The sequence below is a fragment of the Paraburkholderia polaris genome (assembly GCF_012927345.1).
Classification (GTDB): Bacteria; Pseudomonadota; Gammaproteobacteria; order Burkholderiales; family Burkholderiaceae; genus Paraburkholderia; species Paraburkholderia polaris.
Map to the genome: position 1 here is coordinate 1 of NZ_JABBGJ010000015.1, position 56,299 is coordinate 56,299.

At 61.6% G+C, this 56,299-nt stretch carries 53 protein-coding genes (1 of these 53 cut by a window edge); 29 read left to right on the forward strand and 24 right to left on the reverse strand.

Annotation, left to right across the window (positions count from 1 at the left end):
• Positions 1-962, reverse strand: a 962-nt coding sequence (locus HHL24_RS15205) for a glutamine synthetase family protein (RefSeq protein ID WP_169486281.1), incomplete at its 3' end; no start/stop codon positions are given.
• A gap of 485 nt (positions 963-1,447) precedes the next feature.
• On the opposite strand from HHL24_RS15205, the gene HHL24_RS15210 reads away from it, so the two are divergent.
• Positions 1,448-2,920 carry an aldehyde dehydrogenase gene (locus HHL24_RS15210; protein ID WP_230417484.1) on the forward strand — a complete coding sequence of 491 codons (1,473 nt, stop codon included), beginning with the start codon at positions 1,448-1,450 and terminating at the stop codon, positions 2,918-2,920.
• Between the two features lie 125 nt (positions 2,921-3,045).
• Complete coding sequence (locus HHL24_RS15215) at positions 3,046-4,437, forward strand: aspartate aminotransferase family protein (RefSeq protein ID WP_169486283.1); 1,392 nt, start codon at positions 3,046-3,048, stop codon at positions 4,435-4,437.
• A gap of 162 nt (positions 4,438-4,599) precedes the next feature.
• Here HHL24_RS15215 and HHL24_RS15220 read toward each other — a convergent pair whose 3' ends face one another.
• The 3 genes from HHL24_RS15220 to HHL24_RS15230 all read right to left on the reverse strand — a co-directional run bounded on the left by HHL24_RS15220 (position 4,600) and on the right by HHL24_RS15230 (position 6,536).
• Positions 4,600-5,118 (reverse strand): hypothetical protein, encoded by a 519-nt coding sequence (locus HHL24_RS15220; RefSeq protein WP_169486284.1) that lies wholly within the window; start codon positions 5,116-5,118, stop codon positions 4,600-4,602.
• A gap of 223 nt (positions 5,119-5,341) precedes the next feature.
• Entirely contained in the window at positions 5,342-5,821 is a 480-nt protein-coding gene (locus HHL24_RS15225) for a nuclear transport factor 2 family protein (protein WP_169486285.1), read from the reverse strand.
• Positions 5,822-5,834: 13 nt separating this feature from the next.
• Positions 5,835-6,536 carry a TetR/AcrR family transcriptional regulator gene (locus HHL24_RS15230; protein ID WP_169486286.1) on the reverse strand — a complete coding sequence of 234 codons (702 nt, stop codon included), beginning with the start codon at positions 6,534-6,536 and terminating at the stop codon, positions 5,835-5,837.
• 109 nt (positions 6,537-6,645) lie between these two features.
• On the opposite strand from HHL24_RS15230, the gene HHL24_RS15235 reads away from it, so the two are divergent.
• Positions 6,646-7,296, forward strand: coding sequence for a YceI family protein (locus HHL24_RS15235; RefSeq protein ID WP_169486287.1), 651 nt, complete (start codon positions 6,646-6,648; stop codon positions 7,294-7,296).
• A 98-nt stretch (positions 7,297-7,394) separates the two neighbouring features.
• On the opposite strand, the gene tdh is transcribed toward HHL24_RS15235, so the two are convergent.
• Entirely contained in the window at positions 7,395-8,426 is a 1,032-nt protein-coding gene (gene tdh / locus HHL24_RS15240; protein WP_169486288.1) for an L-threonine 3-dehydrogenase, read from the reverse strand.
• Positions 8,427-8,439: 13 nt separating this feature from the next.
• Positions 8,440-9,639: a glycine C-acetyltransferase gene (locus HHL24_RS15245; RefSeq protein WP_169486289.1), complete on the reverse strand. Its 1,200-nt coding sequence runs from the start codon at positions 9,637-9,639 to the stop codon at positions 8,440-8,442.
• Between the two features lie 164 nt (positions 9,640-9,803).
• On the opposite strand from HHL24_RS15245, the gene HHL24_RS15250 reads away from it, so the two are divergent.
• The 3 genes from HHL24_RS15250 (at position 9,804) to HHL24_RS15260 (ending at position 12,075) form a co-directional block, all read left to right on the forward strand.
• Positions 9,804-10,430 (forward strand): helix-turn-helix domain-containing protein, encoded by a 627-nt coding sequence (locus HHL24_RS15250; protein WP_169486290.1) that lies wholly within the window; start codon positions 9,804-9,806, stop codon positions 10,428-10,430.
• Positions 10,431-10,545: 115 nt separating this feature from the next.
• Positions 10,546-10,944 carry a DUF2471 family protein gene (locus HHL24_RS15255; protein WP_169486291.1) on the forward strand — a complete coding sequence of 133 codons (399 nt, stop codon included), beginning with the start codon at positions 10,546-10,548 and terminating at the stop codon, positions 10,942-10,944.
• 63 nt (positions 10,945-11,007) lie between these two features.
• A complete protein-coding gene (locus HHL24_RS15260) occupies positions 11,008-12,075 on the forward strand; it encodes a tyrosine-type recombinase/integrase (RefSeq protein ID WP_169486292.1) in 1,068 nt (355 codons plus the stop codon).
• A gap of 88 nt (positions 12,076-12,163) precedes the next feature.
• On the opposite strand, the gene HHL24_RS15265 is transcribed toward HHL24_RS15260, so the two are convergent.
• On the reverse strand, positions 12,164-13,369 hold the full coding sequence (locus HHL24_RS15265; RefSeq protein WP_169486293.1) for a DNA-binding protein: 1,206 nt from the start codon (positions 13,367-13,369) through the stop codon (positions 12,164-12,166).
• A 1,953-nt stretch (positions 13,370-15,322) separates the two neighbouring features.
• Here HHL24_RS15265 and HHL24_RS15270 point away from each other — a divergent pair.
• A complete protein-coding gene (locus HHL24_RS15270) occupies positions 15,323-16,672 on the forward strand; it encodes a replication initiation protein (RefSeq protein ID WP_074289157.1) in 1,350 nt (449 codons plus the stop codon).
• 111 nt (positions 16,673-16,783) lie between these two features.
• Here the strand turns inward: HHL24_RS15270 and HHL24_RS15275 are convergent, their stop codons facing one another.
• A complete protein-coding gene (locus tag HHL24_RS15275; RefSeq protein ID WP_169486294.1) occupies positions 16,784-17,827 on the reverse strand; it encodes a ParB/RepB/Spo0J family partition protein in 1,044 nt (347 codons plus the stop codon).
• Positions 17,828-17,851: 24 nt separating this feature from the next.
• Positions 17,852-18,514 carry a ParA family partition ATPase gene (gene parA / locus HHL24_RS15280; protein WP_028195981.1) on the reverse strand — a complete coding sequence of 221 codons (663 nt, stop codon included), beginning with the start codon at positions 18,512-18,514 and terminating at the stop codon, positions 17,852-17,854.
• A 916-nt stretch (positions 18,515-19,430) separates the two neighbouring features.
• Here parA and arsC point away from each other — a divergent pair.
• A complete protein-coding gene (gene arsC / locus HHL24_RS15285) occupies positions 19,431-19,790 on the forward strand; it encodes an arsenate reductase (glutaredoxin) (protein WP_169486295.1) in 360 nt (119 codons plus the stop codon).
• A 35-nt stretch (positions 19,791-19,825) separates the two neighbouring features.
• Here arsC and HHL24_RS15290 read toward each other — a convergent pair whose 3' ends face one another.
• Positions 19,826-20,809: a sulfonate ABC transporter substrate-binding protein gene (locus HHL24_RS15290; RefSeq protein ID WP_169486296.1), complete on the reverse strand. Its 984-nt coding sequence runs from the start codon at positions 20,807-20,809 to the stop codon at positions 19,826-19,828.
• Positions 20,810-21,037: 228 nt separating this feature from the next.
• Between HHL24_RS15290 and HHL24_RS15295 the strand changes: the two genes are divergently transcribed.
• Both HHL24_RS15295 and HHL24_RS15300 read left to right on the forward strand, forming a co-directional pair.
• A complete protein-coding gene (locus HHL24_RS15295; protein ID WP_169486297.1) occupies positions 21,038-22,414 on the forward strand; it encodes a GntT/GntP/DsdX family permease in 1,377 nt (458 codons plus the stop codon).
• A gap of 137 nt (positions 22,415-22,551) precedes the next feature.
• Entirely contained in the window at positions 22,552-22,842 is a 291-nt protein-coding gene (locus HHL24_RS15300) for a DUF1272 domain-containing protein (RefSeq protein WP_169486298.1), read from the forward strand.
• 119 nt (positions 22,843-22,961) lie between these two features.
• Here HHL24_RS15300 and HHL24_RS15305 read toward each other — a convergent pair whose 3' ends face one another.
• The gene (locus HHL24_RS15305) at positions 22,962-23,165 is read right to left on the reverse strand and encodes a zf-HC2 domain-containing protein (protein WP_169486299.1); all 204 of its coding nucleotides are present in this window, start codon (positions 23,163-23,165) and stop codon (positions 22,962-22,964) included.
• On the reverse strand, positions 23,152-23,760 hold the full coding sequence (locus HHL24_RS15310) for an RNA polymerase factor sigma-70 (protein ID WP_169486300.1): 609 nt from the start codon (positions 23,758-23,760) through the stop codon (positions 23,152-23,154). Before HHL24_RS15310 ends, HHL24_RS15305 begins: the two co-directional genes overlap by 14 nt.
• Positions 23,761-24,209: 449 nt before the next feature.
• On the opposite strand from HHL24_RS15310, the gene HHL24_RS44575 reads away from it, so the two are divergent.
• The 4 genes from HHL24_RS44575 to HHL24_RS15325 all read left to right on the forward strand — a co-directional run bounded on the left by HHL24_RS44575 (position 24,210) and on the right by HHL24_RS15325 (position 26,283).
• A complete protein-coding gene (locus tag HHL24_RS44575; RefSeq protein WP_268966718.1) occupies positions 24,210-24,341 on the forward strand; it encodes a hypothetical protein in 132 nt (43 codons plus the stop codon).
• A gap of 542 nt (positions 24,342-24,883) precedes the next feature.
• A complete protein-coding gene (locus HHL24_RS15315) occupies positions 24,884-25,168 on the forward strand; it encodes a hypothetical protein (protein ID WP_169486301.1) in 285 nt (94 codons plus the stop codon).
• A gap of 11 nt (positions 25,169-25,179) precedes the next feature.
• A complete protein-coding gene (locus HHL24_RS15320) occupies positions 25,180-25,449 on the forward strand; it encodes a DUF6723 family protein (protein ID WP_230417477.1) in 270 nt (89 codons plus the stop codon).
• A 279-nt stretch (positions 25,450-25,728) separates the two neighbouring features.
• Positions 25,729-26,283 carry an NADPH-dependent FMN reductase gene (locus HHL24_RS15325; RefSeq protein ID WP_169486302.1) on the forward strand — a complete coding sequence of 185 codons (555 nt, stop codon included), beginning with the start codon at positions 25,729-25,731 and terminating at the stop codon, positions 26,281-26,283.
• A 104-nt stretch (positions 26,284-26,387) separates the two neighbouring features.
• On the opposite strand, the gene HHL24_RS15330 is transcribed toward HHL24_RS15325, so the two are convergent.
• The gene (locus HHL24_RS15330) at positions 26,388-27,422 is read right to left on the reverse strand and encodes a hypothetical protein (protein ID WP_169486303.1); all 1,035 of its coding nucleotides are present in this window, start codon (positions 27,420-27,422) and stop codon (positions 26,388-26,390) included.
• Between the two features lie 215 nt (positions 27,423-27,637).
• Complete coding sequence (locus tag HHL24_RS15335) at positions 27,638-29,926, reverse strand: hybrid sensor histidine kinase/response regulator (RefSeq protein ID WP_169486304.1); 2,289 nt, start codon at positions 29,924-29,926, stop codon at positions 27,638-27,640.
• Between the two features lie 679 nt (positions 29,927-30,605).
• Between HHL24_RS15335 and HHL24_RS15340 the strand changes: the two genes are divergently transcribed.
• The 8 genes from HHL24_RS15340 to HHL24_RS15375 all read left to right on the forward strand — a co-directional run bounded on the left by HHL24_RS15340 (position 30,606) and on the right by HHL24_RS15375 (position 38,344).
• Positions 30,606-30,974, forward strand: coding sequence for a response regulator (locus HHL24_RS15340; protein WP_169486305.1), 369 nt, complete (start codon positions 30,606-30,608; stop codon positions 30,972-30,974).
• Complete coding sequence (locus tag HHL24_RS15345) at positions 30,967-31,590, forward strand: chemotaxis protein CheC (protein WP_169486306.1); 624 nt, start codon at positions 30,967-30,969, stop codon at positions 31,588-31,590. Before HHL24_RS15340 ends, HHL24_RS15345 begins: the two co-directional genes overlap by 8 nt.
• Positions 31,587-32,525: a sensor domain-containing diguanylate cyclase gene (locus tag HHL24_RS15350; RefSeq protein ID WP_169486307.1), complete on the forward strand. Its 939-nt coding sequence runs from the start codon at positions 31,587-31,589 to the stop codon at positions 32,523-32,525. Before HHL24_RS15345 ends, HHL24_RS15350 begins: the two co-directional genes overlap by 4 nt.
• Positions 32,526-32,793: 268 nt before the next feature.
• On the forward strand, positions 32,794-33,642 hold the full coding sequence (gene hpnD / locus HHL24_RS15355) for a presqualene diphosphate synthase HpnD (protein WP_169486308.1): 849 nt from the start codon (positions 32,794-32,796) through the stop codon (positions 33,640-33,642).
• A gap of 4 nt (positions 33,643-33,646) precedes the next feature.
• Positions 33,647-34,918 (forward strand): hydroxysqualene dehydroxylase HpnE, encoded by a 1,272-nt coding sequence (gene hpnE, locus HHL24_RS15360; protein ID WP_169486309.1) that lies wholly within the window; start codon positions 33,647-33,649, stop codon positions 34,916-34,918.
• The gene (gene shc, locus HHL24_RS15365) at positions 34,915-36,951 is read left to right on the forward strand and encodes a squalene--hopene cyclase (RefSeq protein ID WP_169486310.1); all 2,037 of its coding nucleotides are present in this window, start codon (positions 34,915-34,917) and stop codon (positions 36,949-36,951) included. Before hpnE ends, shc begins: the two co-directional genes overlap by 4 nt.
• A gap of 3 nt (positions 36,952-36,954) precedes the next feature.
• Positions 36,955-37,686: a phosphorylase gene (locus HHL24_RS15370; protein WP_169486311.1), complete on the forward strand. Its 732-nt coding sequence runs from the start codon at positions 36,955-36,957 to the stop codon at positions 37,684-37,686.
• A 175-nt stretch (positions 37,687-37,861) separates the two neighbouring features.
• Positions 37,862-38,344 carry an acyl-CoA thioesterase gene (locus HHL24_RS15375; protein ID WP_169486312.1) on the forward strand — a complete coding sequence of 161 codons (483 nt, stop codon included), beginning with the start codon at positions 37,862-37,864 and terminating at the stop codon, positions 38,342-38,344.
• 575 nt (positions 38,345-38,919) lie between these two features.
• Here the strand turns inward: HHL24_RS15375 and HHL24_RS15380 are convergent.
• A complete protein-coding gene (locus HHL24_RS15380; protein ID WP_169486313.1) occupies positions 38,920-39,924 on the reverse strand; it encodes an MlaA family lipoprotein in 1,005 nt (334 codons plus the stop codon).
• A gap of 2 nt (positions 39,925-39,926) precedes the next feature.
• Positions 39,927-42,542: a hopanoid transporter HpnN gene (hpnN, locus tag HHL24_RS15385; protein WP_169486314.1), complete on the reverse strand. Its 2,616-nt coding sequence runs from the start codon at positions 42,540-42,542 to the stop codon at positions 39,927-39,929.
• A gap of 213 nt (positions 42,543-42,755) precedes the next feature.
• Here hpnN and HHL24_RS15390 point away from each other — a divergent pair, with 213 nt between their 5' ends.
• Positions 42,756-43,361, forward strand: coding sequence for an MlaC/ttg2D family ABC transporter substrate-binding protein (locus tag HHL24_RS15390; protein ID WP_169486315.1), 606 nt, complete (start codon positions 42,756-42,758; stop codon positions 43,359-43,361).
• 112 nt (positions 43,362-43,473) lie between these two features.
• Here the strand turns inward: HHL24_RS15390 and hpnH are convergent, their stop codons facing one another.
• A complete protein-coding gene (gene hpnH / locus HHL24_RS15395) occupies positions 43,474-44,631 on the reverse strand; it encodes an adenosyl-hopene transferase HpnH (protein ID WP_169486316.1) in 1,158 nt (385 codons plus the stop codon).
• 10 nt (positions 44,632-44,641) lie between these two features.
• Positions 44,642-45,586 (reverse strand): 4-hydroxy-3-methylbut-2-enyl diphosphate reductase, encoded by a 945-nt coding sequence (gene ispH, locus HHL24_RS15400; RefSeq protein WP_169486317.1) that lies wholly within the window; start codon positions 45,584-45,586, stop codon positions 44,642-44,644.
• Between the two features lie 340 nt (positions 45,587-45,926).
• Here ispH and hpnC point away from each other — a divergent pair, with 340 nt between their 5' ends.
• Together hpnC and HHL24_RS15410 are read left to right on the forward strand one after the other, a co-directional pair.
• Positions 45,927-46,793 (forward strand): squalene synthase HpnC, encoded by an 867-nt coding sequence (gene hpnC / locus HHL24_RS15405; RefSeq protein ID WP_169486318.1) that lies wholly within the window; start codon positions 45,927-45,929, stop codon positions 46,791-46,793.
• Positions 46,793-47,965 carry a glycosyltransferase gene (locus HHL24_RS15410; protein WP_169486319.1) on the forward strand — a complete coding sequence of 391 codons (1,173 nt, stop codon included), beginning with the start codon at positions 46,793-46,795 and terminating at the stop codon, positions 47,963-47,965. Before hpnC ends, HHL24_RS15410 begins: the two co-directional genes overlap by 1 nt.
• Positions 47,966-48,042: 77 nt before the next feature.
• Here HHL24_RS15410 and HHL24_RS15415 read toward each other — a convergent pair whose 3' ends face one another.
• Positions 48,043-48,612: a hypothetical protein gene (locus tag HHL24_RS15415; RefSeq protein ID WP_169486441.1), complete on the reverse strand. Its 570-nt coding sequence runs from the start codon at positions 48,610-48,612 to the stop codon at positions 48,043-48,045.
• Between the two features lie 223 nt (positions 48,613-48,835).
• A complete protein-coding gene (hpnA, locus tag HHL24_RS15420) occupies positions 48,836-49,846 on the reverse strand; it encodes a hopanoid-associated sugar epimerase (RefSeq protein ID WP_169486320.1) in 1,011 nt (336 codons plus the stop codon).
• A gap of 259 nt (positions 49,847-50,105) precedes the next feature.
• Between hpnA and HHL24_RS15425 the strand changes: the two genes are divergently transcribed.
• On the forward strand, positions 50,106-50,399 hold the full coding sequence (locus HHL24_RS15425) for an acylphosphatase (protein ID WP_169486321.1): 294 nt from the start codon (positions 50,106-50,108) through the stop codon (positions 50,397-50,399).
• A gap of 111 nt (positions 50,400-50,510) precedes the next feature.
• On the opposite strand, the gene egtD is transcribed toward HHL24_RS15425, so the two are convergent.
• Positions 50,511-51,494 (reverse strand): L-histidine N(alpha)-methyltransferase, encoded by a 984-nt coding sequence (gene egtD, locus HHL24_RS15430; RefSeq protein WP_169486322.1) that lies wholly within the window; start codon positions 51,492-51,494, stop codon positions 50,511-50,513.
• Positions 51,495-52,117: 623 nt separating this feature from the next.
• Here egtD and rarD point away from each other — a divergent pair.
• Entirely contained in the window at positions 52,118-53,014 is an 897-nt protein-coding gene (rarD, locus tag HHL24_RS15435; RefSeq protein ID WP_169486323.1) for an EamA family transporter RarD, read from the forward strand.
• Positions 53,015-53,099: 85 nt separating this feature from the next.
• Here rarD and HHL24_RS15440 read toward each other — a convergent pair whose 3' ends face one another.
• Positions 53,100-53,663: an Mpo1 family 2-hydroxy fatty acid dioxygenase gene (locus HHL24_RS15440; protein WP_169486324.1), complete on the reverse strand. Its 564-nt coding sequence runs from the start codon at positions 53,661-53,663 to the stop codon at positions 53,100-53,102.
• A gap of 91 nt (positions 53,664-53,754) precedes the next feature.
• Between HHL24_RS15440 and HHL24_RS15445 the strand changes: the two genes are divergently transcribed.
• Together HHL24_RS15445 and HHL24_RS15450 are read left to right on the forward strand one after the other, a co-directional pair.
• Entirely contained in the window at positions 53,755-54,468 is a 714-nt protein-coding gene (locus HHL24_RS15445) for a Crp/Fnr family transcriptional regulator (RefSeq protein WP_169486325.1), read from the forward strand.
• 134 nt (positions 54,469-54,602) lie between these two features.
• Positions 54,603-55,208: a lytic transglycosylase domain-containing protein gene (locus HHL24_RS15450; RefSeq protein ID WP_169486326.1), complete on the forward strand. Its 606-nt coding sequence runs from the start codon at positions 54,603-54,605 to the stop codon at positions 55,206-55,208.
• 61 nt (positions 55,209-55,269) lie between these two features.
• On the opposite strand, the gene HHL24_RS15455 is transcribed toward HHL24_RS15450, so the two are convergent.
• Together HHL24_RS15455 and HHL24_RS15460 are read right to left on the reverse strand one after the other, a co-directional pair.
• A complete protein-coding gene (locus HHL24_RS15455; protein WP_169486327.1) occupies positions 55,270-56,154 on the reverse strand; it encodes a 4-hydroxy-tetrahydrodipicolinate synthase family protein in 885 nt (294 codons plus the stop codon).
• A gap of 2 nt (positions 56,155-56,156) precedes the next feature.
• Positions 56,157-56,299, reverse strand: partial view of a hypothetical protein gene (locus tag HHL24_RS15460; protein WP_169486328.1) — the final stretch only. Its footprint extends 199 nt past the window's final position; the window shows 143 of its 342 coding nt (coding positions 200-342); its start codon lies off the right edge, out of view; its stop codon occupies positions 56,157-56,159.

A 56,299-nucleotide genomic window follows, 5' to 3' on the forward strand; every position in this document is an offset into this window, starting at 1 on the left:
CCCCATGCCACGTTGATCGGTGCAGCCATGAAGCGCGACAGGCGGCGATACGAGTTGATGTACGGCGCGAAGATCGGCATCAGTGCAGGCGTGTATTTCTGCAGACCCGCGATATAGCCGGTGAACATCGATGTCGGTTTGCCGTCGGGACCCGTGAACAGGTTGTGCCCGGTTTCTTCGTCCACGAGGCTCTGGTGCATGTGCATTGCCGAGCCCGGTTCGCCTTCCATCGGCTTGGCCATGAAAGTCGCGTACATCTTGTGACGCAGCGCGGCTTCACGCACCGTGCGCTTGAACAGGAACACGCTGTCGGCGAGCTTCAGCGGATCGCCGTGCATGAAGTTGATTTCCATCTGCGCGGCGCCGACTTCGTGAATCAGCGTGTCGACTTCCAGTTCCTGCACTTCGCAGTATTCATAGATGTCTTCGAATAGCGGATCGAATTCGTTGACCGCTTCGATCGAATACGCCTGGCGTCCGGTCTCCGGACGGCCCGTACGGCCGATCGGCGGTTGCAGCGGCAGATCCGGGTCCTTGTTCATGTCGACCAGATAGAACTCGAGCTCGGGCGCGATGACCGGCTTCCAGCCTTTGGCCTTATAGAGTTCAAGCACGCGGCGCAACACGCGGCGCGGCGAGATCGCGACGGGCGTGCCGTCGAAGTGAACGCAATCGTGGATCACCTGGGCGGTCGGATCGATGGCCCACGGAATCATGCGGATGGTGCTGGCATCAGGAACGCACACCATGTCCGGGTCGGTGACGCCGGTGAGCGTGCCGTCTTCCGGATAGTCTCCTGTGACGGTCTGGATCATCACCGCCTGCGGCAAGCGCATGGACTCGCCGGATTCGAACTTGCTGCGCGGAATGATCTTGCCGCGTGCGATCCCGGCCATATCCGGAATGATCGCTTCGATTTCGGTGACGCGGTTCTTTTTCAGGAATTCGTCGATCTCGTTCATGGCTCTCTATCCGTCCCCCCATCGACGCTACGCACAACGTCCTCTGTGCGCGCGGCTCTTGCAACATGCCGTTCCAGGTACCGCAGATCCTCCAGATGCAAGGGACCTATGGCGAACGACGGATGGAGCGTAGCATCGCGCATTTATTGAATAAAAATAGTTTTCCTACCTTATGGATAGTTTTTTTAGATGCAAATTTATCTCGCTCCTCTTCGCCTATTAATGTGTGTTCACAATCTGCTCCGGCGTTCGAGTAACGAAACATTGAAAGTGATCAGCAAGGAATGCAAGTCCGAAAATGGATAGGAAAAACAGATGCAATGGAGAGCAAATTTGTTCTTTCCGCTCCCTTTTTGTTGATCGACAGTACGGTGTCAGAACAGTAGCTGTCGCGATCATTGATACAGGAGATGGGCGGGTATACCTCCCCATCGCCAGACCGGAGTTATTCCTTGAGTCATTCTTCAGCAGATATCCACAACCATATGGACTGGCGGCGACTGGCCGCAGAAATTCTCCCGCGAGCGCAGGCACACATTGACGGTCGCTTCACGGACGCTCAAGACGGCGAGACCTTTCAGGCGATCAATCCGGCGACCGAGGCAGTGATTGCCAACGTTGCATCCTGTGGCATTGCAGATGTCAACGACGCCGTTCGTGCTGCCCGTGTTGCATTCGATGCAGGGCATTGGTCGCGTTGTCCGCCGACGGAACGCAAGCGCGTCCTGTGCCGGTTAGGTGCGTTGATTGCGTCCCACGGCGCAGAGCTCGCTTTGCTTGACTCGCTCAACATGGGCAAACGCGTGGCCGACGCCTTCGACATCGACGTGCCGGCCGCGAGCAGCCTGTTCTGCTGGTATGGCGAGGCGATAGACAAACTGAACGGCGAAGTCGCGTCGACCGATCCGGGCAATCTCGCAGTTGTCACGCGCGAACCACTCGGCGTGGTCGGCGCAGTCGTGCCGTGGAATTTCCCGCTCGATATGGTGGCCTGGAAAATTGCACCTGCACTCGCGGCCGGCAATAGCATCGTGCTGAAGCCCGCGGAGCAATCGCCGTTGTCTGCGTTGCGTCTTGCAGAACTCGCGCTCGAGGCTGGACTGCCGCCAGGCGTGCTAAACGTCGTACCCGGGTTCGGAGAGACGGCAGGACGCGCGCTCGGATTGCATCCGGACGTCGACGTCCTGGCATTTACGGGATCAACGGCCGTCGGCAAGAAATTTCTCGAATACGCCGCGCATTCGAACATGAAACAGGTCTGGCTCGAATGCGGCGGCAAGAGTCCGAATCTGGTTTTCGAAGACGCGGACGATCTCGATCTTGCGGCCCGCAAAGCGTGCTTCGGCATCTTCTTCAACCAGGGCGAAGTGTGCTCGGCTAATTCACGACTGCTGGTGCATCGCTCGATCCATGATGAATTTGTCGATCGCCTGATCGCCCATTCGCGCGACTTCATGCCGGGTGATCCGCTTGATCCTGCCAGCGGCATGGGCGCCATCGTCGACCGTGCGCAATTTGACCGGGTAAGAGGATGGATCGAGCGAGGGCGCACGAGCTCGACGCTGGCAACCGGCGGCGGGACACGGCTTGTTGACGGCAAAGGCTATTTCATCGAGCCGACCATCTTTGTCGATGTGAACGCGCGCGATCCGATTGCGCGAGAGGAGATCTTTGGGCCGGTCCTGTCGGTTCTGAAATTCGACACGGAAGACGAGGCGATCGAGCTCGCCAACGATTCGATTTATGGACTCGCCGCATCGGTCTGGACGGGCGGCCTGTCACGCGCACATCGCGTGGCGTCACGCTTGCGTGCCGGCACGGTTTCCGTCAATACCGTCGACGCACTCAGCGCGCAAACCCCATTTGGAGGTTTCCGCCAATCGGGGTTTGGCCGTGATCTGTCGTTGCATGCACTCGACAAATACACGGGCCTAAAAACGACGTGGATCAGCTACTGATCCGACATGGTCAGGCGGCTGGAACAACGCCGCAAAGAGGCTAAGAGCGTGTTTGCGCTGCGGCCGACCCGCCGCATCGGACACGCGAGGCGAAATTCGTCTGTCACACAACTGGAACCTTGAACATGAATGCTCCTCACTTCCCGCACCGCGCCACTCGCGATTACCAACAAAGCGATGCAGCCCATCACCTGCATGCCTTCGTTGATCAGAAAGCCCTGAACAACGAAGGAGCGCGCGTGATGGTGCGGGGCGAAGGCGTCTATCTCTGGGACAACGACGGAAACCGTTACATCGACGGCATGTCTGGCCTCTGGTGCACCAACGTCGGTTACGGCCGTCAGGAACTGATCGATGCAGCGTCACGGCAAATGAAGGAACTGTCGTACTACAACATGTTCTTTCACACCACGCATCCCGCAGTGATTGAATTGTCGGAACGACTGTTCTCGCTGCTGGGCGATCGTTTTAGTCATGTCGTGTACACGAACTCTGGCTCTGAGGCGAATGAAGTGCTCATTCGCACGGTCCGGCGATACTGGGACATCCAGGGCAAGCCCGGCAAGAAGGTCTTGATCGGGCGAATCAATGGCTACCACGGGTCGACCGTCGGCAGTGCGTCCTTGGGTGGCATGGCCTTCATGCATGAGATGGGCGACCTTCCGATTCCGAATGTGACGCACGTCGACGAACCCTACTGGTATGCGAACGGTGGCGATCTGAGTCCCGAAGCATTCGGCAAGCAGGCCGCGTTGTCGCTCGAAAAGAAGATTCTCGAACTGGGCGCGGACCGGGTCGGTGCCTTCATCGCCGAGCCATTTCAGGGGGCGGGCGGCATGATCTTTCCGCCGGACGGCTACTGGCAGGAGATTCAACGCATTTGCCGTCAGTACGACGTGCTGTTGTGCGCGGACGAAGTGATTGGCGGTTTCGGACGGACCGGAGAGTGGTTCGCGCATCGACACTTCGGATTCGAGCCGGATCTGATCTGTATTGCGAAGGGTCTGACGTCTGGCTATGTGCCGATGGGCGGTCTGGTGATGAGCCGGCAGGTCGGCGAGGCACTTGTCGAAAGAGGTGGTGTCTACGCGCACGGACTGACCTATTCAGGTCACCCGGTCGCGGCGGCGGTTGCGCTGGCCAATCTCGATGTCCTCGAGAAAGACCGTCTTGTCGAGCGCACGAAGAACGACACCGGTCCGTATCTGCAGAAGGCATTGCGTGATGCATTCGCCGATCACCCGTTGATCGGCGAGATCCAGGGCGTAGGCGCGGTGGCCGCGATACAGTTCGCGAAGAATAAGGCCACGCGCGAGCGCTTTAGCGACGAAGCCGAGTTGACCTGGCATAGCCGGACGGTCGGTTTCGAACTGGGCGCCATCGTGCGCTCGACGAACGGCCGGCTGATCGTCGCCCCGCCGCTCGTGATCGACCATGCGCAGATCGACGAACTGGTCGACAAGATGCGGCAGGCCGTCGACGCGACTGCACAGAAGGTACTCGGCAATACCCGTTGATCCTGTTCGGTGTGATCGAACGCCGGCGCAATCGTGTTCTTGCGATTGCGCCGGTTCAGCGCGGCGCCGGTGCCGGCGAATTGGCGGCCACTTCGGTGGTCGTTGATGTGACTTTTCGCGACCACCGGATTCACCAAAGGTGAGGGAAAACGGGAGACCTGCCTAGAACTTCACCTTCAATTGAAACCCGATCGTGAACGGAAGATTGTCCGAGGGGATCGGTGGAATCACAATGAAGTTAGCCCCGACGCGCTTGTATTCAACCATCACGATCGGCGCGACCACCGGTCCGATCGTGTGGTTGCGGCCCAGGCCCCAGTTGCCATAGTTATAGCCCGAGATGATCCCGCCGATCGCCGCGATCCGCACGATGCCCCAGTGCGCGAACTCAGGCGCCCAGACGCCGCCGCCATAGTACGAAGGCCGCCGCAGCGAGTTGCGAAAGCCGCCGGCAGTCACCGCCCATTGATTGTTGAGCCAGCATTCGACGCCAAGACCAGGGTTGAATTGCTCGAAATGGGTATTTGGGTCGGGGTTGATGTGATACGAGCCGAGCATTGCGTCGACCCATACGCCGCCCTCGCACCAGTTGCCCGCATGCGCCGCGGACGCCGCCCCCATACTCGCGACGAGCACCATGGCGGTACGCCGAATGGTCTTCTTGATCTGCCGAAAATGCATGTGTTCTCCGTCACCGGTCGAGCGCCGGTGTCATCTATGTTCTGGGTATTCTTGCTTGCCGTCTGTCGCGCACTGTACCTCAACCCGCACGGGCGATGTGGAGGACGCGCTCGGGCGCGCGGGCACAGGACGCGCCCCGCGGCGCAGATGCAACCATAACGGAGAACCGATGGCAGAGCGGTGAATACCCGGCAGGTGTTCACCTTCAATGTCGGAGATAGGTCTAGAGGCCGAGGTCGGACAGGCCCGGATGATCGTCGGGACGGCGGCCGAGCGGCCAATGATAAAGACGGTCCGCCTCGCGGATCGGCAAATCGTTGATGCTGGCATGACGGCGCGCCATCAGCCCGTGCTCGTCGAACTCCCAATTCTCGTTGCCGTATGAACGGAACCAGTTGTTCGAGTCGTCGTGCCATTCGTAAGCAAAGCGCACGGCGATGCGGTTATCCGTGAATGCCCAGAGCTCCTTGATCAGGCGGTAGTCCAGTTCCTTGGCCCATTTGCGGCGCAACAGTCCGACAATCTCCGCGCGACCATGCGTGAACTCCGCACGGTTGCGCCAGACGCTGTCGGGTGTGTACGCGAGCGACACGCGCTCGGGGTCCCGGGTGTTCCAGCCGTCTTCCGCGGCGCGCACCTTCTGGATAGCGGTTTCGCGTGTGAACGGCGGCAGTGGCGGGCGGGTTTCGATCGTATCGGCCATGGTGGTACCTCAGTCAGGTTGTGGTGCGCCGGGATGGCGGTCGTTTGCTCAGGGCTTTGCCTTGCGACCTGCTCGCTGATTGAACAGCGAGTGGGTCCGATTCGCTTGCGGACTCGATGTCGAGCAAGGCTTCTGCGGCGGCTCGCGCGTCGAGCGCGGCGTCGGCCTCGCCGCTCACCAGCGCTACGGCGATGGCGCCGTCGAGCAGGATCAGCCATTGGCGCGACAAGCGCGCGGCGCGGCGGGCGTCCATGCCCGACTCGGCCACATACTCATCGCACTGGGTTCGCACGAATGCGAGCAGGCGTTCCTTGTGCTCACGCGCGACGATCCGGATCGGATCATCCGGGGAAGCGATTTCGCCGGCCGCGTTCAAAAACGCACAACCATGAAAATCCTCCGACGCAAACCATTCGCGCAGCACGTCGAACATGCCGAGCATGTGTGTGCGCGCAGTCTTGCCATGCTGCAGCGTGCCCGCGATAAACCAGTTCATCCAGCGTTCGTCGCGCCGCTCCAGCGCGGCGGCGACAAGTGCATCTTTCGATTCGAAATGCGTGTAAAAGCTTTTGCGCGCGGTGCCGGACTGCTTGACGATCGCATCGACACCTGTGGCGTGGATGCCGCCGGCGTAGATCAACGCTTCCGCCGTGTCGAGCAGCCTTTCACGCGCGCTGCCGGACGCAGCCAATTTCGTTGAGTTTTGGGTAGCCATGTGCGAAGGGTAGAACGATCATTCTCCTTCGTCAAGTTTTTGTGCGCTTCGGCGGATTGGGTACGCTTGCTGCTATCGTGGTGACGATCGATCAACTGGAACGAATCTCATGAATCGCTCTATTCTCCGCGCGACGTTTGTACGCGCGTTATTCTGCGCAACGCTGCTAACGGCGGTCGCCTGTACGCCTGTGCGAGTGCTCACTCATACGGTGAGCCAGAACGAAGCGCGCGTGCCGGCCGGACGCTATGACCTCGACCCGGACCATTGCAGCATTACCTTCGACATCGATCACTTCAAGTATTCGCGCTTTACCATGCGCTTCGACCGCAAGCAGGGGCAGCTTGACTGGAACGAAGGAGGGCTGGACAGGAGCAGCGCGACGATTACGATCGACGCCGCGAGCATCGATACGAATGTGCCGCTTCTCGACAAGATGGTGAAAAGCGCGAGTATGCTGGACGTGTCGCGCTATCCGGAGCTGCGCTTCGCCAGCACGCGCTTTGAGCGCACCGGCGAATCGCGCGGCACGTTGAGCGGCGACCTGACGATTCACGGCGTCACACAACCCGTGACGCTCGACGTGACCTTCAACGGTTTCGCACCCGATCCGCTCACGAAAAAAGACACGCTCGGTTTTTCCGCGGACGGTCATTTCAGCCGCGCGAAGTTCGGTTTGGCGACGTGGTATCCGGCTGTCGGCGACGATGTTCATGTGCGCGTTCAGGCCGAGTTCGTTAAAACGCCCGCAGGCGGGTGAGCACGGTGCGGGCGTTTCGTTTCAGGCGTTTCGTTTCAGGCTGTTTGTTTCAGGCTTCTCGTTGTAGCGGCTGCGCCCGAATGCGGCGCTTTTTCAACTCACGCAGCGGTCCAGTCAAGAATCACCTTGCCGCTCTCACCTGAGAGCATCGTGGCGAACGCTTCCTGATAATCGTCGACCTTGAAGTGGTGCGTGAGGATCGGCGACAGGTCCAAACCGCTTTGCAACATCGCGACCATCTTGTACCAGGTCTCGAACATCTCGCGGCCATAAATGCCCTTGATTTCGAGGCCTTTGAAAATGACCTGGGTCCAGTCGATTGCGGTCTGCGCGGGCGGAATGCCGAGCAGCGCAATCTTGCCGCCGTGGTTCATCGCCTCGAGCATGCTGGTGAAAGCGCTCGGCACACCTGACATTTCCAGCCCGACGTCGAAACCTTCGGCCATGTGCAGATCCGCCATTACGTCGCGCAACGATTCACGCGAGACGTTCACCGCACGCGTCGCGCCCATCTTGCGTGCGAGTTCGAGGCGATAGTCGTTGACGTCGGTGATCACCACATTGCGTGCGCCAACGTGTTTCGCAATCGCCACCGCCATGATGCCGATCGGCCCGGCGCCGGTGATCAGCACATCTTCGCCAACCAGGTTGAACGACAGCGCCGTATGCGTGGCGTTGCCGAACGGATCGAAGATCGCGGCGAGATCATCGGAGATTTCAGGCGGAATCTTGAACGCATTGAACGCGGGAATCACGAGGTATTCGGCGAATGCGCCTTCGCGATTCACGCCAACGCCTACCGTATTGCGGCACAGATGCCGGCGTCCTGCACGACAGTTGCGACAGAAGCCGCAGGTGATATGCCCTTCGCCCGACACGCGATCGCCGATCGCAAAGCCACGCACTTCCTGGCCCATTTCGACGATTTCACCGACGTATTCGTGGCCGACGTGCATCGGTACCGGGATCGTCTTTTGCGCCCAGTCGTCCCACTTCCAGATGTGGATATCGGTACCGCAAATCGCGGTGCGCGTGATGCGGATCATCACGTCGTTGTGACCGACTTCAGGCTTCTTCACATCCGTCAGCGTAAGGCCCGGTCCGCGCTCGAGTTTTGCCAATGCTTTCATGTGCGCCTCCGCCTCAGATGATGCCAAGTTGACGGCCGACGCGCGCGAACGCGTCGACGGCTCGATCGATTTGTTCCGGCGTGTGCGCGGCGCTCATTTGCGTGCGGATGCGCGCACGACCTTTGGGCACCACGGGGAACGAGAAGCCGATCACGTACACGCCTTCCTTCAACAACGCGTCGGCCATGTTCGATGCGAGTTGCGCGTCGCCAAGCATGACCGGAATGATCGGGTGTTCGCCGGGCACAAGCGTGAAGCCGAGCGCGCTCATCGCGCGGCGGAAATGCGCGCCGTTTTCACGCACGCGCTCGCGCAGTTGCGCACCTTCGTCGCTGGCGAGCAATTCGAGTACTTTCAGCGAGGCAGCGGCAATGCTCGGCGTGAGCGTATTCGAGAACAGATAGGGACGTGAGCGTTGGCGCAGCAGATCGATAACCTCCTGACGCGCGGCGACGTAACCGCCGGAGGCACCGCCGAGCGCCTTGCCGAGCGTGCCGGTAATGATGTCGACGCGCGACAGCACACCGCAATGTTCCGGCGTGCCACGCCCATGTTCGCCGACGAAGCCGACCGCGTGCGAATCGTCGACCATCACCAGTGCGCCGTGGCGGTCGGCGAGATCGCAAATGCCTGCGAGGTCGGCGATGATGCCGTCCATTGAAAACACGCCGTCGGTCGCGATCAGCTTGAAGCGTGCGCCGGCGGCGTCGGCTTCCTTCAGCTTGGCCTCAAGATCGGCGAGATCATTGTTCTTGTAGCGAAAGCGCTTCGCCTTCGAAAGCCGAACACCGTCGATGATGCTCGCGTGGTTCAACTCGTCGCTGATGATGGCGTCGTTGTCGTCGAGCAGGGTTTCGAACAAACCGCCGTTCGCATCGAAACAGCTGGAGTAGAGGATGCAGTCGTCGGTTTGCAGGAATGCGGCCAGCGCTTTTTCGAGGTCTTTGTGCACGGTTTGCGTGCCGCAAATGAAACGCACCGAGGCCATGCCAAAGCCGTCGTTATCCAGGCCAAGCTTAGCGGCCTCGATCAGCCGTTCGTCGTTGGCCAGACCGAGATAGTTGTTCGCGCAGAAATTCAGCACTTCCGTGCCGTTCGCGAGGCGCACGTCAGCCGATTGCGGGCTGGCGATCACGCGCTCGTTCTTGTAAAAACCGTCAGCGCGAATCTGCTCGAGAGTGCCGCGCAGATGGGCGAGGTAAAGGTCACGCATGAACCAGACTCCTGAAAGGGTGGTGCGCTCCGACATGTCCGGCATCTGCGGCATTTTCGACGTCGAGGCGGCCTGTTATAGTCGGCTGTCAGTTTTATCGGATATTTTCGTTTTTCCGAACTAAAATCCGGTATGTCGAACAACTCTAAACGATAGGTCAGTAAATGGCAAGTTCGGGAATCCGCCGTGCAGCAGCCAATGCGGCACCTACTTCCGGCGCAAGCCCGGTACCGGCGAGCGCAGCGCCGCCGCGCGTCGGCGAACAGATTCAGCGTCTGCGCGCCGAACGGCGCATGACGCTCGACGATCTGTCGCGCGCGGCCGGCGTATCGAAATCGATGCTCTCGGAAATCGAACGCGACAAGGCCAATCCGACGATCGCGGTCGCCTGGCGTCTGACGAACGCGCTCGGCGTCAGTCTGGATTCGCTGTTCGCGCCGCAAAAGGCGCCGGAGGCGATCGCCGTCTCCGGTCCGCACGACATTCCAACTCTGAGCGGGCACGACGCCAAGTATCAGTTACGTGTCTGGGGGCCGATCGAGTTGGCCGGGAAGTTCGAATGGTACGAACTGACGCTGCAGTCGGGCGGGGCGCTGGTGTCGAACGCGCACGAACCCGGCACGCGTGAGCATCTGACCGTGCTGCAAGGATCGATCGAGATCGAGGCGGCGGGCACAACGAAGCGCCTCAAGGCCGCGGACACCGCGCGCTACGTCGCCGACGAGCCGCACGCGATCCGCAACGCCGGAAAGGGCGAGGCAAAAGCGCTGCTGGTGGTGATTCATGGCTGAGGTGCGGGCGCACCGTTGCTGATGGTTGGCTGATTCGGGCTGAATTGGCCGTTCGGCTAAGGTTGCGCGAGACACTGTATATTTGTACAGTACAGGGTATCGACTGGAGCCGATAATGAACGACCTGACCACCGAACAAGCCGAGCATGCTCTGGCCGCGCTGCGCTACCAAACCGCGGCGCGCGATCTTGAACACATCGTGCGCAACATCGCCGCGCGCTACATCGTCCAGCAGGTGCCGCTCTCGTGGCGGCTGCTACATGCAATCGAAGCCGAAGCGTTGGCGGATCTCGGGTTTGCCAGCCGGCACGACGCGATCATGCTCGGCCTGTTCCAACGGCCGTCCGAGTTGCCTTATCCGGAAACGGACGAGGCGGCGGACTTCGGCACATCCACCGCGTTGCCGGCGGTATTTGCGTTTGCCGTCTCGGCCTATGAAGAGGCGGCACGCCGCACCTCGCAACCTGCGTCTAAAAGCGCTCCGCTAAAACACGCGCGCGCGTGGGGCGACTGACTTAGACGCTGTACTTTCATCGGTTGCCATCTACAATATGCGCAACTAACGGAAAGATAGCGTATGTCACCTCCTCATCTGTCCGACCCGGTCCCGCGCCCTGCACCGTCAACTGATCTCTTCGATCGGGAACGTGAAGACTGGCGCCGCGATCCGCAAATCGCGTTCGACGCATGGCTTGCCAAGCAGCATTTCAGGCGCTCTTCAGCTGAAGTCTATCAAGCGCAGTGGGGGCTTTTCCTCGACTGGCTTGCCGCTCGCCAAAAGAGTCTGGTCACGGTCGATACGCAAACCATCGCTGAATTCGTGAGCGGACTGGCAATCCGAAAACCGCAGCGCGTCAGGTATTTGCGACTCATTGAACGGGTGCTGGACCACGTGCGCGAAATCGAATCCGCGTCGACCAATCCTGCGCGCTTCATTGCTCAGGATGGCGAAGCAGCATGGCGAAATGCACGCGATAACGAGCCGACCGGTTTTCTCAATCATGCCGAACGGGCTGCGCTCGTCGCACACCTGTTTTCGCCCTTGCCGGCCTTGTCCGTGGCTCAGCGCTGGAGAGAGCGACGCGATCGTGCATTGATTGCTGTGTTTCTCGGCGGCGGACTCAAAACGGGAGAGGCAGCCGTACTTACAGTTAGTTGCGTGAATGTCGGCTCACCCTGGGTAACGATCGAGTCCGCGAATCCGATATTGACGCGACGTACCCGGCTCGCGCCATTCGCGGCCGCCATTCTCGACGCATGGCTTGCCGAAAGGCGCCTCTCTGAACTGGCGGGCAATCTGGTCTTTCCCGCTTCGCCGTCAGGGCGCCCAATGCACAAGGCAACAATGCTGCGCGCAGTCGACGCGTTGATCGACGCGGCTGGAATTGCCGCGTCGCGAGCCTCACGCGCCAGTCCACAAACCTTGCGCAACACCTTCGCGGCAGACCTGTTCGAGAGCGGGGTTGAGGCAGAGCTGGTCGGACAATGGCTGGGATTTGTACAGGCTGTGTCCGCCAACCGTTTGTATCGGGCATGGCAAAGGTGGATGGATCAGCAGGATTCGCCGATCGTCAATGAACCGGATCCAGCCGCTCCACCATTGCCCACACCCCGGCGCGACGGACGTTTGACGAGAAAAGGGTGAGCGGGCAAGCCCTGAAAATACTCACCCATGGGGTCCCGAATTTCCTCACCTTTGGCGATTTAGCCGCTTTGACGTCCGCGCCGAGCGGTCATGCCGACGCCGCAATCGAACCGCGCGATAAAAACCGGCTGACCGCCTCCAGCCTTGATTCACCGGGCCCTGACGAGTGATCGCACTCCGGACATTGCAGTTCGAAGCGGTGATCCACTTGCGATAGCTCGGGCTCACCTTCCTCACATTTTGGGCAGCGCAGGGGCAGCGTGACATGGCCGTCTGCTGCCGTGCCGATCGCTGTCAGCTCGTCCGCCGTGAGCCTGCCTGCTTCGACCAGCGAACACAGCAGGCCTGCGATCGCCGGGTCGATGCCCTGTTGGCCGCGCAGCATGGCAACTTCTTTCGTCAAAACATCCACTTCGTCCGATTGTTCGCGCAGTTGCGCGTCGAGCCTGTCGCCGCGCGCCTTGGCTGTGGCGATCTGCTGGATAAACTCGAATTCCTTGCGGCTTGCGTCACGTACCCCCGACTGATAGGTCGCCGCCATGCTGCGTAACGAATCGAGCTCGACCAGCATCGGCTTCACACGCCGCTCGGCTTCGGCGACGGCGTCTTTGATCTGTTGCGCATAGTGTTCGGTGCTTTGGCGCAATTCCACATGCAATGCATCGATACGGTCGCGGAGCGCCGCGTTGGTCGCCTGTTCCGTGTCGAGACGTTGACGCAGCGTTTCGTTTTCGCCGTCGAGCCGGCGCACCGTTGCCTGTAAGCCTTCCTGGTGAGCGGTCCCGTGTGTCGTCATGCTGGATAGCTCATTCTCCAGTACGCGGACGCGTTCCCACGCGGCGTCAGCTTTCAGTTCGCTGCGCTTGATCGCCTCTTCTGACACGTCGCGGCGAATTTCCGCTTCTCGCGCGCGTTGGTCGGCGGCGGTGATTTGCGCCTGAATTTCGTCGCGCTCGCTGTCGAGAGTCGAGCGGGCATGGCCGATGGCCTCTTCAAAGAGTGCGCCTAACAGTTCTCCAGCGCGATCTTCCAGTGCTTTCGGAATAGCGCCGGCACCCACTTTTACGCGCGACACCGTTCTGATGCGCTCCCAAAAGTGGTCAATGTCCTTCGGTATGTCGCTTGCGCTGCCCGTTTGGGTCAGGTCGCGAACGGCCGCCATGGACGGGCGAATCCCCAAATCAAAAAAGAGTCGCTTGCAAGCATGCAGTGATAGTTCCTGCCGCCGTGCCCCATTAGCCCTCAACGATTCAAGCTCGTTACGGATGGCTTGCCGTTCTTGATCCAGATTCATGTATACCTCGATCTAGCTCGAATTGGATGAATCATAACAATTTACGTATTGTTTGCTACGTATTTGTTTGCGGCGAGTGTTATTTGGCCAGTAGGCGTGTTTCAGGGTTGCTGGTAGGTCACCAGATCGGTGCAAGCTGGTTTTTCCCGTGAAACAAAACGAAGACTATCCAATAAGCCTTTGTAAATAAAGAGGTTTCGTCGGCTTCTTTCTGATCGCGCACTGTTTCACGAACGCATGATGAGAGCTGGGGTGGTGGAATGATCTTGTCCGAAGGACACGCGGGGAAATTCTAGAGAGTAGTAAAAGTAAACACCTTTGAACCCATGTTAAAAACGTTAACGCCACGGCAAACCCTTGCCAGGTAGGGGTTTCCGGGTGGCAAGGTGAGGCTTTGCGGGAATGGTGGTGAGATCTTGCGGGAGGTTCGAGTGATGAGGTTCGGGGGCCTCGGTGAGCGGGTCCGGGACAGAACGTGAGCGGGTTCAGGAGCCGCCCCAAAAGTGCGGTTTGGCTAAAGGTGAGGTTTTGCGGGACCTGAGCGTCGGGGATCGCCCTGCAGCACTCAAAAGTCGGTTCAGTGTGTGGCCGCCCCAAAGGTGAGCGATTTCGGGACCGCCTTGGACCCCAATTTTTGACCTTATTTCGGCCTCGTAAACCCCATTGGTGAGACAAGACAGGAGAAAACGCGAACCGAAGGTGAGATTTTCCGGGGACGAGTCGCCGTTTTTGCCTCAATTTTGTGCATTTTGGCGCTTAAGGTGAGGGTTTGCGGGAGCTGAACGGAATTTCGACTGAAATTCTGTCTGCTGCATCGACGGGGTCCCTGGTCACCCGTGGGGAAAGGTGAGGGAATTCGGGAGATGTGGACCGCGGCGATCGCCGGCTTGTCAAATTGCCTGTTTTTGACCAAAGGTGAGGTTTTTCGGGAGTCTTTTTGGAGGCTTGCGATCGCTAAGGTGAGGAAATACAGGACCAGAATCGCTGCGATGGGCCGGAAAAGCCCTACGGACGCTGTCAGAGCAGTTCCAATTTTGAGGCTGCTGAATTCTTAAGGTGAGGTTTTTCGGGGCCCTTGTGGTTGCAACTGGAAACGTCAGATTTCACCGAAAAGCTGTTTGAGGTGAGGATATACGGGAGTATGTGCTCATAGATCGGCTAGCAGGCGATCCATAACTCAATGAAATCATTGAATAATTTCTGTGTGCCGCGCAAAGGTGAGGTTTTTCGGGGGACCTTTTTCGTGACCTGCGCACGCCTCTTCCCAGCTCATTGGTGAGGATTTTCGGGAGTATTTATCGGTGCTTTTTCAGGCCCCCGGGTCTGGAGCCCGCGTCGTTCCGAGCGCTCAGCAGAGGTTAAGGTGAGCTTTTTCGGGGGACCTTGTCCTGACTCGGATCTCACGCTCGCGTGAGCGAGGGTGTCTGTCTGCTAGGTTTGGAGCCATTTACTCAAATGGAGATGTCGCCATTGCCTTGCGTATCTACGCGGCGAAGGCCACGCGGCCGCGATCGACGGCTGTGTAGTCCGGCGAGCTTCGCTACAGCGCCAGCTTGGCCAGACGGGCCCGGCGCGCTTGCCGGGTCCTTCCCTTCCCCTCCCCTCTCCGCTGAAATGAGCCGATTCGCGTTCGCGCCACAGACCCAGTGAGAGTGCGCCCCGCTCGCGACGTGCGCATGGCCAAAATTCAGGAAAAATTTTTGAGGTGAGAAGATTCGGGATCAAATAGCTGCCGTTCGCGACAGGTGAGAAATCGGCCAGCATTTCGGGAGGCCGCGACCTGTAAGGATGCCCTGAACCTGGCGCGAAACGGGTGGGGTGAGGGTTTTCGGGAGCTGCTCGAGGTGAGTTGCGCATCGTAAACTCACTTCACCGGGAACGGTGAGACCCGTGCTATAGACGCGTATCACCACAGCCGGTATGCTCTCGCCAAATCCCTCCTCGACCAGACGCATGGCCACTAAGCGCGCGAAGAAGACAGATGTAGTCAGCCCGAGCTCGGCCGAATTACGCAAGGCCGTCGAGGCGATTGCCATCCAGCCCAAGAGCGGCAAGATCACGCTCCTCACCCGCAAGCTGTTCAACGTTCTCCTTGCCGTCGCTCAGCAAGCCGACGAGTCCGGCGATACGTATCGGGCCTTGCTGTCCGACATCGTCGCCAATTCGGCATTCGACTCGAATGACACCGCGCTTGTCAAAGAGCACCTTCGGCGCATGGTGTCGGTGCAGGTCGAATGGAGTACCGGTACGTCCAGCCAGAAGCCGGGCCGGAAGTGGGGTATTTCCACCCTGATTGCCGACGCGGAAATTCTCGAAGACCCCACTACCCGCCGCGTCTGGGTGGAGTTCTCGTTCGCACCGAAGATCAAGAAGAAGCTGCTCGACCCCGTTCAGTATGCGCGGCTAAGTCTGCAGTTCCAGAGCCAGTTGCGCAGTAGCGCGGGTCTCGCACTTTACGAGATTTGCGTCCGTTATCTGACCAACCCCAGCCATCTGACGATGCGCGAAACATGGGAATGGTGGCGCCCTATTCTCTCCGGCACGCCCGACACCGAAGCGGGTGACGAGGCGAAGCGCGAGTACAAGTACTTCAAGCGCGATTACCTGCGCCCGGCCATCGCCGAAGTGAATGCGGTCACCAACATCTTTGTCGAATTGATCGAGCACCGGGAAGGGCGCCGGGTCGCCGAGATCCAGTTCCGCGTGACCGAGCGCAAGCAGCCCATGCTTGCACTCGACGAACACCCGAATGTGTTCGACAGCACGCTGGTCGACCGGATGGTGAAGATTGGCATTCCGCTGAAAGAAGCGCAAACGCTGTACGCCGATAGCGAAGAAAACCGAATTCGCGCGGCGCTGCAGATGACCGAGCAACGCATGCGCAGCACGTCGTTGCCCGCTGTGCGCAGCGCACCGGCTCTGTTCAAAGACGCGTTGAAGAAAGGCTATGCGCCGCCGGTCGAAGCGCTGCCGTCCGGCAGCGGTGGCAAGGCTGCGGTGGCCGCGCCGGCGGACGATCTGAAAGCGCGTCTGCTTGGCGAGTACTCGGCGGTTCGCCGCAAGGAAGCGCGCGAGCTTTACGACGAACAAGGTGAGTCCGAGCGGGAGATCGCGCGGAAATCGTTTGAGGACGACGTGTTACCGGATCTCGGCACACACATGCGCGACGACTGGCGCCGTCGTGGACTGGACTCGAAGATCGTCGAAACGGCGTTCTTCGATTGGCTGGCTCGCAAAACCTGGGGCGAGCCCACCGATGGCGACCTACTCGCCTTCACGCTGAGCCAATCGCGCGCGGCGTAATCGGCAAGAGCGCATCGAGAGCGCATCAAGAGCGCATCAAGAGCGCATCAAGAAAAACGGCGGCCACTTTCGTGCGCCGCCGTTTCTTTTCCTGCTGATGCTTTCCCTTCGTTACTTCAGCATCTTTTCAATCTGACGAAGAATGTCGTCACGCTTTTCACGCGTGAGACCCTTCAGGCGCAGTTCGATTCGATCGTCCCCATACGATTTCAGATCGCCGACTGCGACACCGCCGAGCTTGATCTCCAGACGTTGCGCATAGCGCTGCCGACCCGCCGGCTTGGTACTTTCCTGCGCGCTTGCCCTGCCCTTCACGATGTCCGCGACTTGTCGCGTGCTCAGGTCGTCCGAGAGGATTTTGTTGATCAAACGCAGCGTGGCGTCGGCGCCGCGGGCAGTGTGATAACGGCCCACCTGATAGGCCATGTTCGAGCCGAAGCGGTCAGGCCTTGCGACCATCTCATGCATCACCACCTCGGGCAGCTTCGCGATTGACAGCGCGACCGCGACGGTCGACTCGTCTAGTCCGAGATGTTCGGCGAGCTCCTTCTGGCTCTGGAAATGTCGGTCGTCGAGAAAGCGTTTCCAGACGACGGCGTTGTCGAACACGGTCTGCGAATCGCGCTGGACGTTGAGGTCGTAGCCAAGCTTATAGCTTTGGATACCAATCGGCAGATCGATCACGATCGCCTTCACCGATTCCTTGTTCGCTTCTTTAAGCGCTCGTACACGACGGCCGCCGTCGCTGACGAAGTAGGTGCCGGGATTGTCGTAATCGGGAATGACGTGAATCGCCTGCTGCTGGCCTTGCTTCGCCAGATTGACAGCAAGTTCGGCAATCGACGACTTCAGATAGAAATGGCGCGGATTGAACGGGCTCGGTTTGATCGTTTTGAGCGCGAGATCGATGACCTGGCCCGGACGGTAAGCGTGCTCGATTCGCCACGCACGGTAGGCCGCCGACTCATTGGCGATATCGGCAGCTTCGACTTCCGCGACGTCCTGCGACATGACCGGCTGGATGGTGCGACTCGGTACATCGCCCGTCTTGACCATGCCGTCGATCGCATTCAGGCGATCGAGGGCGGTTCGCTTTTCGCTGCTGGTCGTATCAGGACGTGCTTGAAAGCCTTTGGCGAATTGGGAGGGTTTCATTCAGGGTCCTTTATGCGCATAAATTCAGGGGAGCAAGGCTGCGATCTCGTTGGCGCACGCCCGTACTTCGATGGCGGCGAGCTTGGCGCCGCGATCGTTCATCTGAAGCACTGTCTGCCCTAACGCCATTGCCTGCTTGTAGGCTTCGCGCGTCGGGATCTGGGTCTTGAGCAATGGGAAACCGAGCTCTTCCAACGCGCGCTTCAGTTCACGCGTCAGCATCCGTTTCTCTTCGGTCTTATTCAGCAGAAAGACGGCGCGCAGGTCCTCGTTCATGACCTGGGCTTGCTGCACGAGTTTCACCAGTCCGACGCTCGACCAATAGTCGGCGGGCGACGACGAGGTTGGCATGATCGCGACGCTCGCCGCGAGTAACACGACGCCTGACACTTTCTCGGTGATGGAGGGCGGACAGTCGACGACGATGATGTCGTAGTCCGCCACGAACTTCTTGATCTCGCGATGGATCTGGCTGCCGGCTTCGGAGAGGTTGACTACCGGAAAGGGGATGCCGGTTTCACCGTCTGATGATGCACTGGCCCAATGGATCAGTGTGTTTTGACCATCTGCGTCTACGACGAGGACGCGCTTGCCTTTCTCATGGAACGCAGCCCCGAGGTGCATCGCGATTGTGCTCTTCCCGACCCCACCCTTCTGCTGAGTTACCGCGATGATTTCTGCTGCCAATCTTCACCTCCTCTTTTTAGACGCAGATGGATTTTACCTGGATGAATTCGCATTTCAATCGTTTTTGTGTAAACGCGAGAAGAATTAGCCGTTTGGGATAGGGTTAAGGTTTATGCGCATAAAGGATGTGGGCATGGCGAGCTACGGCGTGGCGACTGTGAAGCGCGATCAGCGGAAACACGTTGGTGGCGTCTTGGAGATATCAGACGCTATAGGTGGCGAAGGGGGGAATCGGCTGCGCGATCCAGCACGATGTGCGGCGACGCCTTTTGATATAGCGGGGAGCGTTAGTCATTTTGGACTCGAGGCTGCTCAGCTTGGGCGGGTCTCGCCTCGTCGTATCGGTTTTGCATGACTCGGCTGTTGACGGCAAGGAGCGTATGCGGGTCACGAGCGTGCCCCGCGAGCCGTTTTGCGTCGGCATCTTTATGCGCATAAACCTTTCGGGCACTACTCCCGCATCGAGTCGCCGCCGTGAGGTTGACCGCGCCGATTGATGCGTGATCCTGTTGGCACGGCACGGCACGGCACGGCACGGCACGGCACGGCACGGCACGGCACGGCACGGCACGGCACGGCACGGCACGGCGCTGGGACTGGGACTGGGACTGGGACTGGCGAACTGCAGCGCGAAGTCCCGCGTTCATGCGTACAGCGGCAGGCCCCACGCAATACGCGTCGAAGCATTCCGCAGAGCGACGCGTGCCGTCCAAGGCACGTGACAACAACCTCCCCGCCAGTGCTTTATGCGCATAAACCGAACGACACCATCACCAACAGGCGAAGCCCCTTTCCCCAACCAAATGAAGCCCGCTCACCCCACCCCGCCCAGTGACCCCACCTGACTCCCAGCACCCGCTAAAATCCCCACAAAATAGCTCCCTGCAACTCAACAAACACCGCCTACCAAACAACCATGATTACCATCTACCACAACCCCCGTTGTTCAAAATCGCGAGCCACGTGCGACCTGATCGCTAGCACCTACAACAGCGCAAACGAACCGACGGAAATCGTCGAATACCTGAAGCAACCACTCACGGTTGCACAGTTAACGCAACTCAACGCGCAGTTAGGCTGCACGGTGCGCGAGATGATCCGCGACACCGAAGCCGAATACAAAGAACTTCAGCTCTCCGATGCCACCCTGAGCGACGCTCAGTTATACGAAGCATTGGAAAAGCACCCCATCCTCCTGCAACGACCGATCGTCGTGCGAAACGGGCGAGCCGTGATTGGCCGCCCGCCGGAGAATGTCGAAGTGCTATTCGCCTAAGCGTCGAAACATCACGGCTCAAGTGCCCTGATGCCCTAGGCTTTGGCAGGCAAGGCAGCGTCCTTCGTCACGATCTTTGTCGGGATGATGCGCAGTTCGCTGAACGTGTCGGCGATACGTTGTTGTTCTGCAAGTACGTCCGCGTCGACGGGCTTGTAGATGTGCGCGTAGTGCCGCAAGCCCGCTTCGATCACACCTGCGTCGAGCCCTTGAATCGGCGCGAGCTGGGCGGCGGCTTCGCTGTAGTGGCCGCGTACCCACTCTCCCTCTTTACCCACCTCGTCCATCACGATCGCGAGCACGTCACCGTTTTGCTGCGCAAACGGCCGCGCGCTCAGGAAGAACTGATGGTGACTCACGATACCTTCGGCGTCGGCAAGTAAGCGGGCATTCGACTGGCGTTTTGCCGCCTCGAGGAACGGGTCCCAGATCGCCCATGCGTCGATCGCTCCGCGTTCGAAGGCCGCACGCGCATCGGCGGGCGCCAGAAAAACGGGTTGGATATCGCTGTACTTCACGCCGCTCTTCTGCAATGCGGCGACCAGAAACCAGTGAACGTCCGAACCTTTATTGAGCGCGATCTTTTTGCCCTTCAGATCGGCCAGCGTTTTGATCGGCGCGTCCTGATGCACGAGGATGCCTTCTGCATGTGGCGTGGGGATCTCATAAGCGGTGTAGACGAAGTTCGCGCCGGCCGCCTGCGCGAATACCGGCGGCGCTTCGCCGATATAACCGAAGTCGATCGCGCCGACATTCAATCCTTCGAGCAACTGCGGCCCGGCGGGAAACTCAGTCCACTTAACCGTGATGCCAAGCGGCGCGAGCCGCTTTTCGAGCGTGCCGTGCGCCTTCAGTAACACGAGCGTACTGGCCGCTTTCTGATAACCGATCCGAAATTCCTTCGCATGCGTATCCGCCGCGAAGACTGACGTGGAGACAACGGGCAAGGCCGCGGCGGCCAGCGAGGCGCCCACGCCGGCGATAAACGCGCGGCGGTTGAGCAGCGGATGACGGGACATAAAAGTGCTCGTTAAAGAGACGGACGCAAAACGGACCGGTTGGCTCCGACGATAATTCGTCTGCAAGCCTGGACGAACCGATAAATTCGCATAAGCAAATCACGCTGGAAGGTACGTGACACCTCAGAGGTCCCGATCTGCGTGGCTGGCTGCGCCAAGCCGCCATGCCCCGCTACAATCCCTCATCCGCGCGCAGTCGCGGCTGTGTCAATCGAAAAAGGGACATCAGTGCATCTGACGACAACACTCGCGCCGTGGTCATCCCACGACACTCAACTGATCTTGTCGTGCGTGCTCGGGCTCGCACTGATCATCGTTTTCATCAGCGTGCTGAAGCTCGCGCCGTTTCTGTCGATTCTGGTCGGCACGTTCGCTGCGGGTTTTTCGGCCGGTCTGCCGTTGGAAGCGGTGGCCAGCGCCTTCAGCAAAGGCGCCGGTGCGTTGCTCGGCGACGTCGGTATCATCATCGCGCTCGGGGCGATGCTCGGTGCGCTAATGGCCGAATCGGGCGCCGCCGACCGACTCGTCTCGACCATCCTCAAACATTCCACGCCACGCACGCTGCCGTGGATGATGGCGCTGGTGGCGATCATCGTCGGCTTGCCGCTCTTCTTCGAAGTCGGCCTGGTGATGATGGTGCCAATCATCTTCGTCATGGCGCGCCGCTCGCAGCAGCCGATCCTGCGCATTGCGATTCCCGCGCTCGCCGGCATGACCACGCTGCACGCACTGCTGCCGCCTCATCCGGGTCCGCTGATCGCGGTGAGCGCGCTGCATGCCGATCTCGGCCTGACACTCGGTCTCGGCCTGATCGTCGCGATTCCTGCGGTCATTCTCGCGGGCCCGCTCTACGGCATCTGGTTGTCGAAACGGATGCACGTGGCAGAGCCGGAAGAAATGGGCAAGCTTTTCACCGCGCAACAAACTACCGGCGAGCCGCCGAGTTTCGCGATCTCGCTCATCACGATCCTGTTGCCGGTCGTGCTGATGCTCGGCCGCACGGTTGCCAAGCTTCTGCTTCAACCCGAGACTTTCCTGTTCAACGCACTCAATTTTCTGGGTGAGCCGTTGGTCGCGCTCGGCCTCACCGTGTTGTTCGCGGTGGTGGCGCTGGGCTGGTCGCGTGGCATGGCACGCGACCGGGTCGGCGGCATTCTGCGCAAGAGCTTGCCGCCGATCGCCGCACTGCTGCTGACCATCGGCGCAGGCGGAGGCCTCAAGCAGGCGCTCGTGGTGGCCGGCATCAGCACGACGATTGGCAAGATCGCCGTCGGCGCGCACATGCCGCTGATTCTGCTGGCGTGGCTGATCGCCGTCGCACTGCGGCAGGCCACCGGTTCCGCGACGGTTGCGACCACCACGACCGCCGGTATCGTCGCGCCGGTCGTCGTGGGCCTCAGCGCGACTCACAATTCGCTGATGGCACTCGCAATCGGCGCCGGTTCCGTGTTCTTCTGCCACGTGAACGATGCAGGCTTCTGGATGGTGCGGGAGTACTTCGGGCTGCAATTGAAGCAGACGGTTATGGTCTGGTCGGTGCTGCAGACGATCGTATCCGTCGTCGGCCTCGTGTTGACGTTCGTGTTGTGGACCGTGTTGACCTGAGCCCGGCATAAGGATCGCAAACAGTGGCGGGAATTGACGCTCAGCTGTCAATTCCGCATGGCCCTGCCCGCTTACACTGCTTCGGCATAGGCGAGGCGCAGTCCCGCACCTCGCTCTCCTGCCGACGTGGAGCCACCATGCTTGAACTGAGACCGTCCTGCGAAGCATGCGGCAAATCACTGCCACCGAACGCGCCCGACGCGATGATCTGCACGTACGAATGCACCTTCTGTGAAGTGTGTGCGCTCAGCACGCTGCGCAATGTGTGTCCAAACTGCGGCGGCAATTTCCAGCATCGGCCGATCCGCACGCGTGCGCAGTTGGCCAAACATCCGGCTTGCGCCGAAGCGCATCCCGTCTCCATCGATGAAGCGGCGCACGCCAGCTTCTTCGAGCGCTACCGGAACATGCCGCCCGGCGAACGCTAAACAAGCCACCCGCTGAGGGCGGCGTTCAAAGCGCCGCCGTTCGCCGCAGCCCACAAGGCCACCGCTCAACGCACCGCTCAACGCACCGCTCGACGCACCACTCAAACCCCGACGCCACTTCAATCGTCGCTGCCGCCTTCCCCCGGCGTCGCGATCCCGCTCACCGTATGCGCAGCCACACGCAGCAAGCGGATCTGTTTGCGGTAATTGCGGCAGCCGCTGCAAGTCGGCAGATGCAGCCGGATCGCGACCCATTCGCCGGTCGTCAAAGGGCGATCGAGCGCGTCCGACAACAGGCGCGTGATGTTTTTACACTTCCCCATTCGCATCCTCTCTGGATAGGCCCTTTTCACTCAGGCAAGTGCGCAAGCGCAACCGCGCGCGGTAGATCAGCACGCTGCAGTGATTGGCGGTCATCTGCAGTTCGGCGCAGATCGCTTCGGTTTCGAGATCGAGGAATTCGCGCATCATGAACACGCGCCCGATGTGCTCGGGCAAGTGTTCCAGACACATCTCGAACAAGGTCCAGAATTGCTGCTGACGCAGCGCGGTTTCCGGCGTCGGCCACGGGTGCGGCTTAGCCTCGCGCGACCAGTGGCCGTTGTCCTTGAAGAGTTCGCGATCGAGCAGCGCTTCGCCGTCGATTTCGGATTCGAGCGCCGACAGGTTCACCGTGCGCTGCCGCGCACGCAAGGTATCGACGAGCTTGTGCCGCAGGATGCCGAACACCCACGTCTTGTGCTCCGATTGCGCGGCAAACCGGTCGGCTTGCGTCCAGGCGGCGGCCAGGGCTTCCTGGACGGCGTCTTCGGCGGCAGCGGCGTCGCGGAGTTGCAAACGCGCGAAGCGCAACAGGTCGCGCCGCAGTTGCGTCAGATAGACGGGATCGTCGAGCGGCGGCCCGCTTACTTGCGCCATGGCATGCTCCGTCGCCGCGCTCGTGGTTGCCGCACGTTTTCTCCTGAATCGTTGTGGTTCATAGGCGGGTAGGTCTCCTCGCGCAGTGCCTAAGCGTGTGCGCCATTCTCCCGCACGTCCCTGCGCAAGCGTATCGGTATTGAACATGTGGCCGCCAGCAAGCGATGACCTGAAGACCTTAGTCGTGGCGCGACGGTCTTTATGACAGCGAAAAACATTATTGCGAAAAATGAAATTAACGCTGCGATAACCAACCGTGACCTTCAGCGCATAGGCGAGACGTGCGGGCGGGTACGTCTAAAACCCGCCCTAAATACACGCCCGGATTATTTCACAATTTGAAATTATGTCTTTGTGTCTTCGGTATTTTTAGGCGGACACTGAATGGCTATTCTTCAGTCCATCGATCGCCCCAGATCGCAAACCAAACGCTGAAGAGGAGTCGCACCATGAAACGCATTCTTACCGCCCTGATCGCTTCCGTCGCCCTGTTTGCTGCTGCTTCGGGCGCAGCCCACGCTGCCGCACCGGCCCAATGCAACGGCCCGGCATCATACTGCAACGTGTTCTTCGGCAACTAATCGTCTGGAAGACGCAGCCGGACACATGTCCAGCGCGAGTCTGCTGACGAAGCAGGTTCTCGAAATCAAAAAGGGGCTCCGAAAAGGCGCCCCTTTTTGCATTTAATCCAGGTCGTTTGACGCGCCTGCAAGGCATCGGCAGAACATGGCTGAGGGCCCACGCCATCGGCGTGCGAGTGTCGCGAAACAGAAAGCGGTACACAATACGCGGCACTCCAAAGCAACACCCGCGCCCGGCGGGCAAATGCGTCTAATGCTCACTCTTCTAACGTGTTACAGTGAGCCAACAGCTTGCAGTTCTCCTGCGCGTTTTACGCAGTCCCTCAGGCATCAGCCTCTCATCACAGCGCCCTGAATCGAACAGGGTCCTTTCCTTCTACTTCGCTTTGCGATGCCGTCGGCGTGGCTGACAGAAGCGGCCGCTCTTTACGCGCATCGTCGATCAACACTGTGTCTTTCGCTAGAACGCCGCGACTCGCCGGCGTCATGCCGCACATTCAGCGACACATTTCAAGCGAGATCCTTCACCGGAGACGACCACCATGAGCAATACGATCAGAAGTTACCGGGGCCTCGAGATTTATCCACTGGTTTATCCGCACCAGCCGCGCTCTCCCGATGGCGCCCGCCACTACGATGCGGGCTTTGACGCCGCAGTACGAATCTGCCGACGCGGCACCGACGACTCCTTGACCAGCAGCCGTGTATTTCGCGTGCCGAGCCGTTCTCCGTTTGGCGCGGCCGGCGACGCGCGCATTGCATCGGCGAGTTACGCGGAGCGGGTGATCGACGGCATGGTTGCCGGCCAATCGATCGCCGGGCTTTGATGCGCGCGCCGATGGCAAGTCAAGTTTCCAGGCGCTCGCAGGGCGCGAATTCCACGCCGCTAACTGGCCGCGCGAACTATCAGGTCGCCGTGTCGTCGCGTCGAACGTCCAGCGGGACGGTGCCGACACTGAAGGTGATCCGGTTGAACGACGAGCGCGTGATCTATCCCTTTCAGGGCCACGCGGACATGCCGTTTTTTGAAACGACCGATGCTGCTCAACTGTTTGCCGAGACGTACGGTTGGCAGCTCGTGGATGGCGACATCGCAGTCCCTGAATGACAGCGACGATCGCGCATTTGCCTAAAAACGTCCTAGACCGAAAGTATGCTTGATTGACAAGGCAAAAGTACCAGTTATCCACAAGGTTATTCAGTGAATCTGTGGATAACTTTGGGTGCTACCGGGTTATCCACCGGTCGCAACTTTTGAGACGGCAGGGAGTCTGCGCAGCCAGATGCGGGCGTTTTGTCCCCGACGCCGCCATCCCGTGCGGCTTTTGCCTATGATGGACAGTTCGTACCCTTTTGCGCGTCAAGCGCCCCACCCAAGGAAGCGAACATGGCCCATCACATCGCAGTCGTCGTCGGCAGTCTGCGCCGCGGTTCGTTCAACCGCCAATTGGCGCAAGCCGTGATTTCACTCGCGCCCGCGGACTTCACGTTCGAATTCATCGATATTGGTTCTTTGCCGCTTTATTGCCAGGATTACGACGCCGACTATCCCGAAGTCGCCAGACACCTGAAGCAGCGCGTCGAAGCCGCCGACGGCCTATTGTTCGTCACGCCCGAGTACAACCGCTCCATTCCGGGCGTGCTGAAGAACGCACTCGACTGGGGTTCGCGTCCGTGGGGCACCAATTCGTGGCGCAACAAGCCGGGTGCGGTGCTCGGCACATCGGTCGGCGCGACCGGCACGGCATTGGCGCAACAGCATCTGCGCAATGTGCTGGCGTACCTGGATGTCGCCACACTCGGCCAGCCTGAGGTGTTCATCAAGCACGACCCGGCGGTCATCAACGAGAAGGGCGAGATCGTGAACGACGGCACCCGCAAGTTTCTGCAGACGTTCGTCGACCGCTATGTCGCATGGGTCAAGCGTCAGACTGCCGCCTGACGGTCAAATTTGGGCCAACCCGGCCGGCTTTGCAAAGGCATGTCCGGATTGAAAACGCCGACGTTGCCGCAAGTTCACGGTACGTCGGCGCTTTGCTTGGCCGCTTAGACGTGGTGATGCCCCGTCACCCTTTCCCAGCCATGACGCACGGCGAGCTTGAAGCGCTCCCACGTGCTGTCGGGCGAGGTGGTTTCCCAATGACGCCGGGCTTCCGGCTCGACGTCGTCCCACGGACGGTCCCGATAGCGCGCGTCCTGACCGATCTCCGCGCCGTAGCGATAGGCCGGCACGTAATCTTCATAGCGCGAACTCTCGGCCGCGTATTGCTCGTCGAAGTGCGTGCGGAAATCCTCTTCGTATTCCAGATACTCGTTTGGCATCTGGCCGCCTAAACCCGCGGTCGGCTGCCCCGCTTCGGAAACGACTTCCGACGGCTGCAAGATCGCGCCGGAGCCCGGCATCGAGCCGGCAGCGATTGCGGTACGTCCCGCGTCACCGACCAGCGGGTCGGTGATCGGCTCGTTGACCGGGTCGCGCATCGGCCGCTCAGCCACCGGCGGTGGGACGAACGGCTCGGCGTCGGTGCCCATGAGCGGCGGCGGATAGAGTGAATCGGCCGGGGTTGCAGGCCGCGCGGTTGAACCCGGCGTCGCCTCATTAGGCATTGCTACGCCGGGCGTCGCAACGCTCGATGTATGCGGCGTGCCGGGCGTCACTGCGCCGATCCCGAGTTCGTCGAGTATCGAATGATCGCGGCTCGATTCCGGCGACCGGTCCCAATCGGGCGAGCGCTCGCCGATGTCGGCCGCGCCCAGCCTCTTCAAGGTATCGCGAGCGAGTTCCGCATGCGACTCGCTTGCCGCGCTGACGCACACCAGCACGGCGCCGCGGCGCACGGCTTCGGCGTAACGGGCCGTCTCCGGCGCGCGGGGGCCGGTCGCAAACAGGCTCGAGAGAAAGCGCTCGATATTGGCGAGCACGCCGGAGCTGGCAACCTCATCGGTTGCGGAGCCGACGGAGGGTTCCGGATTCGCCTGCAACTCGATCGTTTCGCGTGCAAAACCGGTCTGCACAAGCGTGTCGCGCGCGGCTTCTGCTTGAGAATAGGTGTCGAATAAACCAATCACAGTGTGGCGCATGGCTGTCTCCCGACGGTTTTAGGTGGAACAGGCGGCGCGGGAACGCGTCGACCTTCTTCCCTAAAACGCCGCAACGATCATGCCGGGGCCGGCACGACGTGCCCACACGGCCGCGGCTGGCCGCCTGCACCGATCTGGATACGTAGAACCGCGGCAACCCGCTGCTGCGCTTTTACAACCGCCGGTAATTGGCGGTGACCTTGGCACGGCCGGCTTTAGCCGGCCGGATGCGCCGCCGCAGCCGGATCGGCGCCCGTCTGCGCCAGATCGCGCTGGATGGCTTGCAGGAGCGTTTCCAGCAACGCGATATCGAAAGGTTTGGACAGCACCCGCACGTCCACATGCCGTGCACGGTCGAGTTCTTCCGCGTACCCGGTGACCAGAATGACCGGCAGCCTGGTGTCGAAAGCCAGCACGGCTTCGGCCAGGTCGATGCCGTTCATGGTGCCGGGCATGTGGATGTCCGACAGCACCAGATCGAACGGCAGCGGCTCGCCGGTGCGCGCCTGCCTCGCGTGGGCGTCGTCGAATAGGCGCAGTGCGGTATCGGCGTTGAACACACACGTGACCTGGTGGCCCATCATCTGCAACAGGGCTTCGGTGCCGGCGGCGACTTCATCGTTGTCCTCGACCAGCAGGATGCGCAAGCCGTGCGGTGCGCCGCTTTCCTCGACGCCCGCCTCCGCCGGCAATTCGGCCTCGGGCTCGGCCGTGGCGCGCGGCAGATAGAGCCGCACCGAGGTGCCCGCGCCGATTGCGCTGTCGATCGCGGCAAGGCCGCCGGAGCGCTCGCAGAAAGCGAAAACTTGCGGCAGCCCGAGACCCGTGCCCATGCCGTTGGGCTTCGTCGTGAAAAGCGGTTCGAAGGCGCGCGCGAGCACTTCCGGTGGCATGCCGCCGCCGGTGTCTTCAAGCGACAGTTGGACGAAGTCGCCGGTCAACGGAAAGCCGTCCTCGTGGCGGAAGTTGATATTGGCGGCTCGCACCGTGAAGCGGCCGCCGTTGGGCATGGCGTCGCGCGCGTTCACAGCGATGTTGATCAGCGCCAGTTCGAGTTCGGCGACGTCGACACGCATGGGCCAGATATTGACGCCGATGTCCATCACCAGCGAAATCTTCGCGCCGAGCGACGCGCGCAACAGTTCGCGACATGCCGGCAGCCAGCGCTCGAGCGCCAGCGTCTCGTTGCGCAACGGCTGCTTGCGCGCGACGCCGAGCAATTGCCGGGTGAGCGACTGGCCGCTCTTGAGCGCCCGCTCCATCGCCGACAACTCGCGGTCGAGCCCTGGCGTGCCGCGCCGCCGGGCAATCTGCACGTTGGCCGAGACGATCATGAGCAGGTTGTTGAAATCGTGCGCCACGCTGCCGACCAGATTGCCGAGCGCCTCCATCTTGCGCGACTGGCGATACGCGGATTCGATCGAGCGGCGCATCGAGGCTTCGGCCTGCCAGCGCTCCCACGCTTCCTCTTCAGCACCAAGGCGCCGCAGCGACAGCCAGATCACGCACCACAGCACGATGGACGGCGTGAACATCGACAGCATCAGCACGCTCAGATGCCGGTACCACCCGGCCCAGATCGCCGAGGTGCGATAGGCGCAGGATACGTACACCGGATAGGCGCCGACGCGCCGGAATGCGAGGATCACATTGTCGCCGTCGATGTCGGAATGCATTCGTACGACGCCGGCGCGCCGTCCTTGCGTCAGCGCTTCGGCCAGTGGCGAAGTCGGCGCCATCACCACCGGCTCGCGCGGGCGGCGCGGATAGTGCGCGAGGATCGCGCCGTCAGTGCGGAGCAGGCTCATGGTCATCGGCGTGTTGTCGCTGCCGCCGAGCAGTTCCCGGTAGAACGCGTCGAAATAGCTGGGCCGCAGCGCCACCGAGACGACCCCGGCAAACGAGCCGTCGGCGGCGAGGCGCTCCACGCCGGTGTTGAATACCTGCTCGCCCACAACATGTCCCGTCATCACCTTTGAGACATGCTCGAGGCCCTTGCCGTCGCGAATGCCGATGAAATCTTCGTGATCGGCAATCGACAACACCGGCGCGGGATAGAACCGGCTGGTGGCGAGCAGATCGCCCTCACGGCCGAAAATCGAGACGGCCGCCACCTGAGGATAACCGCCGCCCATGGTGCGCAGTTTCTCGTGAATCTCGCCTTCTTTAGCGCGAATGCCGTTGTCGTCCAGACCTTGTGTCAGATCGACGATGCGCGCGTCCAGCGTCTCGTTCATGTCGAACACTTTCAGCGCATGTTCTTCCGCCACGCGCACGGTGCGTAGCGTCACGTCGGTCGCGTCGGCCATGCGCCCGCGCAGATCGCTGAACGCCATCGCCGCGACGTACACGCATGGCAGCACGATGGCTGCGATCAGCAGCGCGATCAGCGTGATGCGGCGGACGTGGAAATTCTGTTCCGGCACGGCTGGAAACCGCGCCTCGCCTTGTCGGCTGGCGGGAAGGCGGCTCGCTTCGGGCGGGTCGAACCGGTCTGGTGTCATGGTCGATAACGCTAAGGTCGTTCGGGACGAAAGGGCCGGGAGTCGGCTTCATACGAAAAGCATAGACATGGAGCGGCGCGACTGGTTACTGTGACAAATGGTCGGCCCCTGATTTGTCTGCAGTCTAAATCAGTGACAAATGAAGAAGCGCAAACGTACACAAAAGCATAAATGCAAGGAAAATCCTTCCAAATCTATCAAAGTATTTTTAAAAATAGCACTTGGTAGGAAAATTTCTTTAATCATAGCGAAATTGGCGTGTTGCCTTTCCACCGTTTTGCTTCGAGAATCGACGCCATTACAACTAATGTGTCCGCCATGTTCGGATGCATCTGCCGCGAGGGCCGCCAGACAACGCGCACAACGCGTGACCTGAGCCGCTCGTGGAAACAGGCGCGCGGCAAGGGGACCAGCCCGATCCGTGAAGCCGCGCGGATTCATCTACGGGGTAGGCTTCGAACATGCCGGTCATAGCCGTCGTCCACCGTGCTCGCACGCATCCATGCGTGCCCACGGGTTCCGTCAAAAGCGCCTCGCTGTGCGCTCTCCCCGCTCGTTTGCAAGCTGCATTCTCGCAAGCTTCAGCCCGCTTTACCGCTGGTCGACAGACCGCCCGCTAAAGAAATCGACTCTACCCGCCGTTAACGCGCAAGAGCTAATTCCGCTTACCGACCCGCCTATGCCTTTGCCCATTGTGATCGCCGACGATTCGTTGCTTGCCCGCAAGGTGCTCACCAAGGCATTGCCGCCGGACTGGGATGTCGACGTGTCCTACGCGGCGAACGGGCGCGAAGCGCTCGGCCTGTATCGCGAAGGCAAAGCGTCGGTGATGTTCCTCGACCTGACGATGCCGGACATGACCGGCTATCAGGTGCTGGAAGCATTGCAGCATGAGGACCTGAACACCTTCGTCATCGTCGTCTCCGCCGATGTTCAGCCGATGGCCCAGTCGCGCGTGCGCGCGCTCGGCGCCGCCGCATTCATCGCCAAGCCCGTGACGCCCGAGGCGGTACTACCCATCCTCAAGGAGTACGGGTTGTATGTCTGAGCCAGTCCTCACCGAAGACCAGCGCGACGCGCTGCAAGAGGTCGCCAATCTGGCGATGGGCCAGGCCGCGACGCGTCTCGCGCGCCTGCTCGATGCGTTCATCGAATTGTCGGTGCCGCGCGTGAAGGTGGTGGCGGTGAGCGAGGCGGCAGCGGCGCTGCGCGAGATGACCGGGATCGAGGACACGGTGAGCGCGGTGCGTCAGGGCTTTCGCTCCGACATCAAGGGCGAAGCGTTGGTGATCTGCCGCAGCGACAGCATTGAGCAGTTGTGTTCGCTCGTCAGCGATCCGTATTCGCGCTCGAGCTACGAGACGGTGAGCCAGAAAGAACTCGTGTTCGACGTCGCGAACGTGCTGACCGGCGCGTGTGTCTCGTGCATTCTCGACCAGCTCGGCCGCACGCCGGTCTTCTCCGCGCCGGGCTTGCTCGGCGAAGCGATGACGCTCGACGAAGTGTTCCAGCCCGGCGTGCTGCAATGGGAAGTCGCGCTGCTGGTCGAAGTCAATTTCGCGCTCGAGGACCAAAGCTTCCGCGCGCACCTTGTGATGCTGATGGCAGAAGAGTCGATTCGCCACATGAACGAGGCGCTCGACGAGCTGTTGTCGAGCCTATGAATGTGTCCGTGGACTCGTTGAGCGATCTGGTGGTCGAACGTGTCGGTTTCGGCATCTTCGTGCTCGATCGCGAGATGAACGTGCTCATGTGGAATCGCTTCATGCAGGATCACAGCGGTTTGTCGCCGGAACAGGTGGTGGGCAAATCGCTCTTCACGCACTTTCCGGAGTTGCCGCGCGTGTGGCTGTCGCGCAAGATCGAAAGCGTGTTTCAGCTAGGCAGTTTCGCGTTCAGTTCGTGGGAGCAGCGCCCGTATCTCTTCAAGTTCGATCACGACCGGCCGATTACCGGCGGCGTCGATTTCATGCAGCAGGACTGCACGTTCATGCCGCTGACGCGTGATCGCGAGGTGGTGGCCGTGTGCGTGACCATCTCGGATGTCACGCATGTCAGCATCGTGCAGCGCGAACGTGAAGAAGCGGTTGCCAAGCTGCAGGAATACGCGGACCGTGACGGTCTGACGGGTATCGCCAACCGGCGTTTCTTCGAAGCGCGCCTGCGCGATGAATACACACGCTGGCAGCGCTACGGTGGCGAAATGTCCGTGCTGCTGTTCGATCTCGATCACTTCAAGAAAATCAACGACCAATTCGGTCACGGCGTCGGCGATACGGTGTTGCGCGTGATGGCGCAGCGGGTTGCCGAGGTGGTGCGGGCGCAGGATACCTTCGGGCGTTTCGGTGGCGAGGAGTTTGCCTTGCTGTTGCCGTGTACGCCGCTCGAAGACGCCATGCGGGTCGCAGAAAAGATCCGCTGCACGATTGCCGATACGCCGGTCGAAGTGCTGGGCACGAGTGTGCCGGTGACGGCGAGTGTCGGCGGTGCGGCGGCACGCGTGGGCGTGCTGGCGTATGACGTGCTCATCAATGAGGCCGACGCGGCGCTGTACAGCGCGAAGCGGCAGGGACGCAACCGCTCGGTGGCGTTTATCTGACAAGGCCGCGCGCGTTTGCTCCACGCGTCGGGCGCAGCATATCGCGCACGCCGTACCCTCGGATGTGTTTCACCGTCGGATCCGGGGCTCCTTCCGTCCTCTTATTCGCCCAAAACTGCGGCATCTCACAAAGGTTGCTATACTTTTCGCCGTTTCCGGCATCCCTGCCGGGTGTTTCGCGCGTGTCCGCGCGCGCGGGCCGCTAGTCCTGCGGTAAGCATAAAATTTCTTGAACGCCTTTCAGCGGGCGCCTCCAGCGGAGATCGTCTTGGCTGTTTCCAATCTTGTCGTGGACGATACAGAAATCGACGCCGCTGCCGCCACATCCGGCAGCTCGTTTTATCTCGCGATGCGCATCCTGCCGGCCGCGCAGCGCGACGCGATGTATCAGGTCTACGCCTTCTGCCGCGCTGTCGACGATATCGCCGACAGCGGCATGCCGCGCGCCGAACGCGCCGCCGCGCTCGAGCGCTGGCGCGCCGACATCGACGCGTGCTTTGCCGGCTCACCGCGCGCTTCCTTGCGCGCGCTGACGCGGCACATTCATACGTTTCACCTGCAACGCGAAGATTTTCACGCGATGATCGACGGCATGGCGATGGACGCCGCCGCCGACATTTGCGCACCCGACGAAGCCACGCTCGACCTGTACTGTGACCGGGTCGCCAGTGCGGCGGGCCGCCTATCGGTGAGGATATTCGGGATGCAGGAAGAGCCGGGCCGTTTGCTCGCGCACCATCTGGGCCGCGCGCTGCAACTGACCAACATCTTGCGCGATATCGACGAAGACGCCGGTATCAACCGCTGCTACCTGCCGCACGAATTGCTGGCGCGCGAAGGCATTGCGGTGGAGAGCCCGACGCAGATCGCCGACGATCCGTCGCTGCCGCGCGTCTGCGCGACGCTCGCCGAGCGCGCCAAGGCGCATTTCGCCGCCTCCGACGCGCTCATGGACCGCGAGCCGCGCAACCACGTGCGTGCGCCGCGCATCATGTCGGGCGTCTATCGCGTCCTGCTCGAACGCACGCTCGAGCGCGGTTTCGACATTCCGCGTACGAAGGTCAGCAAGCCGAAACTGCGCATGCTGTGGATCGTCGCGCGTTACGCGCTCTTCTGAGCTGATGCCAAAGCTCATCCATGTGATCGGCGCCGGCCTCGCCGGCCTGGCCACGGCGGTGCAATTGCAGCGCCGCGGCGCACAAGTCGTGCTGCATGAAGCGGCGCCTCAGGCGGGTGGCCGTTGCCGTTCGTATTACGATCCCAAGCTGGGCGCGACAATCGACAGCGGCAATCACATGGTGCTGTCGGGTAATTTGGCCACGCTCAATTATTTGCGCGCGATCGGCGCCGCCGACGAGCTGACGGGCCCGGCCCAGCCCGAGTATCCCTTCGTGGATCTGGCGACGCGGGCGCGCTGGACCGTGCGCCTGTCGCCGGGCTACTTGCCCTGGTGGATCTTCGACCCGAACGCGCGCGTGCCGAATACCGGCCCGAGCGACTATCTGGCACTCGTGCCGCTGCTGTTCGCCAAGCCCGGGCGCAGTGTGGCGCAGACCATGCGCTGCAATGGCCCGCTGTGGGACCGCCTGCTGCGGCCGCTGTTTCTCGCGCTGCTCAATGTCGAGCCGCGTGAGGCGTCGGCGGAGCTGACGGGCGCGATGGTCAGGGAGACGCTGGTCGCCGGTGGTCTGGCGTGCCGGCCGCTGGTGGCGAAGAACGGTCTGGGCAGCGCCTTTGTCGACCCGGCGCTGCGTCTGTTGCAGCATGGCGGCGCGGCAATCCGGCTCGGGTCGCGCCTGAAGGACATGGTGTTTGCCGACACCGGCCCCGGCCGTGTCTCGGCGCTGAATTTCGCGGACGAAACCATCGCGATCGAAGCGAACCAGGCCGTGGTGCTCGCGGCGCCGCCGGACATTGCACAGACGCTTGTGCCCGGCTTGCGCTCGCCGAATCGCTTCGCCGCGACCGTCAACGTGCATTTCGCGGTCGAGCCGCCGTTCGGTATGGCGCCGATCACAGGGCTGCTCAATGCGACGGCCGATTGGCTGTTCGCCCACGAGGGCCGCGTGTCGGTCACGGTCAACGCCGCTGAAAACCTGCTCGACACACCGCATGAAGCGCTCGCGAAAACCATTTGGGCCGAAGTGGCTCAGGCTGCCAACTTGCCAGCCGAGCCGATGCCGGCCTGGCAGGTCGTGACGGAAAAACGCGCGACGTTTGCTGCCTTGCCGGATCAGGAAATGCTGCGCCCCGGCACGCGCACTCGCTGGAGTAACTTGATGCTCGCGGGCGACTGGACGGCCACCGGCCTGCCCGCGACGATTGAAGGCGCGATCCGCTCCGGCCAGAAGGCCGCGGACACGCTGCTGAATCAACCGATGGAACGCCGATGAACGACTTATCTCAAGCCCAGCCGCTGGACGCCGTCCTGCCTGAATTCGCCGATGCGGCGCCGACCGCGTCGAACGCTGAGCCTATGGTTGCGCCGCAAGCGTCCGCTGGGCCGCTCGACGCTGCGATCACGCGCGCCACCGACGCGATCCTCGCCGCGCAGAAGCCGGACGGCCACTGGGTCTACGAACTCGAAGCCGACGCGACGATTCCCGCCGAATATGTGCTCCTCGTCCACTATCTCGGCGAAACGCCGAACCTGGAACTGGAGCAGAAGATTGGCCGCTATCTGCGCCGCATCCAGCTGGCGGATGGCGGCTGGCCGCTCTTCACCGACGGCGCGCTCGACATCAGCGCCAGCGTGAAGGCGTACTTCGCACTGAAGATGATAGGCGACTCGCCGGATGCCGAGCACATGGTCCGCGCGCGCGAAGCGATTCTGGCGAACGGCGGCGCGGAAACGGTGAATGTGTTCACGCGGATTCTGCTTGCGCTGTTCGGCGTGGTGTCGTGGCGTGCCGTGCCGATGATGCCCGTGGAAATCATGCTGCTGCCTCAATGGTTCCCGTTCCATCTGTCGAAGGTGTCGTACTGGGCGCGGACCGTGATTGTGCCGTTGCTGGTGCTGAACGCGAAGCGGCCGGTGGCGCGCAATCCCCGCCGTGTACGTATCGACGAGTTGTTCCGCGGCGCGCCGGTCAACACCGGCATGCGGGATCGGGCACCGCATCAGCACCTCGGCTGGTTCCGCTTTTTCCGCGGGGTGGACGTGATGTTGCGCATGGTCGACGGCCTGTTCCCGAAGGCGACGCGCGAACGGTCGGTGCGCGAGGCAGTGCGCTTTGTCGACGAACGGCTGAATGGCGAAGACGGCCTCGGCGCGATTTTCCCGGCCATGGCCAACTCGGTGATGATGTACGACGTGCTCGGCTATCCGGCCGATCATCCGAACCGCGCGATTGCTCGCCAGTCGATCGAAAAGCTGCTCGTCATCAAGGATGACGAAGCATATTGCCAACCTTGTTTGTCGCCAGTGTGGGATACCTCGCTGGTGGCGCACGCGCTGCTCGAGACCGGCGAAGAGCATGCCGAGCAAGCGGCTGAACGCGGGCTGGCATGGCTGCGTCCGCTGCAGATTCTCGACGTGCGCGGCGACTGGATCTCACGCCGTCCGAACGTGCGTCCTGGCGGCTGGGCGTTCCAGTACAACAACGCGCACTATCCCGACGTCGACGATACGGCGGTGGTCGTCATGGCGATGCAACGCTCGGCGGCGCTGACGCAATCGGATGTCGACCGCGAAGCCATTGCGCGGGCGCGCGAATGGGTGGTCGGCATGCAAAGCAGCGATGGCGGCTGGGGCGCGTTCGAACCGGAAAACACGCAGTACTACCTGAACAACATTCCGTTCTCCGATCACGGCGCATTGCTCGATCCGCCGACCGCGGACGTGTCGGGCCGCTGCCTGTCGATGCTCGCGCAACTCGGCGAATTCCCGCAGGGCAGCGAGCCGGCGCAACGCGCGTTCGATTACATGCTGAAGGAACAGGAATCGGACGGCAGCTGGTACGGCCGCTGGGGCCTGAACTACATCTACGGCACGTGGACCGCGCTGTGTTCGCTGAACGCCGCAGGTCTGCCGCACGACGACCCGCGCATGAAGCGCGCCGCGCAGTGGCTCCTGTCGATCCAGAACGAAGACGGCGGCTGGGGTGAGGGCGGCGAGAGCTACAAACTCGACTATCGCGGCTACGAGCGCGCGCCGAGCACGGCTTCGCAAACCGCATGGGCGCTAATGGGTCTGATGGCGGCGGGCGAGGTGAATCACGAGGCGGTGGCGCGTGGCGTCGAGTATTTGCAGCGCGAACAGCGCGAGCACGGCCTGTGGGACGAAACGCGCTTCACGGCGACCGGTTTCCCGCGCGTGTTCTATCTGCGCTATCACGGCTATCGCAAGTTCTTCCCGTTGTGGGCGTTGGCGCGCTTCCGTCATCTGAAACGCAACGGGCTGACGCGCGTCGCGGTCGGGATGTAACGGATGGCGCTTTCGACAACGCCGGTAGCCGGCGCCGGCCGCAACACCTTGCCGGTGATCGTGGTGACGGGCATGGCGTTCGAAGCGCGCATCGCGCGCGGCAAGGGTGTTGAGGTGGTCTACGCGGCACGCGCCGATCTGCTGGAGCGGGCGTTGAGCGCGGCGGTCGCGCGCGGCTGCTCGGGGATCGTCAGTTTCGGTACGGCGGGCGGTTTGGCGCCCGACCTGGAGCCGGGCACGCTAATCGTCGCGGAGGCCGTTGAGGGGCCGTTTGGGAGGCTGCAGACCGATCGGCCGTGGGCTGACAGGCTCGCCGCTGCGCTGGCGACCGGGCCGCTGGTGGCGCGTCTGCGGCGTGGCCTGATCGCTGCCGTGACCGCGCCCTTGGTCACTGCCGATGACAAGCGCGTGCTGCATCGCTCGACGGGTGCTTTGGCCGTCGACATGGAATCGCACATTGCCGGCGCGACGGCCGCCGCGCATGGCCTGCCGTTCGCGGTGTGCCGCGCGATTGTCGATCCGGCCTGGCGGACGCTGCCATCCGCTGCAACCGCCGGCTTGCGTGACGATGGCACCACGGCGTTAGGGCCGATTCTGCGGGAGCTGTTGCGGCAGCCGTCGCAGCTCGGGGCGCTGATTCAGGTCGCCGTCGATGCGCGGGCGGCGCGGAGCTCGTTGGTCCAGGCGCGGCATGCGATGGGGGAGGCTGGGGTTTTGCGGTTGGCTGTTGGCTGAAGGCGGTTGCTGTTCGTCTGTGGTTTGCTGGGTGGTACCGCCGGCGCTTCCCGGCGCCGATTCCGCGTTTATTGAAATACTAGGGAAAACCCTTATATTTGGTATAGTGTCAGTGTTAACCCTAGGTTTGGGGCGCCCGCCCTCAACCTCGGTGCCTTCAAACACGGAGTACCAGATGAATTTTCATACCAGAAAGTGGGTCAAGCCCGAAGATCTCAACCCCAACGGTACGCTGTTTGGGGGCAGCCTCCTGCGCTGGATCGATGAAGAAGCCGCTATCTATGCCATCTGTCAGCTCGATAACCAGCGGGTCGTAACCAAGTTTATGTCCGAGATTAATTTCGTTAGCTCTGCCCGGCAGGGGGACATTATTGAACTCGGAATGACCGCTACGCATTTTGGACGTACGTCTATTACGCTTCGCTGTGAAGTGCGGAATAAGATTACTCGCAAGAGTATTTTGACCGTCGAGAAGATGGTGTTTGTTAATCTCGATGAGAATGGCGAGCCCATGCCGCATGGGCGGACGCAGATTCGTTTTGCGGATGAGGCGTTTAAGCGGTATCGGGAGGGGGATTCGCGGGCTATGCCGCAAGGGGCCGCTGGCGCGGATGACGAGGGTGGTGGTTTGCGTGGGGAGGTTGAGAGTTTGCATTAAGCTTGGCTCTTTTTGCTCTTTTTGCTTTTCGCGGCGCTTATTCTTTGTTTGCTTGCGGTTTTGGCCTTTCTTGATTTCTTATTGGTTTATTAGCGTCGCCCCTGTGCGGGGCAGGCACTTACTTTCTTTGCCGCCGCAAAGAAAGATAAGCAAAGAAAGCGGCTTAAACCGCCAATACTAAGCGGGTCCCGTGGCTTGCTGAGGGTAGTGGTGCATCTGGAATCTGTGTTCTCGCCCATTCGGCGCCAGTGACAAGGGCATCATTCTTCCAGCGACGCTACGCGCGCCGAAGCGTACTTCATAAAACAGCCTGCTTCGCTCGGACACGCTTTCCGTATTAAGCCCCGCCGTTTGCAGTTGCCACTCACTCGCTCGGCTTTGGCGCGTGCCGCGTAACCCCCACCGGTTTCCGCTCGCTCGTGCGGCTTCGGTGTGCGCAGTGTTCACAGCTATCAGCAAAGCTCAGGGCTGAGGCCTGCCGGCATCGGCTTCGCCGTTTCGCACGCTAATTTCCTGGCCCGCTTCAGGACGGCCCGGCACGCTTTGCGCGCGCCGGGGCGTCTGACTCAAATCCCTTATTGGGCCGCCGGGACCGTTTCCGGTGGTTTCTTGGCCGTGGGCGCGGTTTGCGATGCCGGTGCCGGTGCCGCTGCGCTCGATGCCGCAGCAGGCGCCGCCGTTGGGGCGTTCGGTGTCTCGCCCGGGTCAGAGTAGTTCGGTACGCCCCCCGGGGCGCCTGTGGCGCTTCCCGAACCTGCGTTCGGGGCTTCGGCTGCGTCGCCGGGGTCCGCGTAGTTCGGCAAGCCCGCCGCCGCGCCCGAAACACCCGAAGCACCCGTGGCGGGCGCGGCAGCGCCGGAGTCGCCCTCCTGGTCGTCGTAGTTCGGGAGCGGTGCAGCGTTGTCGCCCGTGCCGCGCAAACGCGCTTTGCGCTGCTGCGTATAGGCGTCGCGAACGAACGAATATTTGTCCAACGCGGCCTGTTGCAGCAGGTCGGATGCGCCCAGCAGGTCGGAGCGCACGCTCACGAACTGCAGCACGTACAGCGGGTTGCGCACCGCCGGCTCAATGTAGTTCAGCGGGTTGACCTTCACGTCCACGATCAGGCCCATGCTGTCACGCACCGTGCTTGGACCAAACAGCGGCAAGACCAGGTATGGGCCCGACGGGATGCCCCAGTGGCCCAGCGTCAAACCGAAGTCCTGGTGGTGCTTCGGCAGGCCGGCTGGCGTCGCCCAGTCGAGCAGGCCGCCGAGTCCAAAGGTCGAATTGAACGCGAAACGTACGAGGTCTTCGGTCGCGTCCGTGATCTTCAGTTGCAACAGGTTGTTGGCAGCGTTGGTCAGGTCGCCCAGATTCGAGAAGAAGTTGCTCACCGCCGTGCGCAACGGCTGTGGCGTTACCTTCTGGTAACCCTTGGCGACCGGAACGGCGATGAAGCGGTCCACGCCGTCATTGAAATTGAAAATCACGCGGTTCGCCGGCTCGAACGGGTCGCCCGGTTTGCGGTCGGGGCCGGTCGCGCAGCCAGAGATCAGACCGGTGGCGGCCAGCGCCAGCACAGTGGTTCGCAGCTTCATGCTCATATTCCTTTGTGCTTCGCGCGACGTTGGCGCGGCTTGCCCATCAGTACCGGTTGGAACACCACCGCGCCGATCAGCGTGCAAAACAACGAAAGTGCCAGCAAGCGTCCCATACTCGATGTCCCCGGATGGTGCGACAGCCAGAGGCTGCCGAACGCCGTCGCCGTGGTCGCCGCGCTGAACAACACGGCATGCGTGAGGCTCGACTGCAAAAGGCCAGTCTGCCCGTTGCGCCACGCCATCACAAAGTAAATCTTGAATGCTACGCCGACGCCCAGCATCAGCGGCAACGCAATGATGTTCGCGAAGTTCAGCGGCATGCCGAACACCACGCACAACTCCAACGTCACCAGCGCCGACACCAGCAGCGGAACCAGGGTGCGCAGCATATCGCTGAGCCGCCGCAGCGCAATCCACAGCAGGATTGCAATCGACAGCAACGCGTAGCCCGCGGCCTGCAGGAACGCCTTGATGATCGTATCCGCGGAATTCAGGATCGAAATCGGGCCGCCGATCGCGTCCGGCTCCGCTTTCTTCACCGAGTGGACGAAGCGGGCAAGCATCGCGTCGTCGTTCGGATCGGTGCCGGGCTTTACCTTCGGCGCAATGTCGACGAGTGCGCGGCCGTCCTTCGAGACCCAACTCGTGGTGATCTCTTTAGGCAGGTTGTCGCGCGTAATCTCGGTCGGCTGCAGCAGGTCCGCCAGTTGCTTCAGCGCGATGCGCAGCGGCTCGGACATCGCGGTTTCGGCGCGGTCGCGCGTGGCGGCGTCGGCGGCAGCCAGCTTTTGCAGCGTCGCGGACAGATGCTGGGCTTCGGCGGCGCCCGGGCCCGGGTGGTCGTCGGCGGCGAGCGAGAGCTGGTTCGACGCGCGCTTCAAGGCGGCGACGCGCACCGCGTCCGTGGCTTGAGGCGCAGGCTGCTGCTGCAGTGCGGGCAAGAGTTGCTGCGCGGCACTTGCAATCAGCATCAGCTTTTGCTGCTGCTCGGTCGGAATGAAGGTGGCCAGCGTGGTCACGCGGCCCACTTCCGGCAGCGTGCGCAGACGCGCGGCCTCCTGGTCCGCGTCGCCAAGCGTTGGCGCCAGCACATGCACATTGTTGACCGCCGCTTCCGGTGAATCCTTCAGCGACAACAGCGTGGCCATCGATTCCGTATGCGGGTCCTTCAGATGCAGCGGGTTGAAGTCGAAGCGCAAATGCGTGAGCAACGGCGTAGCGCCGATCACGACGATGAGCGTTCCGATCAGCACAGGCTTGCGGTGATGATCGAGGAAATCGTCGACGGGGGCGAGTTGTTTGAAGCCGGGCGAAGCGGCTTCGACCGGCGGGTTGAAGACTTTCAGCAGCGCCGGCAGCAGCGTCATGTTGGTGAAGTAGGCGACGAACATGCCGACGCCGGCGATCTCGCCCAATTCGGACACGCCGCGATAAGCCGTCGGCAGGAACGAGAAGAAGCTCAGCGCGACGGCCACGGCAGCGAGTGTCAGCGGCACGCCGATGCTGTGCGCGGTATGCATGAGGGCGGCGGAAAGACGGTCGTCGCGATTGCGCTCCTCACGATATTTGACGCCGAACTGCACGCCGAAATCGACCCCGAGCCCGACGAACAGCACCATGAAGGCGACCGAAATCATGTTGAGTGCGCCGACCAGCAGCAGGCCAAGCGCCGCGGTGATCGCGAGCCCGACGAACAGCGTGATGAACACAGCGACGATCATGCGGCCCGAACGCAGGGCCAGCCAAAGAATGACCAGCACGACGATGAAGGTGCCGATGCCGTTGAGCACGGCGCCGTCCTTGACCGATGCGAATTCTTCGTCCGCGAGGGGCTGTTCGCCGGTCAGGCGGACCGTGGCGCCATAGCGCGTATCGAGGTGCAGCGAGGCGGCGGTGTCGCGGATCGCTTTCGACGCGGTCGCGCCCGGCTCCAGCGCGTCGTAGTCCACAACCGGCTGCACCGTGACGAAGGCGCGCGCCGGGTCCGTGGCGGCGCTCTTGTCGACCAGCACGCGCCACGAGAACGCCGCCGGCTGGCCCGCCAGCACGCGATCGAGCGTGGTTGCGCTTTGCGACAGCAAATGGCTCATGTCGGCCAGCTTCACCTGACCGAGCTGCAGCGGCAGCAACAAGCTCGTGGTGAGCGTGCCGGCGAGCCCGGTCAGGCTCGGATCGTGCGCGAGGGCGTTGACGAGCGGGCGGGACTGGACGAGCTGCGAGGTGGTTGAGAGGACCTCATCGGTCGACGGGAACAGCAGACCATTGTGTTCGAAAAACGGACCGCCAGCGGGCTGCGAGACCGCGACGAACTCCTTCGGATCGGCTTTGAGCGCGGCCGTCAGGGCATTGGCGGCGGCATCGGCAAACTCCGGTGCGCGGGCTTCGACCACCACCAGCACGGTTTGACCGCGATCCGGGAAGGCCTCGTCCATGGCATGTTCAAGCGACGACCAGTGCTTGTCGGTCTCGACGAGCTTGCTGATATCGGTGTTGATCTTGAAATTATGGGCGACGTAGACGCCGCTCAAAACGGCGAGCACGAGCGACAGAGCGATGATCCGTAACGGATGGCGCACCGAAGAGGCGACGAGACGGACGATAGATGACTTCAGCATGTAGGCGGAGGTGGCCTTATCACGGATGGTGTTTTTGACGAAAGTGCACAAGTATACAGAGCCGGAGCGATTCGGCTCCACTTCGGTAGCAAGGCCGGCTCCCGGGCGGCGCGGCTGGGGCGGGAACGCAATATCGGTATACTGGTCTATCTTGCTTTCGCTGCGGGCTCGCGAGCCTGCCGGGCGCTTACTTCTTGGGGTTTTGGCGAGCGTATGAAACGTTATCTGTCTGCTTTTCTGGCTGCAGCGGTGGTGTCCACTGCGGCATATGCGCAAAGCGCACCTGATGCGGTGGTGAAGAGTGCCGTCGAAGGCACGGTTGCCGCGATGAAGGCCGATCCGCAGGCGCGCGGTGGCGATATGGCGAAGATCACCGAGCTGGTTCAAACGCGCTTTGTGCCGGCTACCGATTTTCAGCGGACCACGCGGATCGCGGTAGGGAAGGCATGGAGCACGGCGACCCCTGAGCAGCAGAAGCAGCTATATGACCAATTTACGCTGCTGCTGGTGCGCACTTATGCTTCATCGCTCTCGCAGTTGCGGGACCAGGACGTGAAGTTCAAGTTTTTGCCCGTCGATGTGGCGGCCGGCTCCAAGGACCTGGTTGTGCAGTCGCACGTGATCAGCAATGGCGGTGATGATGCCATCGATTACCGGCTGACCAAAGGCGCCAACGGCTGGAAAATTTACGACATCAACATGATGGGCGCGTGGCTGATTCAGGTTTATCAGACGCAGTTTGCCGATCAGATTTCCAAAGGTGGCATTGACGGCTTGATCAAGTTCCTGACCGCGCATAACGCACGAAGCGCAGGCTGAAGTCACGCAAAAAGAAAAAGCGCGGTGGCAATCAGGCCACCGCGCTTTTTTTTCTGCAAAACATTCACATCATGGGGCGGACAGAACCGCCCCAAGCCACCCCAACGACAGCTTAGTGTGCGGAAGCGGAAGCCGTCTGCACCTTCTTGCCCTTACCCGCGCGCCCAATTTCTTCGAGCTTGATCTCGACGTGCCGCGAGAACACATACTCGGCGGGGCGCTGCTTATCCAAAGGAATGTCCTTGGTGAAGGCACCCGAAGTCTTCGGGCCACGCAGGCTGACCTTCAAAGCCTTCAACGGATGCGCAACCGTATCCATCACGGCAGTCGCTTCGAAGCCGCAGTGCACCATGCAGTCCGCGCACTTCTCATAGTTACCGGTACCGTACTTGTCCCAGTCCGTGGTTTCCATCAGTTCCTTGAAGGTCTTCACGTAGCCTTCGCCGACCAGATAGCACGGCTTCTGCCAGCCGAACACCGTACGCGCCGGGTTGCCCCAAGGCGTGCACTCGTACGTTTGATTGCCGGCCAGGAAGTCCAGGAACATCGCCGATTGGCTGAACGACCAGTTCTTGCCGTTGTTGCCGCGCTTGAAAATCTCGCGGAACAGATGCTTGGTCTTGTCGCGGTTCAGGAAGTGCTGCTGATCCGGCGCGCGCTCATACGCATAACCCGGCGAGACGGTGATGCCGTCCACACCCATCGGGCCGAGCGTATCGAAAAACGCAGCAACGCGTTCCGGCACTGCGTCGTTGAACAACGTGCAGTTGATGTTCACGCGGAAACCACGGCGCTTCGCTTCCTTGATGGCGGCGACAGCCTTGTCGTACACACCTTCCTGCGATACCGAGTGGTCGTGCGCCTGCTGGTCGCCGTCCAGGTGAACCGACCAGACGAAGTACGGATTCGGCTCGTAGTCGTCCATCTTCTTTTCCATCAGCAACGCATTCGTGCACAGGTACACGAACTTCTTGCGCGCGATGATGCCCTTCACGATCTGCGGCATTTCCTTGTGCAGCAGCGGCTCGCCGCCTGCAATCGAAACGACCGGTGCGCCGCATTCGTCGACTGCGCCAAGGCATTCTTCGAGCGACAGACGCTGATTCAGGATGGGATCCGGATAATCGATCTTGCCGCAGCCATTGCAGGCAAGGTTGCAGCGGAACAGCGGCTCCAGCATCAATGCGAGCGGGTAGCGCTTATTGCGCGAAAGGTGCTGACGCATGATGTATGCGCCGACCCGGACTTTCTGTAGCAGCGGAATAGACAAGACGTCCTCCTTAAACTTCGCGTGCAGCGAGTGGTTGCATCAGTTTCGATGGCAACTTGAATTCGACTTTCTCTTCACGGCCCGCCATCGTCGTGACATCGACGGACCCCAATGCGCGCAGCGCATCGATTACGTTCTTCACCATCTCTTCCGGTGCCGAAGCACCGGCCGTGATGCCGACGGTCTGCACGTTCGCAAACCACTCCGGCTTCACTTCCGAACCGTCGGCGACGAGGTAACTCGCCACGCCGCTTTCGCTGCCGATCTCGCGCAGCCGGTTCGAGTTCGAACTGTTGGTTGCGCCTACCACCAGCAGCACCTCGACCTCTTTGCTCAGCTCGCGCACCGCCGCCTGGCGGTTTTGCGTGGCGTAGCAGATGTCGCGCGTGTCGGGACCGACGATGTCGGTGAAACGGCGCAGCAAGGCGTCGATGATGCCACGGGTGTCGTCGACCGACAGTGTAGTCTGCGTGACGTACGCAAGCGGCGTATCGAGCGGCAGGTCCAGATGCGCGACTTCGGCCTCGCTCTGCACCAGCAGCACCTTGCCGGGAATCTGGCCGATCGTGCCTTCCACTTCCGGATGGCCCGCGTGGCCGATCAGGATCAGGGTACGACCCGCAGCCACATATTGGCGCCCTTGCACGTGAACTTTGGTCACGAGCGGGCAGGTCGCGTCGAGCACGTCGAGGCCGCGCTGTTCCGCGTCGCGCTCGACGGTCTGCGCCACACCGTGCGCGCTGAAAATCGCCACGGCGCCATGCGGCACTTCATCGAGTTCTTCGACAAAGCGCGCGCCTTTCTGGCGCAGGTTGTCTACCACATGGCGATTGTGAACAATCTCGTGGCGAACATACACGGGCGCGCCGTGTTGCTGTAACGCGCGATCGACGATCTCGATTGCACGAACAACACCCGCACAAAAGCCGCGGGGCTGAGCAAGGATGACTCGCATAAATTGGCGAACTCCGACTGACGCGGGTTTCGAAGAAGTCGGTAACTGTGACTTTATCGCCGCGACCATCTATTTAGTTGACGTCTTGAGCCCCGGCGACGAGCCGGTACAGCAAAACCAAACGCGCATTCTAACGCTATCAGGCCGGCTTTGCTCTGGCGGGCCCGCCAGGTGTTGGGCCGCCGCCGCACCGTGGGTTCGCCGTCCGGCGCCGCATCCATGGCGCATGCGGCAATGATTGCACGCTGCACCGGTTTGGCGGAACCCTTAAACTACATGGTCCTGCGGCGCGCGTTTGCGCGCCCGCATTACAGAATAGAAAGGTTTCGAGGCTCGCTGGATGGACGTCGATCAATACGAAAATTTTCCGGTCGCGAGCGTGTTGCTGCCAAAGGCGCTGCGCGCGCCTATCGGCATTATCTATCAGGTTGTCCGCACCGCCGGCGACATCGCCGATGAAGGCGACTGGAGTCCGGCCGAGCGGCATGCCCGCCTCGCCGACTTCCGCGCCGGCCTCGACGCGGTAGCGCAACGGCGCGCGGCGCCGGTTCACCCGCTCCTGTTCGGCAAGCTCGCCGGCGTGATTGCGCAGTATAAACTGCCGCTCGCGCCGTTCTACGATCTGCTCCACGCATGCGGTCAGGACATCGACACCAACCGTTACGCGGACCGGGCCGCTCTGCTCGACTATTGCCGCCATTCGGCAAGCCCGATCGGGCATCTGATGCTGCATCTGGTGGGCGCCGCCACACCGGAGAATCTCGCCGACGCCGATGCGATCTGCACGGCTTCGCAACTGATCAGCTTCTGGCAGGACGTCGCCGCCGACTGGAAAAAAGACCGCGTGTATCTGCCCCTCGCGGATCTGCGGCGCTTTAACGTGACCGAGGCGCAGATTGCCAAGGGCATTGTCGACGATGCCTGGGCGAAGCTGATGGCCTACGAAATTTCGTTCGTTCGGACCACACTGGTACGTGGCGCGCCGCTCGCGTTGCGTATTCCCGGGCGGCTCGGTATTGAGCTGTGCGGCGCCATCCACGGCGGCTTGCGCATCCTCGAACGGATCGAAAAGGCCGGTTACGACGTGTTTCGCGAGCGGCCGGTGCTCAACACTTTTGACTGGTGCGTCGTCGCGGTACGCACTGTGGTGATGCGCCTGTCGCGGCGCGTCGGCGTGCAAGCGGGTTCACTCGAGGGTAATGCTTAATGGCGGTGGTTCTGTTTCTTCTTTCGTGTCTTTCCCTGCTGATCTGGTGTGTATTGCTGTTCGCGCGCGGCGGTTTCTGGCGGGCGCGTCCCGCCACGCCGCTCACGCTCGAACCGCGTGAAACGTGGCCTGCGGTTGCCGCCGTCGTGCCGGCACGCAATGAAGTCGATGTGATCGCGCAAGCGGTCACCACCCTGCTCGAGCAGGACTATCCGGGCGAATTCCACGTCATCGTCGTCGACGACCACAGCACCGACGGCACCGCAGACGCCGCCCGCGCGGCCGCGTTGCAACTGCAATGCCCGGATCGCCTCACGGTGTTGAGCGCGAAGCCGCTGCCGCCGGGCTGGTCCGGCAAGGTGTGGGCGCAGTCGCAAGGTATCGAGGCGGTGCGTACGCTCGGCCTGCCGGCCGATTTCCTGCTGCTTACCGATGCGGACATCGGCCATCCCGCCGATGCGGTTGTGCAACTCGTCGCCCGTGCGGATGCGGAAAAGCGCGACCTTGTCTCGCTAATGGTTCGCCTGCGCTGCGATTCGTTCTGGGAGAAGGCGCTGATTCCGGCCTTCGTGTTCTTCTTCGCCAAGCTGTATCCGTTCTCGTGGGTCAACAACCCGCGCAACCGCACGGCCGCGGCGGCGGGCGGCTGCATGCTGGTCCGTCGCAGCGCGCTCGAAGAAGCGGGCGGCATCGAGTCGATTCGTGCCGAGCTGATCGACGATTGCAGCCTCGCCGCGCGAATCAAGCATCGCGGCACGGGGCGTCATCCGATCCGTCTGGATGTAGCGGCGCGCAGCGTGTCGCTGCGTCCTTACGATAGCTGGCGTGAAATCTGGAACATGATCGCGCGCACGGCCTTTACGCAGTTGCATTACTCGCCGCTGCTGCTGGCGGGCACGCTGCTGGGCATGACGATCATCTACCTGATGCCGCCGGTGGCTGCGCTGGTGCTCGGCCCCTTGGGCTGGCCCGCGTGGCTTGCCTGGGCGCTCATGTGCTGCGCCTATGCGCCGACGCTCAGCTATTACCGCCGCTCGCCGCTGTGGGCGCCGTTTCTGCCGCTGGTGGCGTTGTTCTATGTCGGCGCGACGTTCGCGTCGGCGGTGCGCTACTGGCGTGGCAAGGGCGGCCAATGGAAGGCGCGGGTGCAGGCACCGGTCCAGGAGCGCTGAGACGCGCGCCTGGAGATTTATCGGACGAAAAGAAAAGCGGCGCTCTCAGGCGCCGCTTTTTTGCATCCACCTTTACATCAGCCCTTGGTGAGCATCATGTACATCTGGATCACCATGTCGGGCGAGAACGTGAACGGCACCCAGCCGTGGCCGGTGTGGCGCATCACCAGCAGACGGTCGCCATTCGATTGTTTCTGCACGGCCATGACGGGATTTTTCGTCGAGACGAAGCGCCAGCCCGGCGGGATGCCCGGCGGCGGTTCTGGCGTCATCGAGGCGCGCGCGTTCGACAATTCCTCGATCAGTTGCCCGATCTGCTCAGCACGCAGCGCGACCGTCTGACCGCCGATCGTCATCGTGATCTCGTTTTGTGCGGGGCGGTTGATTTCGAGCGTGGGCAGCAACTGGGCAGCTGGCTCTTCGCCGGGCGCAGGTGCCGGCTCCACTGCTTCTACCGCGACCGCCGCTGCATCGGGCGCAACGTCTTCCGCTTTTGATTCGGACGAGACGTGATCGGCCACCGGCGCTTCATGCGCTGCGGTCTCTGCGGACGTCTCGGGGATGTTTTCGGCCTGCGGGGCCACCACAGCCTGGATGAGCTGATCGACGCCCATTTCCAGCGCGCCGAGCTGTTCGTGAAGATTCATGCGAGGTTTCTCTGGTAAGACCCACGATTTTACCTGCTGCGCGTAGGCTTTTACCTGTCGTAAACAAAGTGACGTTGTAACAAAGTGCGTGCAGGCCACGCCGGATCGCCCGGCATGTCCTGCGTCACCTGGGTGATGCTGCTCACGCGGGCGGGCGTGACGTAGCTTGTGCGACTCAGGTAATTCAACCTACCCGGTGACGGCGCCACTTATCACGCCCGCATCAGGGCTTCAAATACCCCGCTTGCCTGAACCATTCGAGCGCATCGCTCAAGCCCTCGCGATACGGCCGCGCGCGATAGCCGAGCTCGCGTTCCGCCTTCGCCGACGTGAAGTACATCTTGTTCTTCGACATTTTCAGACCGTCGACGGTGAGGAACGGTTCGCGCTTCGTGATCTTGGCGACCGCTTCGGCGCCCGCGGCAAGCGGATAAAGCGGCCAGCGGGGCAAACTCAGCGTCGGCGCCTTGCGGCCGGTCAGCGCCGCAATATCCGCGAGCATTTGTTGCAGCGGCAGATTTTCGCCGCCGAGAATGTATCGCTCGCCGATCTTGCCGCGTTCGAGCGCGAGAAAATGGCCGGCGGCCACATCATCCACATGTACGAGGTTCAGCCCCGTTTCGACGAACGCCGGAATCTTGCCGAGCGCAGCCTCGACGATGATGCGACCGGTCGGCGTCGGCTTCACGTCGCGCGGACCGATCGGCGTGGACGGGTTGACGATCACCGCGGGCAGGCCGTCCTCGGCGATCATGCGCTCCACTGCGCGTTCGGCCAGCACCTTGCTGCGCTTGTACACGCCGATCGCCTGGTCGGCTTTGAGCGGCGAGGTTTCATCGGCGGACTGCCCGGAACTGGTGACTTTCAGCGTCGCCACGCTGCTCGTGTAGACGATGCGTTCAACCCCTTCCTTCAGCGCCGCGCGCATGGTTGCCTCGGTGCCTTCCAGATTCGAGCGCTCGATTTCGCTTGGGTCCGGCGCCCACAGGCGATAGTCTGCCGCCACGTGCAGCAGATAGCGCACGCCACGCAGCGCGTTGCGCATCGACGCTTCGTCGCGCATGTCGCCGACGACGATTTCCGCGTCCAGCGCCTCGACGTTTTTGCGCGGACTGGTGGCGCGCACCAGCACGCGCACCTTGAAACCCTTCTGCTGCGCGATGCGCGCCACCGACGAGCCGACGAAGCCGGATGCGCCGGTCACGAGCACGAGATCGCGATTCTGTTCGGTCATTCTCTTTCATTCCCTGCGTGACAGTCGACGGATTGTACGTGTCGCGCGTGCCGCGTGTCGCGCCGGGCGGTCCAGGCGTGCGGGCGGCGGCAGGGGCCGCCAAGCAATCTCGCCGCGACGCGACTAGAATGCCGGCTTGAAAGATTTGCGTTGCATGGGACCAGAGTAAGCGCTAAAGCGCTAACTCTGATCGACAGCTTTGCATGGGACCAGAGTAAGCGCTAAAGCGCTAACTCTGATCGACACAGGAGAGGATGGCATGGCCCCGGATCTGGATCAGCGGATCGAAACGTATTACGTACAGGTGCGCGGCACCGTGCAGGGCGTCGGCTTTCGCCACGCGACCGTGCGGCAGGCCCACGCGCTCGGTATCAAGGGATGGGTGGCGAATCTCGACGACGGCTCCGTCGAAGCCATGTTGCAGGGCTCGGCCAACCAGGTCGACCGGATGCTGTCGTGGCTGCGTCACGGGCCGCCGGCGGCGCGCGTCACCGAGGTGACCGGCGAAGAGCGTGCGACGGAAAAGCGTTTCGAGCGTTTCGAGCAGCACTGAACCAAGCGGACTTCGAGCAAAAAAGGCGGCGCGCTATCACATCGATAGCGCGCCGCCTTGCAGTTTGCGTGTCCTGTTTGTCCGGCTAAGGGGTCGATAACGCTTATCGCGCTAGCGCGCCACCAGCAGACTCTCCGCAAAGCCCCATCCATCTTCGATCCACTGATGGCTGCATACGAAGCCGGCATCGTCGGCGATCGCGGGCATCTCGTCCGCGCGATATTTGTGGCTGCTCTCGGTCCAGATCGTTTCGCCTGCTTTGAGCGAGACCGTCAATTGCGCGGCGCCCACATGCGCGGTGACAGCGCGTTTCGCACGCAGATGCATCTCGATGCTGCGCGCGTCCGGATTGAAGCGCGCGACGTGCTCGAACGCATCGAGCGGAAAATCGCCGTCGAGTTCGCGATTGATGCGCGCCAGCAGATTCAGATTGAACGATGCGGTCACGCCGATCGAATCGTCGTAGGCGGCCACGAGCACTGGCGTCGGCTTGATCAGATCCGTGCCGAGCAGCAGCGCGTCGCCAGGCGTAAGCATGTTGCGGATTTCGCGCAGAAAACGCGTTGCCGCGAGTCTGCCGAAATTACCGATCGTACTGCCAAGAAACAGGACGAGTAACCGTTCCTCCGCCGCGCGGTCCTTGCTCACTTCGGCCAGTCCGGCGAGGTAATCGCGTTCATAGCCGACGATCGAGATCCGCTCGATGTCGCCGAGTTCGCGCCTGCACAACTGCAGCGCGCTGCGAGAAATTTCAATCGGGCAGTAAGAAGTGGGGCGCTTTTTACACAGCGCTTCCAGAATACGCCGAGTTTTGCGGCCGCTACCGCTGCCTAGCTCGGCGACGGTCACGTCGTGCGGCAGATGCGCGACGATATCCGCCGCGTGCTTCGCGAGCAGCCGCTCCTCGGCGCATGTCACGCCGTATTCGGGCAGCACGGTGATCACTTCGAACAGCGCGGAGCCTACTTCGTCATACAGATACTTCGACGGCAGCTCTTTCTGCGGCGTGTGCATGAGTCCGGCGCGTACCTCGGCGGCGAAGGTGGCGCGGAATAGATCGGGCGATGCGTCGTGCGAGAGGGCTGGCTGGGTCATGCTGGCTCCAGTAGTCACATTCGATGAGCGGGATTGCTGGCCGGGCGGCGGCATGCGCGGTGAAACGCGGTTGATGCATGCTGCGGAAAGAAGGGCTGGCTCGGTACGCGTGGACTGTTGCCTATGCCGACCCGGCTCATTGATGCTGCAGATGACGGTTGCAAATGACGGTTTGCGACGGATGCCCAGGATATCCCAGATGACGTTGCAAACGGTGCCGCCAGACTTAGTAGCAAGAAGTAGCAAGATTCGCGCTCGAGCAACTGCACGGGAATTTGCCGACGTTGCAGTTGCGGACTCGCCTGGCGCGCGTGAAGTTATGTTCTAGTGCATCGGCGCGCGATACGCACGGGAAAAATTGCTGCTTATTGCAAGGAACGCGCGGGCACGTCGGCAGAGAACCCGTCTAGAATGCCCGCTTGCATCGCATATCGAAGATAAAAATGCAGCGCTTGATCCGCACTGCCTGCTTGTGAGACTTCACTTCTAATGACAACAACTCGAGGCGCGCAGCCGTATGCTGCGCCGCACATACTTGCATCTGCATCTGCATCTGCATCTGCATCTGCATCTGCTCGCGCACTTGCACCCCATACCAAAGCGATCGCGCTACGGGCCGCGCAATGAACCAGTATGACCCAAAGCGCGGGATCGCGTTGTCGGTCGGTGCGGCCGCGATGTTTGCTTTACTGTCCGCTTACGTCAAGCTGCTTGCGCCGTTGAGCGGTCTCGACATTTTTGCGTGGCGTGTAGTGTGGACTGTCCCCGGCGCGCTGTTGCTGATCGTGCTGCGCAAACGCCTGCCCATTCTTCGGCAACTTGTTTACCGCATGGCGACGGAGCCGAAGCTCGGCGCGGCGATGGTTGTCAGCGCGGTGCTGCTTGGCGCGCAGCTGTGGGTGTTTCTATGGGCGCCGCTGCATGGCCGGATGCTTGAAGTCTCGCTCGGCTATTTTCTGCTGCCACTCGTGATGGTGCTGGTGGGGCGCTTCTACTATCACGAGAGTCTCGACGGTCTGCAGTGGCTCGCTGTCCTCTGCGCCGCTTTGGGCGTCGCGCATGAACTGTGGATCACAGGTGCCTTTTCGTGGCCCACCTTGCTCGTTGCACTCGGTTATCCGCCGTATTTCGTGCTGCGCCGCAAAATCAACCAGGATTCCCTGGCGATGTTCACGGTGGAAATGGCGCTGCTGCTGCCGGCGGCGATCGTGTTCGTTATCAGCGGCGGTTCGCTGGCGATGATCGGCGGCCGTATCGACATGTGGTGTCTGCTGTTACCAGGGCTCGGCGCGCTCAGCACGATTGCGCTCGCTTCGTATCTGAAGGCGAGCCGTTTGTTGCCGGTCGCATTGTTCGGCATCCTCGGCTATGTCGAGCCGGTGTTGCTTGTATTTGTCTCGATCACGTTGCTCGGCGAGACACTCAGCGCCGCACAGTTAGCCACGTATATTCCGATCTGGATTGCGGTTGCGCTGACGGCATTGCACAGTGTGCGGCTCGTTCGGTTTGCGCCACGATGAGCCGCATTGGTTGAGTGGCGGCGGGTGCTTGAGTTGGGACGGCGCGCAGCATTGAAGTTCGGCCGCTGAATCAGGGGCCGCGATTTCAGCGATGCGCTGCCGCGCGATCCGCGTTGATACGCGTCGCGCCGACCTGCGCCTCGATCGCTTCGCGCAGCGCCGGCCGCCAGCCAAAACCGAACAACGCTTCAGCGAGTACGAATAGCGGCCCGATCAGCAGACCGATCACATCGTCGACAAAGGCCGGCTTGCGATGTTCATATGCGACGTGGCCGATGAATTGAAACACCCAGCCGACCACAAATAGCCCGATGCCCGAGGCGAGCCAGGTGAACGTAGCTTGTGCGGCGAGCCACTGTCCGCATGCGACGCACAATACGGATACCACGGCCATCATCACACCGAGCGGTACGTCGAGCACAAGGTAATAGACGGTCGCCGCGGCGAACAATACCCACGCGGGCGATAAGGTAAGCGGCAACGCAAACTGCAGCGCAAACGGCAGCGCGCCGAAGCTGAACGCGGGCCGGCTCAGCAACACCGCCAGCGCCAGCACGATCATCGGAATACCGATGAAATGCGTGGCGATATTGCGCCGGTCACGATGGTAGGCCGCGTATTGCGTAAGCTGTTGCGTCAGCGTTCTCATGGATGCCGCTCCTCAATCAAAGTCAGCATAATCGCGGGCAGCGGAATTTGAAACCATCGGGTAGCCGACAATCGGGCACGGATGCCGTCCTATGACTGCGAGTTTTTCATCGAATGAGCTTGCCACGCTGCTTGAGCGCGGCGCGTGGTTTCGCTCGGCGCCTGCTGCCATGCGGGCGCAGTTGATCCAGGCGGGGCGTGTCGAGCGCCTGGCGGCCGGTGAACGGCTCTTCACGCGCGGCGATTCCGACGACGGCCTCTATTGCGTGCTCGACGGTCTGGTGCGAATCGGCGCGGCTAGTTCGGCCGGCAAGGAAGCGTTGCTGGCGGTCATCGAGCCAGTCAATTGGTTCGGCGAGATCGCGTTGTTCGATAACCGCCCGCGAACCCATGATGCGTACGCCGAACGCGATTCCGAGCTGTTTCATGTGCCGCGCGCCGCGCTCGCCGCGTTGCTCGAACGCGCGCCCGAGTATTGGCATGTGTTCGGTTTGCTATTGACGCAAAAACTGCGCCTCGCTTTCGACGCCATTGAAGAAGCCGCCTTGCTTCCAGCCGCTCAGCGCGTGGCGCGCCGCTTGTTATTGATGGCAGGCGGTTACGGCGAACCCGGCGCATTGCGGCGTGTTCTCAAAGTGCCGCAGGAGGACCTCGCGATGATGCTGGCTTTGTCGCGGCAGACGATCAATCAGGTGCTCAAGCAGTTCGAAATGCAGGGCGCGTTGAAGCTGGGCTATGCGGAAATCGAAATCGCCGATGTGCGAAAGCTGAGCGCGCTAGCCGATCTGAATCCGGCGGCGGATTGATCGAGCTGAGTCGCGTTGAGATCACGCGCGACAACGTATCTTTATAAGCATTTTACGGCGCACCCCTATTTCTTTGGCGATTCGCTACACCAAGCCCGGTAAGGTCGATGCACCCCCGGTCAGGAAGCGAACCTATGCATGGAAACAGCGCTCTGGATGGTGTGCAAACACAACGAGACCTTCGCCCGAGAGTCGGCCTGAAGGTCATGCTCGCGGCGATCGTCTTCTCGCTTGCCGCTGCATCGCAGGCCGCCGACGCGCAGTCGGCGTTGGCAGTTCCAACTGCCGCGAGCGACGCAACGCCTGACGCCGGCTTGCCTGCACTCAGCGATATCACCGCCATGCTGCGCGCGCAGTTTCGCGTTGCGCCATTGGAATCCATGAAGATCGCCCGCGCGGTGTTGATTGAAGCCGACCGTCACGCCATCTCGCCGGTATTGCTGCTCGCCGTGATGTCGGTCGAGTCGAGTTTCGATCGCTACGCGGTCAGCATCGCAGGCGCTCGCGGGCTCATGCAGATCTTGCCCGCTGCGCATCCGCAATTGATTGCGGGCACAACTGACTTGTCCGATCCGGCGATCAACGTGCGGATCGGCTCGACTATTTTGCGCGGCTACCTCGATGAGAGTGGCGGCGATCTCGACGCCGCACTGCTTCGCTACAGTGGCGGCGGCCGCGGTTACGCGCGGCGTGTCGTGCTGCGGATGCAGCGCCTGGACGCAAGTTTGCGCCGCGAATGATGAACTGATTCGCGGCGCATTCTTCCTCGGACCTTCTTGTTCTTGCTCTAGCTCTAGCTCTTTAGCTCATCGCTCCGGCAAACTCGGCGCGCAGGTCTTGCAGCCTGTCGCGCGCGGTACTCAGACGCTCGACGAGTTGTGCCGACGCGCGCGTGATCGGCATACGCGTTTCATCGGTCATTGAATGATCGAATGCCAGCATTGCCTTGATCGCGGACGGGTTAGGCGCGGCGAACAGCAAACGCAACACGGGCAGCAAGCTGGCGAACAGGTTGCGCGCGTCCATGTCGCGATTGGCCCGGATCAATTCCTGCACTGCGATCAGAAGATCCGCGCAAACATGTGCGCTTGCCAGAATGCCACCTGTGCCGCCGTTGTTCAGACAGTCGTCCAATGCTTCATCGGTACCGCACAGCACGTTGATCGGCAGGCCGCGCAGCTTACTGAAGTGTTCCTTCACGCATTCCTTGATCGCAACGATGTTGCCGTACTCGACCAGGCGCGCAACCGTATCCGGCGCGATCGTCACGCCGGTCCGATGTGGCACGTCATACAAAACGATCGGGCGCTCGGTGGCGAGTGCGGCCTGTTCGAAATGCCATTGCACACCGGCCTGATCCGGACATACGTACGACGGTGGAGACACCAGGTAACCCGCACAGTCCCAGCGCTCATAGCATTGAATATCGTGCAGGACGTCGCGCGTATTGGACCCGCCGACGCCGATCAGCATCGGCAGTCCGGATCCGATCACATCGGTCAGCGCCTGCAACACGGTGAGGCGCTCGGATTCCTGTAACAAAGCGGCTTCGCCCGTCGTGCTCAAGGCGACAAAACCGCTGATCTCCGTGTGCAGGTAGTAGTCCGCGAGGCGTTGCAACGCGTCGACGTCGACTTCGCCATTACGCAACGGAGTAGCGATGGGCAACCAGATACCTGAAAACATGATTAGCGCACCTTTGCGACGGCATGACGGCGCTTCAGTGGTCCGATCAGTGCTGTGGGGAGTGTCGAGATCAGCGTATGCAAGGTGAAATCGAGGTCGTCGAGCGCAATGTCGAGTTGTACGCGGATTTCTTCGCGCAAGGCTT

Bases quoted from the DNA above. Each gene is read 5' to 3' on its own strand.
- HHL24_RS15445 (WP_169486325.1), top strand. From the start codon at position 53,755: ATGACTGCGAGTTTTTCATCGAATGAGCTTGCCACGCTGCTTGAGCGC.
- HHL24_RS15455 (WP_169486327.1), bottom strand. From the start codon at position 56,154: ATGTTTTCAGGTATCTGGTTGCCCATCGCTACTCCGTTGCGTAATGGC.
- HHL24_RS15215 (WP_169486283.1), top strand. From the start codon at position 3,046: ATGAATGCTCCTCACTTCCCGCACCGCGCCACTCGCGATTACCAACAA.
- rarD (WP_169486323.1), top strand. From the start codon at position 52,118: ATGAACCAGTATGACCCAAAGCGCGGGATCGCGTTGTCGGTCGGTGCG.
- HHL24_RS15335 (WP_169486304.1), bottom strand. From the start codon at position 29,926: ATGACACCAGACCGGTTCGACCCGCCCGAAGCGAGCCGCCTTCCCGCC.
- HHL24_RS15310 (WP_169486300.1), bottom strand. From the start codon at position 23,760: ATGGCGCAAGTAAGCGGGCCGCCGCTCGACGATCCCGTCTATCTGACG.
- hpnA (WP_169486320.1), bottom strand. From the start codon at position 49,846: ATGACCGAACAGAATCGCGATCTCGTGCTCGTGACCGGCGCATCCGGC.
- HHL24_RS15345 (WP_169486306.1), top strand. From the start codon at position 30,967: ATGTCTGAGCCAGTCCTCACCGAAGACCAGCGCGACGCGCTGCAAGAG.
- tdh (WP_169486288.1), bottom strand. From the start codon at position 8,426: ATGAAAGCATTGGCAAAACTCGAGCGCGGACCGGGCCTTACGCTGACG.
- HHL24_RS15340 (WP_169486305.1), top strand. From the start codon at position 30,606: ATGCCTTTGCCCATTGTGATCGCCGACGATTCGTTGCTTGCCCGCAAG.
- HHL24_RS15330 (WP_169486303.1), bottom strand. From the start codon at position 27,422: ATGCGCCACACTGTGATTGGTTTATTCGACACCTATTCTCAAGCAGAA.
- HHL24_RS15225 (WP_169486285.1), bottom strand. From the start codon at position 5,821: ATGGCCGATACGATCGAAACCCGCCCGCCACTGCCGCCGTTCACACGC.
- HHL24_RS15320 (WP_230417477.1), top strand. From the start codon at position 25,180: ATGGCAAGTCAAGTTTCCAGGCGCTCGCAGGGCGCGAATTCCACGCCG.
- HHL24_RS15290 (WP_169486296.1), bottom strand. From the start codon at position 20,809: ATGTCCCGTCATCCGCTGCTCAACCGCCGCGCGTTTATCGCCGGCGTG.
- HHL24_RS15270 (WP_074289157.1), top strand. From the start codon at position 15,323: ATGGCCACTAAGCGCGCGAAGAAGACAGATGTAGTCAGCCCGAGCTCG.
- HHL24_RS15425 (WP_169486321.1), top strand. From the start codon at position 50,106: ATGGCCCCGGATCTGGATCAGCGGATCGAAACGTATTACGTACAGGTG.
- arsC (WP_169486295.1), top strand. From the start codon at position 19,431: ATGATTACCATCTACCACAACCCCCGTTGTTCAAAATCGCGAGCCACG.
- hpnC (WP_169486318.1), top strand. From the start codon at position 45,927: ATGGACGTCGATCAATACGAAAATTTTCCGGTCGCGAGCGTGTTGCTG.
- egtD (WP_169486322.1), bottom strand. From the start codon at position 51,494: ATGACCCAGCCAGCCCTCTCGCACGACGCATCGCCCGATCTATTCCGC.
- HHL24_RS15230 (WP_169486286.1), bottom strand. From the start codon at position 6,536: ATGGCTACCCAAAACTCAACGAAATTGGCTGCGTCCGGCAGCGCGCGT.
- HHL24_RS15305 (WP_169486299.1), bottom strand. From the start codon at position 23,165: ATGGGGAAGTGTAAAAACATCACGCGCCTGTTGTCGGACGCGCTCGAT.
- shc (WP_169486310.1), top strand. From the start codon at position 34,915: ATGAACGACTTATCTCAAGCCCAGCCGCTGGACGCCGTCCTGCCTGAA.
- HHL24_RS15375 (WP_169486312.1), top strand. From the start codon at position 37,862: ATGAATTTTCATACCAGAAAGTGGGTCAAGCCCGAAGATCTCAACCCC.
- ispH (WP_169486317.1), bottom strand. From the start codon at position 45,586: ATGCGAGTCATCCTTGCTCAGCCCCGCGGCTTTTGTGCGGGTGTTGTT.
- HHL24_RS15410 (WP_169486319.1), top strand. From the start codon at position 46,793: ATGGCGGTGGTTCTGTTTCTTCTTTCGTGTCTTTCCCTGCTGATCTGG.
- HHL24_RS15325 (WP_169486302.1), top strand. From the start codon at position 25,729: ATGGCCCATCACATCGCAGTCGTCGTCGGCAGTCTGCGCCGCGGTTCG.
- HHL24_RS15210 (WP_230417484.1), top strand. From the start codon at position 1,448: ATGGACTGGCGGCGACTGGCCGCAGAAATTCTCCCGCGAGCGCAGGCA.
- HHL24_RS15245 (WP_169486289.1), bottom strand. From the start codon at position 9,639: ATGCGTGACCTTTACCTCGCCCATCTGCGCGGCACTCTCGAGCAGATT.
- HHL24_RS15415 (WP_169486441.1), bottom strand. From the start codon at position 48,612: ATGAATCTTCACGAACAGCTCGGCGCGCTGGAAATGGGCGTCGATCAG.
- HHL24_RS15370 (WP_169486311.1), top strand. From the start codon at position 36,955: ATGGCGCTTTCGACAACGCCGGTAGCCGGCGCCGGCCGCAACACCTTG.
- HHL24_RS15265 (WP_169486293.1), bottom strand. From the start codon at position 13,369: ATGAATCTGGATCAAGAACGGCAAGCCATCCGTAACGAGCTTGAATCG.
- HHL24_RS15390 (WP_169486315.1), top strand. From the start codon at position 42,756: ATGAAACGTTATCTGTCTGCTTTTCTGGCTGCAGCGGTGGTGTCCACT.
- HHL24_RS15235 (WP_169486287.1), top strand. From the start codon at position 6,646: ATGAATCGCTCTATTCTCCGCGCGACGTTTGTACGCGCGTTATTCTGC.
- HHL24_RS15250 (WP_169486290.1), top strand. From the start codon at position 9,804: ATGGCAAGTTCGGGAATCCGCCGTGCAGCAGCCAATGCGGCACCTACT.
- HHL24_RS15315 (WP_169486301.1), top strand. From the start codon at position 24,884: ATGAGCAATACGATCAGAAGTTACCGGGGCCTCGAGATTTATCCACTG.
- HHL24_RS15260 (WP_169486292.1), top strand. From the start codon at position 11,008: ATGTCACCTCCTCATCTGTCCGACCCGGTCCCGCGCCCTGCACCGTCA.
- HHL24_RS44575 (WP_268966718.1), top strand. From the start codon at position 24,210: ATGAAACGCATTCTTACCGCCCTGATCGCTTCCGTCGCCCTGTTTGCT.
- HHL24_RS15255 (WP_169486291.1), top strand. From the start codon at position 10,546: ATGAACGACCTGACCACCGAACAAGCCGAGCATGCTCTGGCCGCGCTG.
- HHL24_RS15350 (WP_169486307.1), top strand. From the start codon at position 31,587: ATGAATGTGTCCGTGGACTCGTTGAGCGATCTGGTGGTCGAACGTGTC.
- HHL24_RS15450 (WP_169486326.1), top strand. From the start codon at position 54,603: ATGCATGGAAACAGCGCTCTGGATGGTGTGCAAACACAACGAGACCTT.
- HHL24_RS15220 (WP_169486284.1), bottom strand. From the start codon at position 5,118: ATGCATTTTCGGCAGATCAAGAAGACCATTCGGCGTACCGCCATGGTG.
- HHL24_RS15440 (WP_169486324.1), bottom strand. From the start codon at position 53,663: ATGAGAACGCTGACGCAACAGCTTACGCAATACGCGGCCTACCATCGT.
- HHL24_RS15300 (WP_169486298.1), top strand. From the start codon at position 22,552: ATGCTTGAACTGAGACCGTCCTGCGAAGCATGCGGCAAATCACTGCCA.
- HHL24_RS15275 (WP_169486294.1), bottom strand. From the start codon at position 17,827: ATGAAACCCTCCCAATTCGCCAAAGGCTTTCAAGCACGTCCTGATACG.
- hpnE (WP_169486309.1), top strand. From the start codon at position 33,647: ATGCCAAAGCTCATCCATGTGATCGGCGCCGGCCTCGCCGGCCTGGCC.
- HHL24_RS15380 (WP_169486313.1), bottom strand. From the start codon at position 39,924: ATGAAGCTGCGAACCACTGTGCTGGCGCTGGCCGCCACCGGTCTGATC.
- hpnN (WP_169486314.1), bottom strand. From the start codon at position 42,542: ATGCTGAAGTCATCTATCGTCCGTCTCGTCGCCTCTTCGGTGCGCCAT.